Consider the following 56,430-nt stretch of genomic DNA (forward strand, 5'->3'; position numbering starts at 1 on the left):
GGGTGAATTTAGTTTCGCAGGCAAAGCAATGACTTAGGAGGTCGCCTCTACTTTGCATGGGGTTGTTTTCGACATTTTTGAAGGGCCGCCTCCAGGCGGCCGGAGAGGTAGCCCCGCCCGTTGTGATAACGAACTCCCTTGCGCAGGCCTCAAGGTCGGTTACCGTTGATGCACCAGCCGTCGGGCCAGGTGACCTTTTGATCCAGCTTTCTTAGCATCCGATTTTTCGGCGCCGCCGTGACGCGACGCCCAGCGGAAGAGGCGGGGCCATGAGCATACGAGACCAGCAAGCTCTGTTGTCTCCGGTCGAGCGCGATCTGCGGCTCGATCTCTTCCGCGGCATCGGCCTGTGGATGATCTTCCTCGATCACATCCCGCACGATGTCGTGGCCTGGCTGACGCTGCGCAATTACGGCTTCAGCGACGCGGCCGAGTTCTTCGTCTTCATCTCTGGTTATCTGGTCGGCTGGATCTACGGGCCGATCGTCGCCGGCGGCTGGTTTCTCGCCGCGGTCAAGCGGCTGTGGCGGCGCGCGATTGAGATGTATGTCGCCCACATCATGCTGTTCCTCCTGTTCACGGCGCAGATCGCCCGCACCGTGCGCCGCTTCGACAATCCGATGTACGAGCATGAGTTCAACGTGTTCAATTTCCTGGCGCATCCGGATGAGCTGATCGGGCAGGCGATCCTGCTGAAATACAAGCCGGTCAATCTCGACGTGCTGCCGCTCTACATCATGCTGGTGTTCTTCTCGCCCTTCATGGTGTGGTGCCTGGTGCGCCGGCCGAACCTGATGCTCGCCGCGTCCGCGGTGCTGTATGTGCTGTCGCGCTGGTTCGACTGGAACATCGCCTCCTATCCGCCCGGCACGACCTGGTACTTCAATCCGTTCTGCTGGCAGCTGATGTTCGTGTTCGCGGCCTGGTGTGGCATCGGCGAGATCGACAAGGTCGCGAAATGGGTGTGGTCGAAAGCGGCGATGGGGCTGGCCGCGGCCTGGCTCGTCTTCGCCTTCCTGATCGTCATGACCTGGCACATCCACGCGCTCGAAGTCTTGATCCCGAAATGGATGATCAAGCTGATCTACCCGATCGACAAGACCGACCTCGACATGCTGCGCTTCACGCATTTCCTGGCGCTTGCGGTCTGGGTGACCCATTTCGTCCCGCGCAGATGGAGGGCGCTGCACACAGCCTGGCTGCGGCCTGTGATCCTCTGCGGCCAGCATTCGCTGCCGATCTTCTGCCTCGGAGTGTTCCTGTCGTTCTCGGCCCACTGGATCCTGACCCAGTACACCAAGGGCGTCTGGGAGCAGCTCGCCGTTTCCTTCACCGGCATCGTCATCATGATCGGCGCAGCATGGCTGCTCGATCGTGCCGACCGGGTTCCGAACCTGTTCGTGAAGGTCACGGAGGTCGAGGAGCCCGGCACCGCACTGGAAATCTCGCCGGCCGCGACGTCGGCCGCGGCACCCGCGGGTCATTGAGCATCGCCAGCCTGCATCTCGTGGAGAGGTCCATGTCCAGACGTTTGTTGACGATCGCCGGCGCCCTGCTCCTCCTGGTCTGCGGTGCCTCCGCGCAGGCGCCGTCGCCGGAGGCGATGAGCGCGGCGCGCCAGCTCGTCACGACCTTGAAGATCGCGGACCAGTATCGCGCGCAATTGCCGCAGCTCATGCTCAAGCTCCGCCCCGTCGTTGCCCAGGATAGACCCGAGATCGAGCGCGATTACGATGCGTTGACGGTGCCCGGCTCCGAGATCTACGCCCCGTTCCTGGCGTCGATGATCGACCAGATCGCCGCCCTCTATGCCACGAGCTTCACGCTCGACGAGCTGCGCCAGATCGAGACGTTCTATGCCCAGCCGGCTGGGCAGAAGTTTCTGGAGAAGTCGGATGCGCTGGCGCAAGCGAGCGCGCAGATCGGCCAGGACGTCAGCCAGAAGGCCGCCGACGAATTGAAGCTGCGCCTCATAGAGGCGCTGCGCCAGAAGGGGCACAAGCTCTGAACGGCCCGCGCGGGCTCTAGTGGAGGGCCGGACCTGCAACGCAAGGCGATGCAGGTCCGTCGTCGCGATGCGTTACTTCACCAGCGGGCAGCCGCCGTCCTTCATCGGACGGAAGGCCTGGTCGCCGGGGACCTCGGCGAGCAGCTTGTAATAGTCCCACGGGGCCTTGGATTCCTCGGGCTTCTTCACCTGGAAAAGGAACATGCTGTGCACCATGCGGCCGTCCTCGCGCAACACGCCGTTGTCGGTGAAGGCATCCTTCACCGGCAGTTCGCGCATCTTCGCCATCACCGTCTTGGTGTCCTTGGTGCCGGCGGCCTGCACGGCCTTCAGGTAATGCAGGGTGGCGCTGTAGGTCGCGGCCTGGTTCATCGTCGGCATGCGCTTGACGCGTTCCATGAAGCGCTTGCCGAAGGCGCGGGTCTTGTCGTTGAGGTCCCAGTAAAAGGCCTCGGTGACGATCAGGCCCTGCGCCAGCTTGAGCCCCAGGCTGTGCACGTCGGAGATGAACATCACGATCGCCGCGAGATTCTGCCCGCCGGCGACGATACCGAACTCGCCGGCCTGCTTGATCGCATTGATGGTGTCGCCGCCGCCATTGGCAAGCCCGATGATCTTGGCCTTGGAGGCCTGGGCCTGGAGCAGGAAGGACGAGAAGTCCGCCGTGTTGAGCGGGTGCTTGACGCTGCCGAGCACCTTGCCGCCCGCGGCCTTCACGACGTCGCCGGTGTCACGCTCGATCGAATGGCCGAACACGTAGTCGGCGGTGAGGAAGAACCAGGTGTCGCCGCCGTTCTTGACGATGGCGCTGCCGACAGTGTGGGCGTTGGAATAGGTGTCGTAGGTCCAGTGCGCCGTGTAGGGCGAGCAGGACTTTCCGGTGATGTCGGAGCTCGCCGCATCCGTCACGATCATGATCTTCTCGTACTGCTTCGACAGCTCCATCACCGCGAGCGCGGTAGCCGAGGTCGGCAGGTCAATGATCATGTCGACGCCTTCGGTCTCCCACCATTTGCGGGCGATGGTCGAGGCGACGTCAGGCTTGTTGAGCACGTCGGCCGCGACCATGTCGATCGGCTTGCCGAACATCTGCCCGCCAAAATCCTCGATGGCCATCTTGGTGGCCTCGACATTCCCCTGGCCGCCGATGTCGGAATAGACGGAGGAGAAGTCGGAGAGCACGCCGATCTTGAGCGGCGCCTGCTGGGCGGACGCGGGGGGTGATTAGGGCAGCCGACAGCAAGCTGGCCGCAGACACGAGTGCTGCGATTGGTCTCATGGGTAACGTTTCCTCTTGTGTTGGACTATGCTGTCCCTTTGTCCGACAAAGTTAAAGCCAGGTTCCTCTGGAGTCAATTTGCTGCGACTGCGCCATACATGATGCAGTTTGACGCGCCCTCGGGCCGGTCCTATAGTTTGTCGGACAATCGCCATTAGGTGCTATCTTGCCGGTCTCACCGCTCTTCCGTCCGATAGATGTCGCGCCGGCCTATCAGAAGGTTGCCGACGCCATCGAACGCGAGATCGTCAATGGCCGCATCAAGCCGGGCGACCCCATCGGCACCGAGCACGACCTCGTGCGCCAGTTCGGCGTCAACCGCTCGACCATTCGCGAGGGCATTCGCGTGCTGGAGGAGGGCGGGCTGATCAGCCGCGATTCCTCGCGCCGCCTGCACGCCTGTCTGCCGCGCTACAGCAAGCTGACGAGCCGCCTCAGCCGCGCGCTGGTGCTGCACGAGGTCACCTTTCGCGAGCTCTACGAGGCCTCGATGACGCTGGAGGTCGCGAGCATCGAAGGCGCGGTAGAGCAGGCGTCGGAGGAGAATCTCGCCGAGCTTACCGACAATCTCGCGCGCAGCGAGGCCGTGGTCGGCGATCCCGCGATGCTTGCCGAATGCGATGCTGAATTCCACGTGCTGGTCGCCAAGGCCTCGCAGAACCGCGTGCTGCAGCTGGCGCGCGAGCCGGCGGCGCAGCTGTTCTATCCGACGACCGAGATGATCGTGACCGGCGTGGCCGAAGGCGGCCCGCGCCTCGTTGCCGCGCATCGCCATCTCATCGACGCGATCCGCCGCCGCGACCGCGAGGCGGGCGTACTGTGGACGCGCCGGCATTTGCAGGACTGGCGGCGCGGCTTCGAGAAGATCGCGTCCCTCGACCGCTCGGTCGAGCACATGTACATGGAACACGCCCAGGCGGCCCGGCGCCGATAGCGCCACTAGACTTTCTAGACTTCACGCAATTCCAACGAACAAAGTCATCACACGGAGGGACACATGACCGGCGACATCGCAGCCACCATCTCGAAAGCGCGCGAGCATTCCATCGGCGATCTTCTGCGCCGCTCGGCAGGCCGCGAGCCGAACAAGCTTGCGGTGAGCTGCGGCAATGTGAGCTGGACCTTTGCCGAGATGGACGCGATCTGCAACCGGCTCGGCCGCGGCCTGCTTGGCCTCGGCGTGAAGAAGGGAGATCGTCTCGCCGTGCTCTCGCGCAATTCGCACGCCTTCGCAGCACTGCGCTTCGCTCTGGCACGGATCGGCGCGGTGCTGGTACCGATCAACTTCATGCTCAATCCGGACGAGATCAATTTCATCCTGAAGAGCTCCGGCGCAAAGCTGCTCGCGACCGGACCGGATTTCGTCGAGCCCGCGCGCGCGGCTAGCGCCAAGGATTGCGCGGTCGAGAAGATGATCTGGCTGCCGGGCGAGGATCCGGCGTCGGCGCGTTCGGGCCTCACCACTTTCGACGACCTCCTGCATGCCGACGGCTCGTTCCTGGAGACCTCCGTCGACAGCCGCGATCTCGCGCAGATCGTCTACACCAGCGGCACGGAGTCCCTGCCCAAGGGCGCGATGCTGACCCACGAAGCGGTGATGTGGCAGTATGTCAGCTGCATCATCGACGGCGGCATGAGCGCCGACGACAAGTTTCTGCACGCGCTGCCGCTCTATCACTGCGCACAGCTCGATGTGTTCCTGGGGCCGCAAATCTATCTCGGCGCCTCCGGCGTCATCACGGGCAAGCCGACGGCCGATAACATCCTCGCCCTGATCCAGGCCCACAAGATCACGTCATTCTTTGCGCCGCCGACGATCTGGATCGCGATGCTGCGCTCGCCAAATTTCGACAAGACCGACCTGTCGACCTTGCAGAAGGGCTATTACGGCGCTTCGATCATGCCGGTGGAGGTATTGCTCGAATTGCAGCGCCGCCTGCCCAACGTCAGGTTCTGGAATTTCTACGGCCAGACCGAGATCGCGCCGCTCGCGACCGTGCTGCGGCCGGAGGACCAGCTCCGCAAGGCCGGCTCGGCCGGCAAGCCCGTGCTCAATGTCGAGACACGCGTGGTCAACACCTCGATGGAGGATGTCAAGATTGGTGAGGTCGGCGAGATCGTGCACCGCTCGCCGCATCTGCTCTCCGGCTACTACAATGATCCCGAGAAGACCGCCGCGGCGTTCTCCGGCGGCTGGTTTCACTCCGGCGATCTCGCCACGGTCGATGCCGAGGGCCACATCACCGTGGTCGATCGCGTCAAGGACATGATCAAGACCGGTGGCGAGAATGTCGCAAGCCGTGAGGTCGAGGAGATGGTCTATCGCATCCCCGCGGTCTCCGAGGTCGCCGTCGTCGGCCTGCCCGATCCGCGCTGGATCGAGGCGGTTACCGCGATCGTCGTGGTCAAGACCGGCGAGACGCTGGATGAGGAGGCCGTCGTCAAGCACTGCGCCGGCCAGATGGCGCATTTCAAGGTGCCCAAGCGCGTGATCTTCGTCGACAGCCTGCCGAAGAACCCGAGCGGCAAGCTGCTCAAGCGCGAGCTGCGCCAGCGCTTTGTCGGCGGCGAGACGCTCGACAAGGCGATCCAGAAGAACTTTGGCACCTGAGACGGAGCGAAAGGCCATGAAAGCCTGGCAGGTCGCGCGTGAGTGGTCGATCGAGGGGATGGAGCTGGCCGATCTACCGGAGCCCACGCCTGGTCCGGGTCAGGTCACGGTGCGAATGCGGGCGGCTTCGCTGAACTACCGTGACCTGCTCACTGTGCAGGGCAAGGGCGGCGTCTCCAGACTGCCGCTGATCCCGTTCTCGGATGGAGCAGGCGAGGTGATCGCCGTCGGAGAAGGCGTTGTCCGCGTCGCGGTCGGCGATCGCGTCTGTCCGATGTTCTTCCAATCCTGGATCGACGGGAAGGTGTCGGCGAACAGCCGACGCTATGCGCTCGGCGGCACGCGGCCGGGCGTGTTGCAGCAGGTGATGCTGCTCGATGCCGAGGGCGTCAGCCGCATTCCGTCGCATCTGTCCTTCCAGGAAGCGGCGACGCTGCCTTGCGCCGGCCTCACGGCATGGCGTGCGCTGTTCGAGGAGGCCAGGGTTCAGCCCGGCGACACCGTGCTGGTGCAGGGCACCGGCGGCGTGTCGATCTTTGCGCTGCAATTCGCAAAACTCGCTGGCGCGAGCGTGATCGTGACGTCGTCGAGCGACGAGAAGCTCGAACGCGCCAAGGCGCTCGGTGCCGATCACACCATCAACTACCGTGCGGTGCCGGAATGGGGCAAGGCCGCGGCGGAGTGGACCGGCGGCGGTGTCGATCACGTCGTCGAGGTCGGCGGCAAGGATACTTTTGCGCAATCACTCGAGGCGGCGCGCGTCGGCGGCACCGTTCTGGTGATCGGCGTGCTCACGGGCTTCTCGCAGCAGATTGCGATCCCGAGCCTGTTTTCCAAGAACTTGCACGTCATCGGCCTCTCCGTCGGCAGCCGGCGCATGTTCGAGGGTATGACCGCCGCGATCGGCCGTAACGGGATGAAGCCGGTGATCGATCGGGTGTTCGCGTTCGATGCCGTGCCCGACGCGCTGCGGCTGATGCAGCAGGGCGGACATTTCGGCAAGATCGTGGTGGAGTTTCCTTAAGAGAGCGCTTCCCGATTAGTTGGAATGCGCCGCTCCTCCCACATCGTCATTGCGAGCGCAGCGAAGCAATCCAGACCGTTTCCACGGAAAGATTCTGGATTGCTTCGTCGCTTCAGTGCAAATTGCTTTGCAATTTTGTCACGAGCTCCTCGCAATGACGATGTTGCATGCAGCGCGTATCACTTACTTGATCGGATCACATCCATGCCCCTCTGGACCTGCGAAACCTGCGGCACGCATTTCCCGGACAGCGGAAACCCGCCCGCATCATGTCCCATCTGCGAGGACGAACGGCAGTTCGTGAACTGGAAAGGCCAGACCTTCCTGACACCGGAAACGCTCGCCGAACGTCACCGCGTGGTCTGGCGCGACGATCTCGGCCTGACCGGCGTCGCGCTCGAGCCGGCCTTTGCCATCGGCCAGCGCGCGCTGCTGGTGCCCGATGGCAAGGGATGCGTGATGTGGGATTGCATTCCGCTGGCGACGCCGGAGGCGATCGCCCATGTGCGCTCGCTCGGCGGGTTGAAAGCTATCGCAATCTCGCATCCGCATTACTACGGCGCGCTCGCCGACTGGAGCGAGGCGTTCGGCGGCATTCCGGTCTATCTGCATGCGGACGACCGCCAATGGGTCACGCGGCCGCATCCATCGATCGTGCACTGGACCGGTGATCATCATCGCCTCTCGGACGATTTGCTGCTGCTGCATACTGGCGGCCATTTCGCGGGCGCAACCATGCTGCACGATGCGCGCGGTGCGGACGGCAAGGGCGTGCTGCTCACCGGCGATATCGCACAGGTGACGATGGACCGCCGCTTCGTCAGCTTCATGTACTCGTATCCGAACTACATGCCGCTCAACGCAGCCGCGGTGCGGCGGATCGCGGCGGCGGTCGAGCCGCTCGCCTTCGATCGCATCTATGGCGCCTGGTGGGGCCGCAACATTGCCGCAGGCGCCAAGGCCGCGTTCGCTGCGTCGGTGGAGCGATACATCGCGGCCATCGCTTGAGCCGCGCGAGGGCCGGAATCCTCATTGTGTTTGCCAAATAACTGTACTACAAGTACAGTTATTGAGCGTGGCGCAACGATGGTTTGTTTCGTCCGGCACGATCGATGCATCGTCGATTCAGCGGCGCGTTCTGCGGCCGCGTGAGCGGGAGTTGGTCCATGACGACGCAGCGCGACCACGAGATTTTCGAGGCGGGCGATGTCACGCTTCAATCCGGCACCGTCTTCCCGTCGCTGAAGCTCGCCTACAAGACCTACGGAACGCTGAGTCCGGCCAGGGACAACGTCATACTCTATCCGACCTCGTTCAGCGCGCAGCACTTCGACACCGAATGGCTGATCGGGCCCGATGGCGTGCTCGATCCCGCGCGCTACTTCATCATTATTCCAAATCTGTTCGGCAACGGCCTGTCGTCCTCGCCGTCGAATTCCGGCCACGCGCCGTTCCCGCAACTCACCTATCACGACGCCATCGCGGTCCAGCACCGGCTGCTCGCCGAACGCTTCGGCATCTCGAAGCTTGCGCTTGTCTACGGCTGGTCGATGGGCGGCATGCAGGCCTATCACTGGGCAGCGCTGAATCCCGAGATGGTCGAGCGTGCCGCGATCGTCTGCGGCAGCGCGCGCTGCGCGCCCTACAACCACGTCTTTCTCGAAAGCGTGAAGGCCGCCCTGACCACCGATCCCGCCTTCCGCGACGGCCGCTTCGTCGAGAAGCCCGCCGCCGGCTATCGCGCCATGGGGCGCGTCTACGCCGGCTGGGCGATGTCGCACGGCTTCTATCGCGACGAGCTCTGGCGCGAGGCGGGCTTCACCTCGCTTGAGGACTATCTCGTCCGTGCATGGGACGCGACGTTTGCTCGGCGCGACGCCAACGATCTCCTGGCACAGATTGGCATCTGGCAGCGCGGCGACATCAGCCGGTGCGTCGCGTTCGGCGGCGATCTCGATCGCGCGCTGGCCGCGATCAAGGCGCATATGCTGCTGATGCCGGGTGCGACCGATCGCTATTTCGACGTTCGCGACAACGAGGACGAACTCGGCCGGCTCGTCAACGCAAGGTCCGCCGTGCTGCATCCGATCCCGTCGCTGCATGGCCATCGCGCCGGCAACCCCGTCAACAATCCGCATGACCGGGCTTTCCTCAAGGCCGAGATCGCAGAACTTCTCGGCAAGTAAGACAGGTCCCAGATCATGAGCAACGCAACCGTTTCAGAGCCTGGCCATCGTCTGAAGCCGCTGACGCCAGCCATGCTGCGCGAACTGTCGGTTCGTTCCGATCTCAAGGGCGCCGCGCGCAGCCTCGGCCACTACGCCGTGATCGTGCTGGTCGGCGCGCTGATCTGGATGGTGGCTTCGCGCTTCGGCGTCCTCTGGGCGCTGCCGCTGATGGCGGTGCAGGGCTATTTCGTCGCTTTCCTGTTCATGGCGGTGCACGAAACCGCACACAAGACCGCGTTCAGAAGCCGTGGTCTCAATCTCGCCGTCGGCTATCTCTCGGCCTTCATGATCGGATTGCCTTACGAATATTACTGCCTGTTTCACTGGGACCATCACCGCTACACCCAGGATCCGGACAAGGACCCCGAGTTGATCGTCGGCGCGAAGCCGAGATCCGGCACGCAGCTCGCGATCGCCTATAGCGGACTGCTCCAGGTCGCCGGCAGGCTCTGGCTGATGCTTGGCCATGCCGTCATCGGCAGGGTCATCGTGCCATGGATCCCAGAGAACAAGCGCGCCACCATCGTGGCCGAAGCGCGCGCCTATGTCGTGCTCTATGCGCTGCTGCTCGCGCTCTCGCTTTGGTACTCCTCAGCGCTGCTGCTCGAGGTCTGGATCGTACCGCTTGTTATCGGGCAGTTCTTCCTGAGGCCCTATCTCTATGCCGAGCACACCGGCTGCGACAGGACCCGCAGCGCGTTTCAGAACACCCGCACCACCTACACCGGCGCGATCGTCAGATGGTTCGCGTGGAACATGCCCTATCACGTCGAGCACCACGCCTATCCCTCGATCCCGTTTCACGCATTGCCGAAGCTGAACGAGATCGTCGACGGCGAGATCGTCTATCGCGGCCGCGGCTACATCGCAACGACCCGCGAGACCTTTGCCTGGTTTCGCCGGCATCGGCAAAGTGGCCAGGCGAATTAGGGTTCAGCACGCAAAGCCCCGATCGCGGCGCGACCGGAGCTTTGTCATGGACGGCTTATCCTGGACGCGAGATATCAGTAGATCCCGTAGGCGCAGACATTCACGACGCGGACACGCAGGCCGTGGCGGGTCTGCACGACGCGTTCCCGGTAGCAGTTGTTGATGCCGGTGTTGACGTAGATGCCGCCAAAGCCCCAGCCGGGACCCCAGTGATGGTGGAAGCCGTGAGCCGAAGCGGCGGTGGGCGCGAGAGCGGCAGCACCGAGCGAGCCGGCAGCGATCAGACCAAGTGCAAGCTTACGAAACATCTTCATTCTCCAGTGTGGCGCAAAGGCCGTTGTTGTGTCCCTGCATCTCGGTCGGGTCGAAACGCGGATGCGTTCACACGGCGGGCGGAGAATCGTGTTTCAGGATTGTTTCGCCGGCTGCGGCCGGGCGCGCCGTCGTCAGGTTTTCCGCGCCGCGCGATAGCGCGCTGCCATCGCTTGCGTCATCTCCGCCATCTTCTCGCGGAGATCGGCGGGCTCCAGTACCTCGGCCTCGGGGCCGAGCCGCAACAATTCGGCGGCGGCGTGCCACGAGGTCTTGCCGGTCGGCACCTTGGCGATGCGCCAGCCGTCCGCATCGGCGCTCACTTCGATCTGTGTGCGTGCTCTGACGTAGGGCTGGCTCAGCGCGTCGAGCAGCTTGACGCCGAATGGCGATAGCCGGACGATCGCGACATTGGGATGCATCTCGGCCTCGAGGCGCAGCGTCGCGGCCTGCCAGTAGGCGGCGAGATCGAAATCGGCGGGTCGATCGAAAGGATCGTCGAGCGCCGTGCAGTCGAGCACGCGCGCGATGCGATAGGTGCGCACGCTGCCGTCGACCTGGCCCGCGAGATACCAGCTGCCGCCCTTCAGCACGAGGCCGAGCGGCGCGACGCGGCGTTGTTTCTCCGCGCGCCAGCTCTGGTAGCGGATCTTGATCAGCGTCCCGCGCAAAGCCGCACTGGCGATACTGCGCAGATGTTTCGGCTCTTCCGCCTCGCCGAACCAGCCCGGCGCGTCCAGGTGAAAGCGCTCCTGCATCCGGCCGGCGTCTTCGCGCAAGTTCGCTGGCAGCGCCGCCATCAGCTTGTTCTGCGCGGCGATCATCGCGGCATCCAGTCCGAGCGCCGCGGCCGGGCCCGGCAACCCGGACAGGAACAGCGCTTCCGCCTCGCCCTGCGACAAGCCGTTCAAGCGGACGCGATAACCGTCGAGCAGGCGATAGCCGCCCTCCGCGCCGCGATCGGCGTAAACAGGGACGCCGGACGCCGCGAGCGCGTCGATGTCGCGATAGATCGTGCGCACCGAGACCTCGCAGGCCTCCGCGAGCTCCGGCGCGGTGACCCGTCCCCTGGCCTGGAGGGTGGTGAGGATCGACAGCATCCGGCTCGCGCGCATGATGCCTTAAACCATACCTGACACGGGATGTCAGGTATGGTCCGCTAAGATGCGCGCCGCCAGCCGGCTTAAGGGGTGCCAGAGGGGAGACCTGCCATGACCGATCCGAACCGCATCACGCTGTATTATTCGCCGCAAAGCCGCGCCACCGGCACGCGGGTGCTGCTCGAGGAGCTTGGCGCCCCCTACGATCTCCACGTCCTCAACATGAAGGCCGGCGAGCAGCGCCAGCCGGCCTATCTCGCCATCAATCCGCTCGGCAAGGTGCCGGCGATCCGCCACGGCGAGGCGCCGGTGACCGAGCAGGTCGCGATCACCATCTATCTCGCCGACCTGTATCCCCAGGCAGGGCTGACGCCCGCGCTGAACGATCCGCTGCGCGGTCCCTATCTGCGCTGGATCGCCTATTACGGTTCATCCTTCGAGCCGGCGCTGATCGACAAGTTCATGCAGCGCGAACCGGCGCCGATCACGCAATCGCCCTATGCCGATTATGATACCATGCTCGGCGCGCTCGAGGCGCAATTGTCGAAGGGGCCGTACCTGCTCGGCGAGCGCATGACCGCCGCGGATGTCTTGGGGGGTATCGCGCTCAGCTGGACGATGATGTTCGGCATCGTGCCGAAGAAGGACGTGTTCGTCCGCTATTCCGAGCGCATGACCGCACGGTCCGCGTTCCAGCGGATCAACGCAGCGGATGACGAGATGGCCGCACAGCATGCTGCGGCTGCGGGAAAATGAAGAGGCCGGATCTCATATGAACAAGCCGATCCATACGACCAACTGTTTCGACACGTTCATCCGGGTTGCCGAAGACTGTCCGGCACGCTCCGGCGAGGAGCCGCCGCCGCGCGCAGGACAGCCGACGGTGGCCGGCTTGCAATATGCGATGATTATGAAGGCGCCCTACAAGTACACGTCCGACGACGTGATCTTCGCGACCTCCGCGCCGGGCCGCGAACTCGATGCCAAGGCGACCAAGGCGGAGAAGAGCGCCGCTCGCGCCGCGTTCTTCTCGCGTGGGCAGGCCTGCATGCGTGCCTCAAGCCTCGGTAAGCGCTTCGGCTGGGGCGTGCATGCGGACAGCGAAGGCCGCATCGCGATCTACGCCGTCGACAGCAAGCGCTATCAAGCGCTGTCGAGCGATCCAAAGCTCACGCAGGTACGCGCGATGCGGTCGAAACGGGGGTAATCCTCAAAATCGCGGCGGGCGCTTCTCCGCAAACGCCTTGATGCCTTCCTTGATCTCGTCGCCGCGCATGCTGTCGCGATGGCGCTGGTCGGCGGCTTCCTGGTCGAGTTCGCCGCGAGCGAATTCGTTGATCGCGCGCTTCATGCCGCGCATCGCCTGCGGCGCGTTGCCGGCGAGGATCGCCGCCAGCTTGTCGACTTCCTCGTCCAAAAATTCCACCGCCACCATCGCGGTGAGATAGCCGATGCGCAGCATCTCCGGCGCGCTGATCTTCTGCGCCGTGAGGAACAGGTTCTTCGCATTGTCGACGCCGAGCCGCGTCACGTAGCGCTTGATGCCGCTCCTGTAGTAGTGCAGCCCGAGCCGCGCCGCCGGCATGAACATCTCGGCGGTGTCGACGCCAATGCGGAAATCGCAGGCGAGCGCAAGATCGGTGGCGCCGCCATAGACGCCGCCGTTGAGCCGGCAGATCGTCGGCACGCCCAAATCCTCCAGCCGGTTGACGACCACCTCGAACGCCGAACCCGCACTCTGCTGCTCCTTGGAGCTCACCGCACGCTCGGCGACCGAGTTGAGATCGTAGCCCGCGGAGAAGGCGCGCCCGGTGCCGGTCAGCACCAGCACGCGGATATCCGGATCGGCCTCAACCCGGTTGAACAGTTTTATCAGCTTGCCGAGGTCCTCGGCCTGGAGCCGGTTGAGATGTTGGGGCCGGTTGAGGCGGATGGTGGCGCGAGCGCCGGCGAGTTCGAGCACGGGGCCAGAGGCCGCGTCGGCTGTATCCGACATTTTTGTCTCCATTTACTTGTTTTCGAGCGCGCGGCGCTTTGCTTCCGCGTCGATGGTCTCGGCGAGATCGGGATGCCGCGCCATCAGCACGCGGAAGTCGACGAGGTCGAGCACCAGGAGCCGCGACACTTTCGTGGTCGAGACATTGGCGCCGCGGATGTTGTTGCCGAGCAGCGCCATCTCACCGAAGAAGGCACCTTCGCCGAGCTGCACCTTCTTGCCGGGCAGGTCAACCTCGACCGCGCCGGCGGCGATGAAATACATGCAGTCGCCTAGCGCACCCTTCCGGATGATCATGGTGCGCGCCGGCAGCTCCATGGTGCGCAGCATGTGGGTGACGTCGGCGATTGCTGCAGGTCCGAGCGCCGCGAAGAACGGCACCTTGCTGACGGATTCCCAGGTCTTGAGGAAATTGTCGCGCCGGGTCTCCGCGGCAAAGCCGGTGGCCAGGATACCGGTCCAGAGCCCGAACACCCCGAGGCCGGAGATCATCACCATGGCTGCGACGATGCGTCCGAGCGGCGTCACCGGCACGACGTCGCCATAGCCTGTCGTCGTCAAGGTCACCACAGCCCACCACAGCGCGGCCGGCACGCTGCCGAAGGTCTGCGGCTGCACCTCCCGCTCCAGGAAATACTCGGCGACGGAGGCGAGGAAGACCACCATCAGGAAGATCACGAGCACGCTGGCCAGCGGCCCTGATTCCAGCACCAGCACACGGCGGAGCTGCCGCAGGCCGGGAATGCCCGGCACCACCTTCAGGACCCAGAGCACGCTGAGCAGCCACGCCGTCTTCGGCTCGACGCCGAGAACAAGCGCAACCGGCACGGCCAGTGCGCCTGTTGCGTCGACCAGCCCCGCGGATGAGGACAGGTAGAGCGAGAGACGCTCCTGCCGCGCCATGTGGCGCAGACGGACCACCCATTCGAACACGAAATAGGCGAGGCACGCCCATAGCAGGGCATCGACCCAGCGATGCGCCGTCTCATAGGCCGGATTGACCGTCAGCAGCATCACGCTGAGCACGCCGACGCCCACGGCCACATAGGCCGCCTTGGTCATGTTGCGGCCGGCCGTGGCAGCCACGAACTGGGCCAGAGCGGGGATCAGCGGCTTGGACATGCGCGCCAAAGTGCCTGCCCCGGCAGGGGCCGTCAACGACGGGCGCTGGCAGTCTGCAACATCGTCGAACGGGGGGAGGCTTGGCGCGGCGGCGGACTGCGCCGTTACTTGAAATGTGGCGGCTCGTCGTAGCCGCGGCGGCTGCTGAAAAACAGCAGCGTCATGAGACCGATGCCGACGAGGGCGGAGAAACCCGCTCCCAGAGCCAGGGCTACATAGCCTTCCGTCGGGAGCGGCTCGCCTTCGACCGTCATTGCGGCATAGGCGAAGTAGCCAGCCGCCGCCAGCATTCCCATGAGGACGATGATGAGGAGCGTACGCATGGCGCGTTCTCCGATCTTATCCGGGAACCAACGGTTGTGGATCGGGCCGGTTCCAGAGTGCCGGCCGATGATTCACCGGGAAGGGCCCGGAAGGATCGTGCCGCGGGCGTCGAACCAGCCGGTCAGGCGCTCTGGGCCGTCTTCACCACGACGACATTGCTGTCGTCATGCTGGGGAGGGGCAGTTTCCTGGGCTGCCTTTTCGGCCTCGGCGGCATGGCGCTTGAGGTAGTCGCGGCGCATGCTGATTTCGTCGCGCACGAACTCGTAGCCGAGCTTGAAGGTGTCGAGACCGTCGGTGCTGATCGTGCCGTCCCTGAGCCCGATGACCGCGCCACGCAGGATACCCTCCAGTTCATCCTGGAGACATTCGAGCTGATCCAGCGAATGGGCGTGCTCGATGCGCTCGCCGATATCGAGGATGGCGGTGGAGAGCTCGCTGGCCTTCTCCGGCGCGATTCGGGTGATCTTGGCGTAGATCGCGGCGAAGATCGAGCCGATGATGCTGAGCGCGGCGGCGCCCAGATACATCATGTCGCTGTACTTATCCAGGAACGACTTGGTGTCGTCGTTGATGTAATCGGCCGCCCCCTGATGCGCCATCACGAAGGCGTCCTTCTCGACGGAGGCCGGCTCGATCCTGGTGGCAAAGCCGTTGTCGAGCCCGAGCGCGGATTTGTTCTCGTAGACGGTACGCGCCAGCTCGCCTGCCGTGGTCGCCGACATCCTAGATTGCGCCACCAGCAACCATTGGAGCCCGATCGTGTCGAGGTCGTCGTCCGGAATTTCAGGCGAGGCCGACAGTGTGCCCGCGGTCAGCGTCTCCTCGGAAATGCCGGGGAATTTGCGCGCCAGCGCACCGGCCTCGTCGATCGCGTTCAGCGTGAAGCCGCCGCGCTTGGCGACCTGCTGATAGGCCTTGTCCCGCACCGCCTTCGAGGCGTGGACGATGGCGACCACCGCGCCAAAGCCGCTCGCCGGCGCAAGCAGCTTGTCGAGCGTTGCGCCCTGCGGCGCCATTTGGATCTTGGCAGCGTCCGGTCCGTCGGGGATGTCGAGGATGCTACGGACAAAGGCGAGCGAAGATTCGTTCTCGGCGAGGACGGCGACCTTCTTCTTCTTCAGCTCGGCGAGCGACTTGATCTTCTTGTTGCCGGGGCCGAGGAGGAGCACGAGATCGTGCTCAAGGATTGCAAGCGTGCGCGCCCGCAACGGGACCTTGGCGTCCGTGCGCAGCACGGCGAGGTCGGCCTGCCTGCGGTCGAACTGGCCGAGCGCCTTGGCGTTGTCGGGGTTGTTGACGATCTTGATCCGGAAGCGCGAGGCGTTGTTCTTCAGGACCGTAGCGAGCTTGGCTGCGAACAGCGCCTCGTCGCTGTTGGGTGCGCCGACGGCGAAGGTCAGCGTCTCCGAATTGTGCCATATGGCGCGGCCGCCCCAGACGGTGGCCAGCGACAACAATAGGGTCAGCACGACATAGAGAAAGACCTGCTGCTGATTGGTCTTGATAACCTTCGGGCGCCGCGGCGGCGGCTCGATCTGCGATGAGGTCGGGCCTTCAGTACTCATGGCACTCTGGCCTTATTCTCGGGCGACTCGCGGATGTGATCGCGGCGGGTGCCCTGCAATTGCTAAATGTCTGAAAAAAGAACGATATTCTCTACCGTCAATGTTAGCGTGCGGAGGCCGGAATGCAAATTTCGAGCCGAAGGTAACCTTACTTAGCCCGGCGCGGCGATTGGTCATCCTATCACCAGTTAGCCACAGTTGGCGATTTTCCGGTTCCCCCCGGCTGGATTCCGTTGCGGGAGATGTCATAAATCACACGTCCCGGCGATCTGACCGGTCCAAGAAGAAGTTGCGCTGGACGCTCCAATTCTTCTTGTCACCTCAATGAGGCGTCAGCTTTGTCGTTTCCACCCATGTCATCGGCGGTTCCGGTTGAAGCGCTCATTGGCTGGATGTTGCTGCTCACCTTCAAGCACATCATCGCCGATTTCGTCCTGCAAACCGCCTGGATGGCGCATGGCAAGGACCAGAAGCACGGCTGGGCATTGCCGCTCCTGGTGCATTGCCTGATTCACCTTGCGGTTGCGCTGCCGCTGATCCTGATTGTCGCGCCCCGATTCTGGTTCGTGGCGCTGATCGATTTCGCGATCCACATCACGATCGACCGGGCCAAGGGGTTCGTCTCGGCCAATCTGGGCGTCAACCAGGAGCACCCCTGGTTCTGGACCCTGATCGGCGTCGACCAGGCGCTCCACCACCTGACCGGCTTTGGTCTTTCCATCTTCATGGCGGCCAACTGAGGCTGGCTGCGTCTGGCCAAGGGCTATCGATCGGCATTCTCAAGAGGTCGTCATGCCCGGGCATAGCCGTCTGAAGGACGGCGTCGCTTCGCTCGCCTATGTCCCGGGCATCCACGTTCTTCGTGCGGCGTGGCCAGACGTGGATGGCCAGGACAAGGCATGACACCAGAGGTACTAGTGCCCCGAACTATCGAGTCAGATGCGCTTGCCGATGCTCCTTCGGCCGACTGATTCGCGGCCAGAGCGCAAGAACCCCGGGTGACTACCGGGCAGCGTGGTTAACCTATCATTAGAGAATTGCGCTGCATCTTCCCCACCACGAGGGAGAACTGCAATGTTTTCAAGCCGCGACGCTTTTGAAAGCGATTTCTGCCCGGTCCGCGACGAACTCCTTGGCGAGATGTATCGCGCCAATGAAAGCGGTCTGCCGAGGCTGGTTGAGAGTGTTTCCCCTGACGTCCGCGCCAGGCTGGCGCTGTTCTGCTATCGCCGCAGCCATCTGCACTCGCTGGCGGTCGCGATCGCAGGCAGCTGCAGCGAGCGCGACCTGATCGAGAATGGCGGCCGTGTCGGCTCGACGCTCTACGCGCTGTCGCGCGAAAGCTCGACCAAATCGTCGCCATCGCTGTCGGGGGGCCGCAAGCCGATCACGCTGTCGACCAAGCCGCTCTCGGTGCTTGCACCACTCGACGACGAGATCGACGACGAGATCAGCGAAGCCGTTCCGGCTTAAGTCAGCTCGATCATCGGCAGACCGAACTTCCGCCGCGCCATCGCGCATTCGGCGTCGCCCGGCATGCAGGTGCGGCACACGTCCGGTCGCACCGCATAGATGCCGCAGGCCGTCGCCTTGCCGATCTCGCCCTGCAATGCCGAGCAGCGATTGCCCTCGCAACGCATGCCGGATTGCCGCGCGTTGACGAGCTTTTCCGGAATAGCTGCAAGCTCCTCGTCGCTCTCGATCGAGAAGCGCGGCCAGTTCTCCGAATAGCCGCAGCACGCGCCGCAACTCTGGCAACAGCTCGACAGATCGATGGGGGAAGTCTCTTCCATCGTGCTCACGTGTCCTTTGGCGGGCCCCAGACCAGGCTCTGCCGCCATTTCGCGCGCAGCACGTCGCGCCGCTCCGGATATCGCTCGTCGAGATAAGTTGCGTCTACCACGCGGTCGGTGCGGAAGCTGCGGAAGTCGCTGCGCAGCTCGCACCAGGCCGCGAGCAGGCGGACCGCTTCGAGATAACCGACCGAAATCGGCCAGATCATACGCTCGCTGGGGCGGCCCTGCTCGTCACGATAGCGCAGCAGGATCTTCTTGCCTTCGTGGATCTGCGTGCGCGTTCGCACCATGTCCAGGCGGTCAGGCTCCCTGTTCCAGCTCGGCCGTGCCCGGCTCGCAGGCTCAAGCACGAAGGGGCGCAGGCGTTCGGGCACGGTGTCGGCGATCTTGGCCATCAAATCCTCGGCCGCGCGCGCCAGCGCGGAATCGGCATGGCCCGCGACCCATTGCGCGCCCAGCACTGCCGCCTCGATCTCGTCGGGTGTCAGCATGAGCGGCGGGAGGTCAAAACCCTTCTCCAGGATGTAGCCCATGCCCGCTTCGCCGCGGATCGGCACGCGCTGGCCCATCAGCGTTGCGATGTCGCGATAGATCGTGCGCTTCGAGGTCTCGAGTTCGGCCGCGATCGCATCCGCCGTCAGCGGCTTCCGCGTGCGCCTCAACACCTGGATGATCTGAAACAGCCGGTCGGCGCGTCTCATGACAATTCTCTCATCGGGGGCGGATCAGCAAACGGCGCGTGGATGCTGACACGATGTTGGCAGCAGGGGAGTTCTATACCGGGACAACACATCGACTGAAGAGGATTTGTCCATGATCATCCCAACCCATTTCGGTCCGGTTGGTCCGTTGTGGCGCGCACAGGCCACGTTGCACGCTTCGCTGTATTCCAGGGCCTTCAGTCGCCTCATGTTTTTCGATCTCACCGTCGTCGACCTCCGCGTTGCGCTCGCGACCATGGTGACACGTTCGCTAATCCAGGCTGCGGACGCGCTGGTCCGCCATTTCATGGGCCGCGCCTGGCGGGGGGCCCGTTTCGCAGAAGATATCACGGCTGCTGCCACCATGGTGGCAGCAGCCGGTCACTAGGTTCCGTCAACTCTTTCGGAGGTCCAGGAGAGCTCGCATGATCACGCTTTACGGCTTTGGCACCGGCTTCGGCCTGCCGGAAATCAGCCCCTTCGTCACCAAGACAGAGGTGCAGCTCAAGATGGCGGGATTGCCCCACCGCAAGGAGCGCGCGATGCCGCCGGCTTCGCCCAAGGGGCAGTTGCCTTTCATCGACGATAGCGGCGAGGCGGTCGCCGATTCGACCTTCATCCGCGCCCATATCGAGCACCGTTACGGATTCGATTTCGACGCCGGCCTGTCGCTGACCGAGCGCGCGCAGGCCTGGGCGTTTGAGCGCATGATCGAACATCACGTCTACTGGGCGCTGGTCGGCGCGCGCTGGGTCGATCCGGTCAATTTCGCCAAGGGGCCTGCGCATTTCTTCGATGGCGCGCCGGAGCACAACCGCGAGAAGCTGCGCGAGGATGCGCAGTTCCGTGTCGCCGAGAACTATCTGCTCTCCGGCCTCGGCCGCCACGCGCCCGACGACGATGTCGACCTCGCGGTGCGTTCGCTGTTCGCGCTCTCGGTGCAGCTCGGTGACAAGGCTTATCTGATGGGCAGCAAGCCTTGCGGTGTCGATGCCACCGCCTTCGGCGCGCTCGCCGGAATCCTTACGCCGTTCTTCGAATCCGCCCTGCGCCAGCGCGCGGAGGGATTTCCGAACCTCACCGCCTATGTGGACCGCATGATGGACACATACTATCCGGAATTCGCCTGGACCCCGCTGCGGCAGGCGGCGTGAGGCCTGATAATGAGACTCTACTAGCGCTACGACGGCGGTGCGTTCCCTCCCCCCTTGTGGGGGAGGGCTAGGGAGAGGGGTAGCCCAGGAAAAGGTGCCGGTTGTTGATGATGCACCGAGGTCGGGTGCGTGACGGAAAGAATCCCCGTGTGGGCCCCCCCTCCCTGCCCCTCCCCCACAAGGGGGGAGGGAACGAGAGAGCGCTGCTGTTGTCCGAACTCGACGCGTCTTCAACCCATCATACTTTAGGCACGCGGCGTGTCGGCACGGTCGCGGCTCGCTACCGACTGCAAAAACAAAGAGCCGGCCCCTTGGACCGGCTCTCGTCGTCTCACGACTGTCGCGGCTCTTACTTCGCGAGCGTGTACTTGCCGTCCTTCACCGTGAGCAGGATACGCGAGCGGTCGTCGAGGCCGAAGCGGTCCTTTTCGGTGAAATTGTAGACGCCCTGGCTCGCCGCAATTTCCCTTTCCGACAGCAGCGCCTGGCGGATCGCTTCGCGGAACTCCGGCGTACCGGGCTTGGCCGTCTTCAGCGCGGTCGGGATGACGCGCTTGAGGACCTCGAAGGCATCGTAGGAGTGGCCGGCGAACTGGCTGCGGCTGTTCGGGCCGTACTTGGCTTCATAGGCCGTGTTGAGCGCGAGGCCCGGCTTCTTGGTCGCGGCTTCGTCCGGCTGATCCTCCGGGTCCATCACCGGACCCGAGGCCATCAGCACGCCTTCGGCGGCCTTACCCGCGATGCGGATGAAGTCCATGCTGGCCGCGCCGTGGGTCTGGTAGATCAGGCCCTTGTAGCCGCGCTCGCGCAGCTCAGTCTGCGGCAGTGCCGCGGCCGTGCCGGAGGCGCCGATCAGGATCGCGTCGGGATTGGCGGCAATGAGCTTCAGCACCTGGCCGGTCACCGACGTATCAGGGCGGGCAAACCGCTCCTCATCGACCATGGTCATGCCCATCGGCAGGCCCTGGGCCTTGAAGTCGTTGAACCAAAGATCGCCGTAGGAGTCGGAATAGCCGATATAGCCAACCGTCTTCACGCCCTTCGACTTCATGTGCTCGTAGAGCACCTTGCCCATGATCGGTATAGGCTGCGGCATCGACACCGACCACCTGGCGCGCTCCGGCGTGATCGGGAACGGCGCAAGGCCGAAATGCGGAATGCCGGCTTCGTTCGCCACGTTGGAGATCGCGATCGACGGCGGGGTCGTCGAGGACCCCATGATGATGTCGGCCTTGGATTCGGTGACGAAGCGACGCGCGTTGGTGGTCGCGGTGGTCGGATCACCGCCATCGTCGAGCACGATTACCTTCAGCGGCACGCCGCCGATCTCCTTCGGCACGAATTCCAGCGCGTTGCGCTCGGGAATGCCGAGGGCCGCGGCGGGACCCGTGGTGGTTACGCTGATGCCAATGGTAACGTCTGCGGTCTGTGCCAGCGCGGGCAGGGCCGGCAGCGCCAGCGCGGCCGCGGTGATGGCGGCGGTCAGGTAAAAGCGTTTCATCTATTCCTCCCTTTACGCGTTCTTTGAAAGCAGAAATCGAGGGGTAATTCAGCCCCCTCTTTTGGTGATGCGGCGATTTAGCTCCCGATGAACTTCGCTACCATTTCCGAAGGAAACGGTGCCGATTTCAGCTTGTCGGGGTTAACGGGATCGCGGCCGACCAGGACCCGGGTCTCAAAACCCTCGATCGCCAGCGCCTCGCCCTTGTAGACGTTGTGCTTCACCTCGAAACTCGAGCGCTTGATGCTCTCGATTTTCGTTTCGATGGTGATCCAGTCGCCATAGGTCGAGGGGATGTAGAACTTGGCCCGCGTGTCGACCATGGGGATCCCAACCAGGCCGTATTTGCGGACCAGGTCCTGCTTGGAGAACCCGGCGACCTCGAACAGGGTCGACGTCGAATCGTCGAACATCGCGAAATAACGCGGGTAGTAGACGATGTTGGCGGGGTCGCAATCACCCCACTGGATCTGGACGTCGCGCCGGTTCACGAACATGTGCTGGCCTTGCTTGCGTTGCGCCTTACTTCGGCGCCATGCGCAGCGAGCCGTCGAGCCGCACCACCTCGCCGTTCAGGTAGGAATTCTCGACCATGTGCAGCGCGAGCGCGGCGAACTCGTCGGCGTTGCCGAGCCGGCGCGGGAAGGGGATCGCGGCGGCGAGCGAGTCCTGGGCTTCCTGCGGCAGGTTCGCCAGCAGCGGCGTGAGGAACAGGCCGGGCGCGATCGTCAGCACGCGGACGCCGAACTGCGCCAGTTCGCGCGCGATCGGCAGCGTCATGCCGACGATGCCGCCCTTGGAGGCCGAATAGGCCGACTGGCCGATCTGGCCGTCATAGGCGGCAACGGAGGCCGTGTTGATGATGACGCCGCGCTCGCCGGTCGCCTGCGGCTCGAGCTTGGACATCTCGGTGGCGGCGAGGCGCAGCATGTTGAAGGTGCCGATCAGATTGACCTTGATCACCTTGTCGAAATCGGCGAGCGCCATCGGGCCATCGCGGCCGACCACGCGCTTTGCAACGCCGATGCCGGCGCAGTTGACCAGCACGCGCGCCGGGCCATGGGCCTTGGTCGCCTGCGCGATCGCGGCTTCAGCCGAGGCGGCGTCGGAGACATCGCAAACCACGGCGACGCCCTTGATCTCGGCGGCGACGGTCTCGGCAAGTTTTGCGTTGAGGTCGCAGACCGCGACCTTTGCGCCCTGCGCCGCCAGCTTCCGCGCGGTCGCCGCGCCCAGTCCCGATGCGCCACCGGTCACGATGGCTGCCTGATCCTTCAACAACATGACCTTCTCCTTTGGCGGAATTCTAGACGAGATGAACTCCCTCGCCCCGCTTGCGGGGAGAGGGTTGGGGTGAGGGGGGCTCTCCACGAGGGAGGTGAGAGCTGGACTCGTAGAGACTCCCCCTCACTCGAATTTGCGCGTTCCGCAAATTCGACCTCTCCCCGCAAGCGGGGCGAGGTGAAGGAAGCGCCGACCGGTTCATTCCAACTCTCATGTTAGCCAACCGATATCACACGGTCCGATGGATTGGCAGCATACAGCTCCTCGATCAATGCCGTGCGATGCTCGAGCACCGCGCGCTGGTTGATCGAGCCCTTGTCGGTGACTTCGCCCTTGTCGATTGAGAGCGGCGCGTCCATCAGGATCGCGCGCGTGATCCGCGTCGAGGAGCCGGTGGCCGAGCCGAGGAAGCGGGTCAGGCGCTCGCGAAAAGCCTCGCGCACCAGCCGGTCGCGCGCGGTGACGGTGAGATCGTCGGCCGGCAGTGTCGGGTTGATCAGCCGGCAGCCGTCGAGATCGAGCAGCACGAGCGCGGAGATTTCGTCGCGGTTGATGCCGGCGATGACGACGTCGCGCACCAGCGGCGCGCAGGCCGCGACAAAACGCGCACGCAAGGGGCCGACGCTGACCCAGGTGCCGCTTGCGAGCTTGAAGTCCTCGCTGACACGACCGTCGAAATCGAAGCCGGCGTTGAAATCATCGGGGTCGGACGGCTTGAGCGCATCGCCCATCTTGTAGAATCCTTCCTCGTCGAAGGATTTCGCGGTGATGTCGGGCTGGCGCCAGTAGCCGGGCATCACGTTCGGGCCCTTGGCGCGCACTTCCAGCTTGCCGTTGTTCGGCACCAGTTTTGCGTCATTGCCCGAGACCGGCAAGCCGACATGGCCGGAGCGGCTGGTGCGCGGATTGACCGACATGAAGAACGGCGCGGTCTCGGTGGCCCCTAAGCCCGTCAGCATCGGCACGCGATAGCCTTTTTCCTTCACCGCGAGCTCGTCGAGGCTGTTCCAGACGAAGGGCGAGAGCGCCGCGCCGGAAAAGAACATCGCGTGCAGCCGGTCGAAGAACTTTGCGCGCAGGCCCTGGTCGTCGCGCAAGTATGGCAGCAGCGACTCGTAGCCCTTGGGCACGTTGAAATAGACCGTCGGCGAAATCTCCTGGAGATTGCGCACGGTCTCCTCGATGCCGCCGGGCATCGGCTTGCCGGCGTCGAGATACATCGAGCCGCCATTGTAGAGCGTCAGCCCGATATTGTGGTTGCCACCAAACGTGTGATTCCAGGGCAGCCAGTCGATGATGACGGGCGGCTCGTCCTTGAGGAAGGCGAGCGTCTCGCGCAGCATCACCTGGTTGGCGCAAATCATGCGCTGGGTGTTGATGACGGCCTTGGGATTGCCGGTCGAGCCCGAGGTCAGCAGGAACTTCGCGATCGTGTCGGAGCCAATTTTTTCGTGCACCGCGTCGAGATCGTCGCGGACCGGCGTTGCCATGAGGTCGGCGAGCAGCGTGACGTTGCGGCCCGGCACGCTGCCATAGGAGGCGGCGATCTCGGTGCCGGGCGAGACATTGGCGGCGAGTGCGTCGGCGAACTTGTCGGCATCCTCGGCGAAGACGAGACCGGGCGTCAGCAGCTTCATCAGATAGGAGAGCTTGCCGTAGTCCTTCGACACCAGCGAATAGGCGGGCGACACCGGGCAGAACGGAATGCCGGCATAGAACGCGCCGAAGGCCAGCAGCGCATGGTCGATCGAATTGCCGGAGAGAATGACAACGGGCCGTTCCGTCGAGAGGCCGCGCTGGATCAGGCTTGAGGCGATGTGCCGGCTCGCGGTGAGCAGCTCGGCGTAAGTGATCTTGCGCCAGCCGCGGCCGCCTTCGCGCTCCGCCATGAAGACGCGGTCCGGCGTCGTCTTGGCCCAGTGATGCAGGCGATCGGTGATACGGACGGGATAATCGCCAAGCGGCTGCTTCGGCCGCAGGTAGATCGTGCCGTCGTCACGCCGCTCGATAGCGATGGCGGGATCGCCGAATGAGATCGGCCGCAGCGGACAAGTGCTCGCGCCGCGCTCTGTGCTGGAAGAGGACGGCTGCGCGCTCATGACTTCGGCTTTACCTTGGCGGTCTTGTGCTCGAGGAATTCGCGAATCCTGCGCTTCGCCTCCTTGTCGCTCTGCGCGACGGTCGCCATCAGCGATTCCATCAACAGACCGGTCTGCGGATTGGCCTCCGCGATCATCGGCAGCGCCTGGAGCACGGCGAAATTCGTCAGCGGCGCATTGGCAGCGATCTTGGTCGCAAGCTCGAGCGCCTTAGGTAAGCCGTTGCCAGCCTCCGTCACATATTGCGCAAAGCCGTAGGAGGCGCCTTCAGTCGCGGGATAGACGCGGCCGGTCAGCATCATGTCCATCATGCGCGCTACGCCGATCAGCCGCGGCAGCCGCACCGAGCCGCCGCCGCCGACGAAGATGCCGCGTTGCCCTTCGGGGAGCGCGAAATAGGTCGAGGGCTCTGCGACGCGGATATGGGCAGCACAGGCAAGCTCGAGCCCACCACCGATCACGGCGCCCTTGAGCGCCGCGATCACGGGCACGCGACTGTACTGGATGCGGTCGAACACGCGGTGCCACATCTGCGAATGCAAAAGGCCGCCGGTCGCGTCATGGTCCTGGAGCTCGGAGAGATCGAGACCGGAGGAGAAATGGTCACCGATGCCGTGGATGACGACCGCGCCGACATCCTCGGGCAGTGACGCAAAACATTCGCCGATTTCCAGGATGATGCCGTCGTTGAGCGCATTGCGCTTGGCCGGCCGGTTAAGACCCACGGTCAGAACCCGGTCCGCCCTCTCGATCCTCAATAGCCCGGAGGCGCCCGCGGCACCGGTCTCGGCGTTTCCCTGTGTCATTTCCGTCCTTATCAGAATAGTTATGTTGTATAACGAATTCTGAGGGAGTCAATAAGGGGACGAGTTCTCCGCGCGTCGAGGGGGTTGGGCGAAACTCGTCCAGGATCCCGCCCAAGAGGGCAAGAGCCGCGCCTGCGCTGCTGCGGCAGTTCCCTGTCGCTAGCCCATCGCCACTCCGGCGCCCCTTGCCCCGCGCTCGCGCTGGTCGAGCCACAGCGTGCCGAGCGCGAACGCCACCCAGCCGAAATCGTAGGCAAACCCCATGATTAGAACGAACCAGCCGGGAAGCGGTCCGACGGCCGCGCGATCGACAAATTCGGCCAAGCTGGCTGCGGGCGTCGGATGGATTGCAATCTTGCCGTAATAGGCGACCGCCTGGATGATGAGAATCCCGGCGTAGTTACGACGCAGCCGCCGTCCTGCGGCGCGGACGAATGAAATGTGATGGCGGGGCGCGGTGTAGTCGCGCGCGAGAATTGCCTGCCAGCTGTCGTCGTGCGCCTCGCCCGTGAACATCGGCGCATAGAAATTCTTCTCCAGCCAACGGGCTCGGGCGCGCCAGACGTTGAAATAGCGATAGCGCCGCGCCTCCATCGCAAGGAACACGGCGATCAGCAGTCCGACGAGGACGAGCGGCAAGGGCGACGCCTCTGGGCTCGAAAAGGTCGTCGACAGCGCGATGCCCATCGTGACGATCGACCAATTGGTCGTGTTGTCGAGCCGCGTTCGCCAGATCGTCGAGCGATAGACCTCACCCCGGTAGAGGTGGGCGATGGCGCCCATTTCGGAAGGATCAAAGTTGCGATGCGGGCTTGAGCCGCTGGAAGCCATAAGGGACATGGTGGCACTCCCGTGATCTGCACAGTCTTGCGCGCGCATATCCTGAACCAGCTCAGCCCCGGGGCAAAGGCCCCGCGCGGCTTTTGCAGGAGGGGATTGATACGGTCCAGCCAGGAGGCAGGAGCCTTACATCACCTGATGTACATCCACCACCACGCGGTCCGCGTGCCGCGCGGCCGAGGCGACAAAGATATGCTGCATCAACCAACGGTACTCCTCGTGGCCCGTCTCGAATTTCGGCGCGGTGCGGAAGTAGATCAGTTTCGGGTCGACAGGCTCGCCGCGCTTGAGCTTTTGCAGCAGCTCGACCGGGCCGAAGCGCATGCCCTTGTTCTCGACATAGACGGTGGCGCCGTCCTCGGTCTCGAAGGCGTACTTCGCCTCGAGGTCGATCAGCTCGTTGGGGCGGATGGTCTGGAAGTCGGCGCCGAACGGCAGCACCTTGCCGCTGATCGCGCCCTTCACCTCGCCGCCGATGATCGGAATGATGCGGCGGACGCCCATGCCGGTCTCGCCGACGGTAACGACATCGCCGATCTTCGCGGTGATGGTGAAGACGTATTTGGTTTCGAGGGTGGGGGTCATGGGTCACCTCTAACGTGGGACGCGGTTTCTTCGCCTCTCCCCGCCTGCGGGGAGAGGCCGAAATTCAAGCGCAGCTTGAATTTCGGGTGAGGGGGAGTCTCCGCGAGTCCAACTGTCACCGTCCCCGCGGAGGCTCCCCCTCACCCCAACCCTCTCCCCGCAAGCGGGGCGAGGGGGCTCACCGCCATTGCGGCGAATAGCGCGCGCTCACAACATCAATTCGCCATCATGCGCGTCGGCAACCATGTCGCCAGCAGCGGGAAGGCGATCAGGATCACCAGACGCACCAGGTCTGTCGCAACGAACGGGATCACGCCCTTGAAGATGGTGGAGAAGGAGACGTCCTTCACCACACTCTTGATGACAAAGACGTTCATGCCGACCGGCGGATGGATCAGGCCGAGTTCGACCGTCATGACGATGATGACGCCGAACCAGATCGGGTCGAAGCCGAGATGGGTAATGACCGGGAAGATGATCGGTACGGTGAGGATGATCATCGCCATGGCGTCCATCAGGCAGCCGAGCACGAGATACATCACCATGATCAGCGCCAGCACGCCGTAGGGACCGAGGCCGAGCCCGGTCAGGAATTCGGTCACCTTCTGCGGCGTCTGCGTCACCGTGAGGAAATAGCCGAAGATCAAGGCGCCGATCAGCACGGTGAACACGGCGGCTGCCGTACGCGTTGCCTGGAGCAGCGAGGCCAGCACCTTCTCGCGGTCGAGCCGCCCCGTGACGATGCCAATGATGAAGGCGCCCGCAGCGCCGACGCCGCCGGCTTCCGTCGGCGTGAAGCGCGGCAGGAACGGCAGGCCGTAGAGGCCGCCGATGACGAACACGAACAGCAGCACCGGCGCCCAGATATCCTTCAGGCCGGCAAAGCGCTCGCGCCATGGCAGCACCTTGCCCTTGGGCAGGAAGTCGGGGCGGAAATAGCCGATCAGGCCGATCGTGATCATGTACATCGTCATCGCCAGGAGGCCCGGGATGATGCCGGCGATGAAGAGTTTTCCGATGTCCTGCTCGGTGATGATGCCGTAGACCGCGAGCACGGTGGAGGGCGGCAGCATCGCGCCCAACGTGCCGCCGGCGGCGATCACGCCGGTGGCGAAGGACTGCGGATAGCCGAAGCGGCGCATCTCTGGGTAAGCGACGGCGGAGAAGGTCGCGGCGGTCGCCACCGACGAGCCGCAGATTGCGGCAAAGCCGCCGCAGGCGCCGACGGTCGCGATGCCGAGCCCGCCGCGCAAATGCCCGACAAAACCGTTGGCGGCCCGGAACAGCTCGCGGCTCATGCCGGAATTGCTGACGAAGGAGCCCATCAGCAGGAACATTGGGATGACGCCGAAGGTGTAGTCAGTGACCGTGCGCATCGAGGTCTGGCCGACCAGCTTCAGCGCCGGCGTCGCGCCGACGATATAGGAGAAGCCGGATACGCCGACGAGGCCCATGGCCATGCCGACGGGCACGCGCAGCAGCATGAGGGCAAACAGGGAAACGAAGCCGATAACGGCGACGGCATCGGTGCTCATGATTACTCCGTCGCCTTCAGCTTGGGGTCGTGCATGTCTTCAGGGTGGAAGATCAGCCGGTAAGTGCGGATCGCGATCAGCAGCACGGCGGAGACGTCGCCGATCCAGGCGATCGCGAAGAACGGCCAGGTCGGCATGTGCATGTCGAAGGTCTGGACGTTGTCATTGTAGGTCCCGCGTACCTTGTCGAACAGCGTCCAGGTCTGCACCGTGACGACGAACAGCAGCACCAGCGTTGCGAATATGTCGATCCAGCGCTGGTAGCGCGGCCCGACATTGCCCCAGACCAGGTCGACCGTGATGTGGGTGCCGCGATAGGAGGTTGCCGCGATGCCCCAGAAAATGAGGATGCCGAGCAGCATGCGGCCGATGTCGAAACTGTCGGGGATCGAATAGTTCAGCGTATTGCGCAGCAGCACCGACAGAAAAATGTCGAGTGCTACGATGCCGACGAAGCCGGCTGCGATCCATTCGATCGTGTCGATGATGCGATCCATCCAGGAGCGCTTCATGGGAATTTCCTGCCTGATGTCATTCGCGCTCTCGACTCCAGAAGCGGTTCTTTGCCTCTCCCCGCGTGCGGGGAGAGGCCGGAATTCGCGCGCAGCGCGGATTCCGGGTGAGGGGGACTCTCCGCGCGTCGAACTGCCACCGCCCTTGCGGAGACTCCCCCTCACCCCAACCCTCTCCCCGCAGGCGGGGAGAGGGAGAGGAAGCGTCGTGCGCACTTCACATCTCGGCCCGCTTGCAGAACAACGGCGGCGAGATGCTTCCCGCCGCCGTGTTTCCTTCAACGCGAGGCTACTCGGCCAGCGCGTTGTACTTCTTCAGCGAGGCCTTCAGATCGGCGAGCGCGGCGTCCGGATCGGCACCGGCTTTCTTGGCGCCGTCGGCCCAGGTCTTGACCAGCGGCTCGGCGGCCTTCTTCCAGGCGGCGGTCTGCTCCGGGGTGAGCTTGTAGACCTCGTGGCCTGCCTCCGCTTTTACCTTGTCGATACCGGCGTCCTCGAACTTGCCCCAGTGCTCCCCGACCACGCCGGCCATCTCGGTCGAGCAATTCTTGTCGATCGCGGCCTTCTGCTTGTCGGACATCGCGTTGTACTTGTCCTTGTTCATGACGAACACGAAGGTCGTCGTATAGAGCGGCGCCTCCATGTCGTACTTCGTCACCTTGTCGATGCCGAACAGCACCAGCGAGCCCCAGGGGAAAGTGACGCCGTCGGCGACGCCGCGCTCGATGATGTCGCGCACTTCGGGCGCGGAGGACTGCACGTTGGTGCCGCCGAGCGAGGTGACGAAATTCGCCATGGTGGCGTGCGCCGGGCGGATCTTCAGGCCCTTCACGTCCTCCGGCATCACGATCTTCTTGGTGCGGGAGTGGAAGGAGGAGGGAGAGTGGACGAAGGCGAGGCAGTACTTGACGTCCTTCATCTCCTTCTCGGCATATTTGCGATACCAGGCGTCAAGGCCCTCCGAACCGCCCTTGGCGTCCGAGATCAGGAACGGCAGCTCGCCGGCGCCGACGATCGGGAAGCGGCCGGGCTGGTAGCCGGGATTGACGTAGGTGACGTCGGCGATGCCGTCGCGCGCCATGTCGTAATGGTCGAAGGCCTTGCCGAGCTGCTGGGCCGGAAACACCTTGCCCTTGATGGTGCCGCCGGAATCCTTCTCCACCGCGGCCGCCCAGTCTTCCAGCGATTTTTGCAGCGGATGCGAGGCCGGCACCCAGTGCGAGATCTTCAGGTCGAAGGTCTTGTCCTGCGCGAACGCGGGCATCACGCTTGCTGCCAGCAGCAAAGCCAGACAGGCTTTCCTCATCGGTCGTCTCTCCCTTTTTCTGACGGCGGGCTTCGAAGGCCCGGTCTCGTTAGTTAACATGTTATATAATCGGTTGCCGGGTTCAAGTCGGAACTGGCGCGGCGCGCCGTCGCCGTTATCTACGTCAGCGATGTTGCATGGATTTGTCGTGCTGCGGCAGCGAGCACTCCCCTTTTGCCCAACCGTTATATGATATAATTATCCTGCGCGGGCCGATACGACAAGCGAGCCGCTACGAACCCTACAGGATCGGGAGGAGCAAGTATTGCGGACAAAAGTCGCAATCATCGGGGCCGGGCCGGCCGGATTGTTGCTTGGGCAACTGCTGCATCACTACGGCATCGACAACATCATTCTTGAGCGGCAAAGCCCGGACTACGTGCTCGGGCGCATTCGCGCCGGCCTCCTGGAAGAGGGAACCGTCGCGCTGCTCGATCAGGTCGGCGCCGGCGCGCGTGCGCATGCAGAAGGCCTGGTGCATGAGGGCATCGAGCTCGCGTTCTCTGGTCGCCGTCATCGCATCGACATGAAAGGCGCGACCGGCAAGACGGTCATGATCTACGGCCAAACCGAGGTCACGCTCGACCTGATGAATGCGCGCATGGCCGCCGGTCTCGTTTCGGTCTACGAGGCGAAGGACGTGCAGCCGCACGATTTCAACGGCGGTCACCCGCGCGTAACCTGGGTCAAGGATGGTGTCACCCACGAGATCGACTGCGATTTCATTGCCGGCTGCGACGGTTTTCACGGCGTCAGCCGCGCCAGCGTCCCGGCGTCGGCGATCGAGGAGTTCGAGCGGGTCTATCCGTTCGGCTGGCTCGGTATTCTATCCGAGACGCCGCCTGTCAGCCACGAGCTGATCTATTCCAACCACGCCCGCGGCTTTGCGCTCTGCACCATGCGCTCGATGAAGCGCAGCCGGCATTACGTGCAGTGCTCGCTCAATGATCACGTCGATGAGTGGCCGGACGACCGTTTCTGGGACGAGCTGAAGCGCAGGCTCGACCAGGAGGCGGCCGACAGCCTTGTCACGGGTCCCTCGATCGAGAAGAGCATCGCGCCGCTGCGCAGCTTCGTCGCCGAGCCGATGCGCTTCGGCAAGATGTTCCTGTGCGGCGACGCCGCGCACATCGTGCCGCCGACCGGCGCCAAGGGACTGAACTTAGCTGCGAGCGACGCGCATTACCTCGCGAGCGCCTTCCGCGAATTCTACGACGAGAAATCGAATGCCAGGATCGACGCCTATTCCGCCAAGGCGCTGGCGCGGGTCTGGAAGGCGGTGCGCTTCTCCTGGTGGATGACCTCGATGCTGCACAAATTCCCCGACACCGGCACCATCGGCGCGCGCATCCAGCTCGCCGAGCTCGACTATGTCACGCACTCACAGGCCGCGATGACATCGCTGTCGGAGAACTACGTGGGGCTGCCGTTCTGACCACAGGTGTCATGCCCCGCCACCGGGTCTCGCCTTCGGCGAGCCCGATGACAGGCTCCGGCGGGGCATCCAGTACGCTGCGGCCTCTCGATTCAATCACTGCCGTCTCTGGAATACTGGATCGCCCGCCCCAGTACGCAAGTGCGCACAAGGCGGGCGATGACAGTTGTCGTAGGGTGACTGCGAAGGCCATTTCAAACATCCGCGCAAATTCCGTTTAAAACTTTGTAGGCGGTGAAACTGTCATCCGCATCGCGTTCAATGCTGGCGACCAGCAACGCGAGACGCGCATGACCGACACAGACGTCCCCGGCGGCTTCGAGCCGCTTTCCCGCAAGAGCCCCCTCACCGAACCCTGGGAGCCGCTTTACGCGAAGAAAACCGACAAGGCCGTCATCATCGGCCTGCGGCTGGCAAAGCCGCACACAAACGGCCGTGGCCTGATCCATGGCGGCCTGATTGCAGCGCTCTCCGATAACGCCATGGGCTATAGCTGCGCGCAGGCGACGAACTGGACCACATCATTCGTGACCGTCTCTCTCTCGGTCGATTTCGTCGGCTCCGCCGAGATCGGCCAGTGGCTCGCGATCGAGAGCGACGTCATCAAGACTGGCAAGACGATCTGTTTTGCGCAGAGCCTGATCAAGGCCGACGATGTCGTGATCGCGCGGGCCAGCGGGACGTTTCGGGTGGTGCAGAAGAAGGGGTAGCCTCTCTCGTGTCCCGGACGCGGTGCGGCGCCATAAGCGCGTTCACGCGCGTCTTCGACGCGCTATGGTGCCGCTCCGCAGAGCCGGGACCCATGCGGCATGGGCCCCGGCTCTGCAGCGCATCACTATGTGCTGCGCTGCGTCCGGGGCACGAGCGCCTCACCCAAACCTCCACTGCGTCGTCTCCACCACGAGATCGATGAACGCGCGCACCTTGGCCGAGAGCAGGCGTGAGGTCGGGTAGACGATGTGGATCGGCAGCGCCGGCTGCTGGTATTTCGCCAGCAGGATTTTCAGCCGCCCGCGCTTCAAGCCCTCGGCGGCCTGATAGGCCAGCACGCGCGTCACGCCGCCGCCGGCCTCGGCATATTGCAGGGCGGCGTCGGCGCTGTTGCTGGTGAAGCGGGGAGAGGGCGTCACCTCGATATCGCGGCCATCCTGCACGAAGCGCCAGCTGGCGGATGGACCGAACTGAATCGTCTGATGCGCGAGCAGCGCTTCCGGCGTCTTCGGCTCGCCATGGCGCTTCAGATAGCCGGGCGCGGCCACCACGATCCGCCGCATCTCGCCGACCTGGCGCGCGACCAGCGAGGAATCAGGGAGATGGCCGATCCGCACCGCGGCGTCGACGGCGTCTTCCACCAGATTCACCAGGTGATCCGACAGACGCAATTCGCAGGCGACCTCAGGGTAACGCTTGAGATAGGCGGTCATGGCCGGGCCGACATGGAGCCGGCCGAAGCCGACCGGCGCCGACACCACCAGCCGTCCGCTCGGCCGGTTGCGCTCCTCCCGCGCGGAGCCGTCGGCCTCCTCGACATCGGCGAGGATGCGCCGCGCGCGCTCCAAATAGCGCGTACCGACGTCGGTGAGCGTCACCTGCCGGGTGGTTCGCTGCAGCAGCCGGGCCCCGAGATGCTCCTCCAGCGCCGCGATCAGGCGCGTCACCGCCGAAGGCGACAGCCGCAGCTTGCGGGCCGCCGGCGCAAAGCCGCGCAGGTCAGCGACGGTGACGAAGACTTGCATGGCCTCAAGGCGATCCATGAACATTATTGCATATATCGCAATGATGAAGTGTCAAGCGGGTTGATTGTTTTGGGCGGCGAAAGGCCCATTTTGGCGGGTGAAGACGCACCGAATGCGCCGGAATTCCCGGAGATGTTCCGATGACGACAGCAGTCCGCACCTATGCCAGCGACGTTGCCTTCACGCCCGCGGTGAAGGCGATCCAGGCGCGCAGGGGCTCGCGTGAGGCCTATGGCCGCGTCGAGCAGCGCGGCTGGCGCACCGAGGTCGACGATGACCTCGCCGCGCGCCTGGCCGATGCCAGCAGCTTCTATTTCGCCACGGCCTCCGCCGACGGCCAGCCCTATATCCAGCACCGCGGCGGGCCGAAGGGCTTTCTGAAGGTGCTGGACAAGCAGACGCTCGCCTTCGCCGATTACGCCGGCAACCAGCAATATCTGACGCAAGGCAATCTCTCGGAGAATCCCAAGGCGTACATCTTCGTGATGGACTACGCCCATCGCCGCCGGGTGAAGATCTGGGGCGAGGCGCGCGTGGTCGAGGACGATGAGGCGCTGACGCAGTCCCTGATGCCCCGGGGATACCGTGCGCGGCCCGAGCAGGTAATCGTGTTCAAGATCGCGGCCTGGGATGCGAACTGCCCGCAGCACATCCCGCAGAAGTTCGACGCCGCGGATGTCGCGGCCGCGCTGGCGGCAAGGGACCAGCGCATCGCGGAGCTTGAGGCGGAGGTGGCGGCGTTGAAGGGCGAGAAGGCGGCGACGAGCTGACTTTCAAGCGACGGAAAGTGCGACGCGCTCGGTGTGCGCCGCTCGATGCTTGGCCGACGGGTGGATGGTCGCAAAAAAGGGACAGCCGTCAAGATTTCGGACCGCAATGGCGTCGCATTCGAGGCGAAGGATACATCCTCCTCAAAACGCGACCGTGGGCGCAAGATCAGAGACGCGCGCGGATGCCGAAGGACTGAAAATCGTGAAAGGGGGCCAGAGCCATGAAACCGTCATCTCTGCTGGTTTCCGCTTTGGCCGCGGCTGTCCTCACCTCAGCCCATGCAACCGAGCGGCCCCAAGTCGGCGATATCATCTCGTTGCAGGTCCAAACGCTCGTCTGCTTCGATCTGGAGAACACCAAGGAGCTGGAACGCACGCACGCCATGGAGGGCCTCTCCGCGGCGCTGCGTTTTGTCGACCGCCATCCCCTGCCGGATAAGCCCGCGGCGGGGACCGGCATGTTCACCAACGTCTGCAGCCGCTTTGGACCAAGCGGAACGATGTACCGGGTTGAAAAGATCTACGACTGGACGAGCGGCGGGATGACGCTGTTCTGTATTGACCTGGCGGCAAAATGGAATCTCGGTCCGCCAGCAGAGGAGAAAGGACCGCGAGCTGAGTCGGCCGACAGTTGCTGGTGGGGGCGGCTCGATTATTGACTGGCACGCTTGGGGCTAGTCTCCACTCCAGCGTCCGATTTCACCAACAGTGGAGCAACGCCTGTGCGCAGTAACATGATCAAACTGACCTGGATGAGTCCTTCCTGAACTTCAAGAAGTCAAATGGAGGAATTGAAATGTCGGTCCCTTGCAAGTCCGAACGCAGCCTCCTCAGCCACGAAGAATATGAGGCGATCCGACACACGCACCACCCCGCCATCTATGGCCTCGAGGTGGCTGAGCTGGAGGCCATGCGACCCCGCTTGCGCAAGATGCACGATAAGGAGCGAACGTTCCACCGACAAAGGCGGCGAGAGAGGCGCGGAAAGGCTGAGACACGCGGAGCAAGCTTTCCAGGAACCGCCGAACATGCATCAGAGCGCAAGCAGGTTTTCGCCGCGGCGCTGAAGCGGCTGAACAAGGAGCTCAAGCGTCTTCGCGACCTGACAGCTCGGACCGCACATATCGAAGCGGCTCGGAAGGCTCTCGCGCTGCATCGCGCGGCGAACTTCACAACTTATCCCCCTGCCGGCGCGACCGCGAGCGAAGGCATGATGCCGAAGGCGAGCACACGTCGAAGAAGGATCATTGCAGGCGCAAAAATCGGTCGAGTGTCCCAATCGACGAAGGTCGCCCAGGCGGTACGCGACGCGCGAGGCGCATGAGTGCGGCCTTGAGGCGGCTCCTAGCTTCGACGAATTGCCTGCACTGTCGTTGATCCTCCCCCGGCTTCCCCGACGACGAGCGGCGGTAGCGGGCAGTCGAGCGTATCGCAAATGGCGCGGAGCAGTTCCGCTTCGCGGAGGGTGACCTCCTGGTTTGCCAGGATGCAGGCCGCGCAGGCGACGACGATCCGGCGCTTGATGGCCGGGACGGATTGATTGAGCGTTTGCAGCGCCGCGTCGAACTCGGCGAGAGAGCATTGCTCTCGTGGTGGCAGGCGGTGGGTGTGGTCGCCGCCGATGTAGCTGCGCATGCCCGTATCGAAGGCCGGGGCGGCCTGGTCGAGTTCCGACTGACCTTCCCAGGCCAATAGCGCCAACACTGTCGCCACCGGGTGCGCCAGTCTTTCCGGCGAGTTGTGCACTGGACGCGTCTTACGCTGCGGCAAGAACTGGGAGTCGAGATGGCGATGCAGCACGCAGCTGAGCGTGTACTCGAACAGGCTTAGCCTCTGGTCGGCGATCATGAGCCTCTCGACCTCGGCGCGGAAAGCCCGGTGCTGGCCGGGCGACATCTGCCGCAGGGCTGGCATGGCCAGGTCCAGAAGGGGCAGCCGGTGCGTGTCCGGCAGGGCCTGGACAGGAGCGGCCAGCCGCAAGGTTTCGGCGAAGTCGTGCGGCCCAGTGCCGGCCTTCAGCCGGGTCAGCTGGAGGTCCCGCAGGTCTGCCCGCGGATCCAGGAGAAGTGCGTAGACCAGGGCGCGAGCACTGAATGGCTCTTGAGCGGCGACGCGGAGCACGTCGGGCATGCCGTCGCGCAGCGCGTTCGCGCGGCTGATTTCTTCCGGGTCGACCTGGCCGACCCGGGACGCTGCTTCGTCGGCAAACCTCAAAATCGGCAAGGGCACTTGTGGCACGCTCGGTAACCTCGGCATCCCGGCGAACGGCGGGACACGGCTGCGGCGGGCACCTTCGAGTTCTTCCCGATCAACACTGACCGGCCGCACCTCCAGGAATTGGCCGTCGAACTGGGGATCGAGCCGGCGGATGCGCTCGACGAGGGGCGGATGGGTGGCCAGCAGTCCGGCGAGCCCCCCGCCGGCGAAGGCGTTGGCGAAAAACATGTGACCGACCTCGGCCGCCTGCGGGTTGCCGATGCGCGACCCCTCGGCCAGCCCGCCGATCTTCTTGAGCGCTCCGCCAATGCCTTCGGGGTTGCGCGTGAACTGGACGGCGCTGGCGTCGGCCAGGTACTCGCGCTGCCGAGACACCGCCGCCATGATCAGCCGACCGAAGAACGCTCCCACCAGGCCCAGCACAAACACGCCCAGGCCCAGCAGCATCAGGCCGCCACGGGAATCATTCCTTCCCGAAGAGCGTCCGGACGTGAACATGAGCATACGGCCCATGATGGACAACGCCATGATCCCGAAGATCAGGCCGATCAGCCGGATGTTGAGCCGCATGTCGCCGTTGAGGATGTGGCTGAACTCGTGGGCCACCACCCCCTGCAGCTCGTCGCGGGTCAAATAGTTGAGGCAGCCCTGGGAGACGGCGACCACGGCATCGCCCGGGGCGTAGCCGGCCGCGAAGGCATTGATGCCGGGCTCGGCCAGAACATAGATCGGGGGCACCGGCACTCCCGCGGCAAGCGCCATTTCCTCGACGACGTTGAGCAGCCGCTTCTCCCGCGCGTCGGTGGTTGTGCCGGGCACCTCCTGACCACCCAGCATCAGGGCGACGGCCTGGCCGCCGGACGAGAGCTGGGCCACCTTGAACACGCTCGCAGCCCCGACCACGAGGCCCACCCCCGGCGCCGCGAGCAGGAGCAGCTCCGGCTGCCACCAGGACACCGGCTCGGGGCCGCTATCCATGCTGACCGCGACCAACAGCGCATACACGAGGGCGATCAGAATCAGGATCGCCAGGACGAAATAGACGACCAGCTGGAGGGTCTTGCGTCGGGCCGAATCCTGCTGCTGAAAGAAATTTGTGGCCATGGTCAGAGACGACTTTGCGAGCGTGGAACCGGAAGCATGGGACGCATCGGAACGGTGGACGTTCCGGGTTAGAACGACACCTTGGGCGCGGTGCGCTCAGTCTCTGGGGCTTCGAGCAGCGCCGCCTCCTTGAAGCCGAACACGCCGGCCACCGTGTTGGCCGGGAAGACCTCGCGCCGGATGTTGTAGGTGGCGGCGGCGTCGTTGAACGCTTGCCGGGCGAAGGCGATCTTGTTCTCGGTCGAGCTCAGCTCCTCCTGCAGGGCGAGCATATTCTGGTTGGCCTTGAGGTCCGGGTACGCCTCGGACAGGGCAAAGAGCCGGCCCAGGATGCCGCCCAGCTGAGCCTCGGCCTGGTTATGCTCCCTCACGGCCACCGGGTCGCTGGGGTTGACGGCAACTTTCTGCTCGGCCGCCATCGCGCTGTTGCGGGCCTTGATGACGGCGTCGAGCGTCTCCCTCTCGTGGGCCATGTAGCCCTTGACGGTTTCGACCAGGTTCGGAATCAGGTCGTAGCGGCGCTTGAGCTGCACGTCGATCTGGGCGAAGGCGTTCTTGAAGCGGTTCGCGGCGACAACCAGTCCGTTGTAGATGCCCATGAGCCAGAGTGCGAGCAGCAGCACGACGCCCAGAAGCACGATCAGCGCAATTGTGACGGGACTCATGAGCCATGACCTCCGACGAGAGGACTGTTGGTCTGGTCAATCGCACGATCACCGGCGCCAGGCCGGCGCAACACTTGTCTGACTGAACCCGGCCGAAAACTTGGCAAAATCCCAAGGGCGACCGGTCGAGGACAATACTATCTTTGTCGTGTGTCGCCCACGAAGGCGTGGTCCTTCCCGCTCTGCACGCAGTTATTTATGGACTTTGCAGGACGGGAGGCCAGCCTACGCGGCAACCTACAATACACTATCGCCTTCGTGCTGGAAACCAAGATAGCTTGCCGCGACCCGTTCGTTGGCCGCGATGTCGCTGGCCTTTCCGCTCAGCACGAACTCGCCGAGTTCCATCACGTATGCGTGGTCCGCGATCTTGAGCGCGGCTTGCGCATTTTGCTCGACCAGCAGCACGGAGACGCCGCTGGCGCGCAGTTCGGTGACGATCCGGAAAATGTCGGCGACGATGATGGGGGCGAGGCCGAGGCTGGGCTCGTCCAGCATCAGCAGCTTTGGCTCGCCCATCAGCGCACGGCCCATGGCGAGCATCTGCTGCTCGCCGCCGGAGAGCGTACCGGCGAGCTGCTTGCGCCGCTCCTTCAGCCGCGGAAACAGCGTGTAGACCCTCTCCATCGAGGCCTTCGCCTTGCTCCTCTCGATGCGGAAGGCACCAAGCTCGAGATTGTCCTCGACATTCATGGTCACGAACAACTCGCGGTGCTCCGGCACGAGCCCAAGCCCCATCGCGACGCGGTCCTCGATGTCGAGCCGCGCAAGATCCTGGCCGGCAAAGGCGACGCGGCCCTTCAACGGCAGGATGCCCATGATGGCCGAGAGCAGCGTGGTCTTGCCGGCGCCATTGGCGCCGACGATGGTGACGATCTCGTTGGCGCCAACCTCGAGCGAAACCGAGCGCACCGCCTCGACCTTGCCATAGGCGACGTGGGCGTCGGCGACGGACAACAATGCGCTCATGCCGCCACTCCGAGATAGGCCTTGATCACTTCGGGATTGGTCTTGATCGTGGCCGGCGTTCCTTCCGCGATCTTGGTGCCGAAATCGAGCACCACGATGCGGTCAGCGAGGTTCATGACAAAGCCCATGTCGTGCTCGACCAGCAGCACGCTCATGCCGCCGTCGCGCAGCTCGCGCAAAAGCGTCGCGAGCCGCTGCTTCTCCATGTGGCGCAGGCCGGCGGCCGGCTCGTCGAGCAGCAGCAGCATCGGATCGACGCACAGCGCGCGCGCGATCTCGACGATGCGCTGCTGGCCGAGCGAGAGCGAGCCTGCGAGCTGATGCATCTGGTCGGCGAGGCCGACGCGCTCGATCTGGCGGGCGGCCTCGGCGAGCAGTTTGGCCTCATCAGCGCGGTCGAGCCGCAGCATCGAGGAGAGCGGCCCCGAATGGCCGCGCAGATGCGCGCCGATCGCGACATTCTCCAGCACGGTCATGTCAGGCACCAGCTTGACGTGCTGGAAGGTGCGCGAGATGCCGAGCTTGACGATCTCCTGTGGCGGCGCCTTGTCGACCTTCTTGCCGAGGACCGAGATCGAGCCTGAGGTCGCCGACAGCACTCCGGTGATGAGGTTGAACGTCGTGCTCTTGCCGGCGCCGTTCGGCCCGATCAGCGCGACGATCTCGCGGGCCCGGACGTCGAAGGAGACGTTGTTGACCGCAACCACGCCGCCGAACTGCTTCCGCGCCTTCTCGACCTGAAGCAGCACGCCAGACTGGCCTGCCGAGTGGCCGCGCGACTCCAGCTTCAGCGAGGTGTCCGGCTTCCTGCCACTGGTGCGTTCGGGCAGGAACGACATCAGCCACGGCCAGACGCCGCCAGGCGCGAGCTGCAACAGCGCCACCAGCATGATGCCGAACACGATCGTCTCGACCTGGCCGGAGCCGGGCAGGATCAGCGGCAGGTAGCTTTGCAGCACCTCCTTGAGGATCACGACAATCGCCGCGCCCAGCACGCCGCCCCAGACATAGCCGGCGCCGCCGACCACCGCGATGAAGAGATATTCGATGCCGGCGTGCGCACCGAACGGCGTCGGAGTCACGGCGCGCTGAAGATGCGCGTAGAGCCAGCCGGAGAGGCCGGCGAGCACCGCGGCATGGATGAACACCAGGAGTTTCGCGCGCGGCGTGTGCACGCCGAATGCCTCGGCCGCGACATGGCCGCGCCGGAGCGCGCGGATGGCGCGGCCGGTGCGGGAATCCAGCAGGTTCATCGTGAGCAGGGCCGAGACGATCACGGCGATCCAGATCGCGTAATAGATCGAGCCGGGCGAGAGCATCTTGAACGCGCCGATCGACAGCGGCGGGATCGCCGAGATGCCGTCGTTTCTCCCAAGGAATTCCAGCTTGCTGAAGAGGTAGAACAGGCCGAGCCCCCAGGCGAGCGTGCCGAGCGGCAGATAGTGGCCGGAGAGACGGACAGTGATCAGGCCGAGCAGCACCGCGAACAGGCCGCTGACCACGAGCGACAGCGGCAGCGTCAGCCAGGGCGACAAGCCGTAGGCCGTCGACAGCACCGCGGTGGTATAGGCGCCGAAGCCGACGAAAGCTGCTTGTCCAAAAGAGGTCAGGCCGCCGACGCCGGTGAGCAGCACAAGGCCCATCGCAACGAGAGCCGCTAGGCCGATATTGTCGAGCAGCACGATCCAGAACGGCGGCACGCCCGGGACGAACGGGATCGCCGCCATGAAAGCTGCGAAGACGAGGATGGGAAGCCGGCTCTGCATCGCGCGTCAGTCCTTCTCTTCCTCGACCGCGGGCGCGGCGAGCGAGCGCAGCAGCAGCACGGGGATCAAGAGCATGAAAACGATGACCTCCTTGTAATTGGAGGCATAGAAGGACGAGAACGCCTCGACGATGCCGACGACGAGCGCCGCGACGGCGGTTAAGGGGTAGCTGACGAGGCCGCCGATGATCGCAGCGACAAAACCCTTCAGGCCGATCAGGAAGCCGGAGTCGTAATAGAGCGTCGTGATCGGCACGATCATGATGCCCGACAGCGCGCCAATGACGGACGCCAGCAGGAACGCGATCTGCCCCGACAGCGTGGTGCGGATGCCGGCCAGCCGCGCGCCGAGCCGGTTCACGGCCGTCGCGCGCAGCGCCTTGCCGTAGAGCGTCAGCCCGAAGAACAGCCAGAGCCCGACGATGAAGGCGATGGTGATGGCGTAGACCGTGATGCTCTGGCCGGTGAAGCGCAGCGAGCCCGCGGTGAAGGCGGTGGACAGTACGGCCGGTCCGCGCTGGCCTTCGGCGCCGAAGAACAAGAGGCCCAGTCCCTGGAGCGCGAGGTGGACGCCGACCGAAGCGATCAGCAGCACCAGCACGGAGGTGTGCGCCAGCGGTTGGAACGCGATGCGGTAGAGATACAGGCCGATCATCGCGACGATCACCAGCGACAGCGCGATGCAGATCGCCACCGGCGGCTTCTGGGCGGCGAAGTAAATGGCCAGCGCCAGCACGATGGCCGGCAGCACGATGTTGGTGAGGAAGCTGCGTACGATCAGTCGTGCGTGCAGCGCCTTGCGCGCCACGAACAGGTCGAACGCGAAGGCGCCGATGCCGAGGGCGAGCGCAAGCTTTGCCGTGCCCGGCATCTGGCCCGCGGCCAGCGATGCATAGGTCAGCGCGCCATAGGTGACGAATTCGCCCTGGGGGATGAGGATCACGCGGGTGACGGCGAACACCAGCACCAGCGCCAGGCCGAGCAGCGCGTAGATCGCGCCATTGGTGATGCCGTCCTGCAGCAGGAACAGCATAATGGTGGTGTTCAAGACCGGACGCTCCCCCTCAAAGATCCGGGCCGGTCTCCGCGGTTGCGGGGGACGGTCCGCTCACAGCCATTGAAAAACGCTGACGATATTTGATATGGTCAATAACAATTATCAAATATAATCTCAAGGGTGACAGGCGACCCGTCCCGAGCTTAGCGGGATTATGAGCACGAGGCGATGACCGTTTCCAAGACCGCTGAAAAGATCGCTGAGAAGTCTGGCGACGCGACCAAGGGCCGCAAGGACGCGACGGAGGCGCAGCCCGAGGCGCTTCAGCTCGGCGAGCTCTCGGAGCAGCTCGGTTACGTGCTGAAGCGGGCGCAGCTCAAGGTGTTTGAGAACTTTCTGCGCTGCATGGCCTCGCTCCAGCTCACGCCCGCACAGTTCTCCGTGCTGCTGCTGGTCGAGAAGAATCCGGGTCGCAACCAGACCGAGGTCGCCTCGACGCTCGGCATCCTACGCCCGAACTTCGTGGCCATGCTCGATAATCTGGAGAGCCGTGACCTTTGCGCGCGGATCCGCTCCACCAACGATCGCCGCTCGCACATCCTGGTGCTGACCGACAAGGGCAAGGCCGTGCTGACCCGCGCCAAGAAGCTCGTCGCCACCAAGCACGAGGCGCGGCTGAACGATCTGCTCGGGCAGGCCAATCGCGAAGCCCTGATCGGGATGCTCTCGAAGATCGCCAACGAGTTTTGAGGGCAGTCATTCTTAGGTGCGCGTGAGCGCGACCCCGGAAGCTCGCGCCGCATTTGCGCGGTCGTCATCGCCGCACGCGCCCGGAATAACGGTGGGGCGGGACGAGCCTGATGGCGGAGCGCGAGGCCTGGGCTCCGAGGACGTCAAACGGAATGACGCGTCGCATATATAAAATGATGCTTGAAACATCATTTTGCGCGCCCTAAGCTTGGTAAATCAATCACTGTAACTGCCACGGACATTCGCCCCGTGATCACCGCCGCGCAGCTTCGAGCCGCCCGTGCCTTGCTCAGGATTGACCAGCGCGAACTCGCGCAGCGCTGTTCGCTGTCGCTGCCAACGATCCAGCGCATGGAGGCCTCCGAAGGGGTGATCCGCGGTAATGTCGATTCCCTGGTGAAGCTGGTCGAGGCGCTGTCGGTTGCCGGCATCGAGCTGATCGCCGAGGGGGCGGCGTCGAGTTCCGGGGGCCGCGGTGTGCGGCTGAAGTCTCCACCCCCGAGCGCAGGCGGCCAATAGGGATGGCGACGCGCGCGCAAATCATGATCGAGGAGCGGCCATGATCGCCGTGGCGCTATGGTCAGTGGCGGCTCTGCTGGCGCTGGCGCCTGCAGGAGTCGTACTGTCGACGCGCCCGCGCGGCTCGATCATCCTTTACGGCGGATGCCTGGTCGCCACATCGACGCTATGTGTCACGGCGCTGTCCGATCTGCTCTATTTCCCTCATCTGACGCCGAGCGCGACACTGCCGATCGGCCTGCCCTGGCTCGGTGCCCATTTCCGGCTCGATGCCTTGTCCGCCTTTTTCCTCGTCGTCGTCAATCTCGGCGGCGCCGCTGCGAGCCTGTTCGCGCTGGGCTACGGCCAGCACGAGGAGTCGCCCGGCCGCGTGCTGCCGTTCTATCCTGCCTATCTCGCCGGCATGAACACCGTCGTGCTGGCCAATGACGCCTTCAGCTTTCTGGTCGCCTGGGAGTTCATGTCGCTGACCTCCTGGGCGCTCGTGGTGTCGCATCACCGCGAGGCCGAGAACGTCCGCGCCGGCTATGTCTATCTTCTGATGGCGAGCTTCGGCACGCTGACGCTGTTGCTCGCCTTCGGCCTGCTCGCGAGCGGCGCCGGTTACGATTTCGACGCGATCCGCGCCTCGCATCCGTCCGCCGCGCTGGCCGGCATGGTGATGATCCTCGCGCTGCTGGGCGCCGGTTCCAAGGCGGGCCTGGTGCCGCTGCACGCTTGGCTGCCGCTCGCCCATCCCGCCGCGCCCAGCCACGTCTCCGGCCTCATGAGCGGCGTCATGACCAAAGTCGCCGTCTACGGCTTCGTCCGCATCGTGTTCGACCTGCTGCCGGAGCCGGTCTGGTGGTGGAGCGTGGTCGTGCTCCTGGTCGGCGGGCCAACCGCGACGCTGGGCGTGCTCTATGCGCTGATGCAGCGCGACATCAAGCGCTTGCTCGCTTATTCGACCATCGAAAATATCGGCATCATCTTCACCGGCCTCGGGCTGGCGCTCGCCTTCAAGGCGCAGGGGCTCGATTGGGTCGCCGCGCTCGCCTTCACTGCGGCGCTGCTGCACGTCTTCAATCACGCGCTGTTCAAGAGCCTGTTGTTCTTCGGCGCCGGCGCGGTGCTGGAAGTCACCGGCGAGCGCGACATGGAGAAGCTCGGCGGGCTGATCCATCGCATGCCGAAGACGGCGTTCGCGATGCTGGTCGGCTGCGTCGCGATCTCGGCATTGCCGCCGTTCAACGGCTTCGTTTCGGAATGGTTGACCTTCCAGGCCATCCTGCTCTCACCGCAACTGCCGAACTGGGGATTGAAGCTGATCATCCCGGCGTTCGGCGGACTGCTGGCGCTCGCCGCTGCCTTCGCCGCGGCGTGTTTCGTCGAACTCTACGGCATCAGCTTCCTCGGCCGTCCCCGTTCGGATCTCGCCGCATCCGCGCACGAGACGGATCGCTTCTCGCTCGCAGCGATGTTCGCGCTGGCCGCTCTCTGCCTCGTCGCCGGCATCCTGCCCGGCCTCTTCATCGACGCGCTCGCGCCGGTGAGCAAGGCCATGGTCGGCAACGTCATGCCGCACCAGACCGGGCTGGAGTGGATGACTATCGTGCCGATCGCGGAGAGCCGCAGCTCCTATAACGGCCTCTTGGTGTTTCTGTTCTCGGCGCTCAGCGGCATGGCCGCAGCCTCCGCCATTCATCGCCTGGCGTCCGATCGCTTGCGTCGCGCACCGGCCTGGGATTGTGGCTATCCGGATCCAAACCCCGCGATCCAGTACTCCGCCTCCAGCTTCTCGCAGCCGATCCGCCGCGTGTTCGGCAGCGTCATCTTTGCTGCGCACGAGAGCGGCGAGATGCCGCCGCCCTTGTCGCCCGCGCCGGCCCGGCTCACCGTCGACATGCGCGACCTGATCTGGGATGCGCTCTACGCGCCGATCGCCAAGGTGATCGGCGTTGTGACCGAGCGCGTCAATATGCTGCAATTCCTCACCATCCGCCGCTATCTGACGCTCGTCTTCGCCGCGTTGATCGTGCTGCTCCTGGTGGTGGCGCTATGACCGCGCTTCGCGACATCCTCTCGCAAGGCGTCCAGATGTGCCTCGTGCTGCTGCTTGCACCATTGCTCACCGGCTTCGTCCGCAAGGTGAAGGCGCGGCTGTTGCGTCGGCGCGGTCCGCCGCTCTTGCAGCCCTATCGCGATCTCATCCGCCTGATGCGCAAGGACGTCGTGCTGGCGGACAACGCCTCCTGGCTGTTTCGCGTCATTCCCTATCTGATGTTCGCAGGCACCTGGGTCGCGGCCTCGCTGGTGCCGACCTTCGGCAACGGGCTCCTGTTCTCCTGGACCGCCGACCTCATCGCCATCATCGCACTGCTCGGCAGCGCGCGTTTCTTCCAGGCGCTCGCCGGCATGGACGTCGGCACCGCCTTCGGCGGCATCGGCTCCAGTCGCGAGGTGATGATCGCCTCGCTCGCCGAGCCTGCGATGCTGATCACCGTCTTCTCCGTCGCGATGATCGCGGGCTCGACCCAGCTCTCCTACGTCGCCGAATTCATGGGCTCGGACGCGGTCGGCCTGCGCGTGTCGCTTGGCATGGCCTTCGTCGCGCTGACCATCGTGGCACTGGCGGAGAATGCCCGCATCCCCGTCGACAATCCGGCCACCCATCTCGAACTCACCATGGTGCACGAGGCCATGGTACTGGAATATTCGGGGCGGCATCTCGCGCTGATCGACCTGTCGTCGCAGCTCAAGCTCCTGCTCTATGTTTCACTGATCGCCTGCGTGTTCCTGCCCTGGGGCACGGCGACAGCGGATGCAAGCGTGGCGAGGTTGGGCCTTGGTGCGCTGCTCTATCTCGGCAAGCTCGTGGTCCTCGGCTTCCTGCTCGCCGTCTTCGAGACGTCGATCGCCAAGATGCGGGTATTCAGGATCCCCGAGTTCCTGGGCGCGGCGCTGATGTTGGCGCTGCTTGCCACCCTGTTGCGCTTCGTGTCCGGGAGCCTCTAGCGATGAGCAGCCTGCAATTCGACATCGCCCATCTGCTCGCCGGTTCCCTCGTGCTGGCGAGTTTCTTGATGCTCTACCAGGACCGGCTCTATGCGCTGCTCAACGTCTATGCGCTGCACGCCGGCGTGCTGGCGCTGTCGGTCGCCTGGCAGGCTTATGTGCAGGACGCGCCACATCTCTACGTCACGGCGCTGATCGCACTGGTCTTCAAGGCCATCATCATTCCGGTGGCGCTGCACCGGATCATCCGGCAACTCGGCATTCACCGCGAGATCGAGAACGTGATCGGCGTGGGCCTGACAATGATGGCCGGCATCGGCCTCGTCGCGCTTTCGATGGTGGTGATGCTGCGCGTGACCCCGGGCGCCGACGCGCTGGCGCGCGAAGACCTTGCCTTTGCGCTCTCGGTGGTGCTGCTCGGGCTCCTGATCATGGTGACGCGACGCAACGCCGTGAGCCAGGTCGTCGGCTTCATGTCGCTGGAGAACGGGCTGGTGCTGGCGGCGACCGGCGCCAAGGGCATGCCGCTGGTGGTCGAGATCAGCGTCGCCTTCTCGGTGCTGATCGCCTTCATCGTCATCGGCATCTTCCTGTTCCGCATCCGCGAGCGTTTTGACAGCGTGGACGTGCAGGCGCTCGATCGCTTCAGGGGAGAGCGGCGATGACGATCGATGCCCTCGGTGCGATCCTGCTGATCCCGGCCATCTCGGCCACGCTGCTCGCGATCCTGCCCGGCTACCTGCTGACGGCGAAGCTCAACGTCGTTGCGGCGCTCGCGACCTTCCTCACCTCGCTGTTACTGTTCGTGATCGAGCCGACGTCGGGGCAATATCTGCTGCTTGACGACCTCAACAAGGTCTTCATCGTGCTGACGACCTTCGTCGGCTTCACGACGTCGGTGTTCAGCGCGAGCTACATCCATCACGAGATCGAGATCGGGCGGCTGACGCCGGCCTTCCTGCGCTTCTATCACGCGATGTACCAGGTGCTGATGTTCGCGATGAACCTCGCACTCATCGCCAACAATATCGGCCTGATGTGGGTCGCGGTCGAGATGGCGACGCTCACGACCGTGCTGATGGTCGGCATCTACCGCACCCATGAGGCGCTGGAAGCCGCCTGGAAATACTTCATCCTCGGTAGCGTCGGCATCGCGCTCGCGCTGTTCGGCACGATCCTGGTCTATATGGCGGCGCGCCCCGTGGTGGGCGAGGGGATGGACGGCATGGTGTGGACGGTGCTGGTGAAGCACGCCGCACAGTTCGACCCGGCGTTGCTCAACGTCGCCTTCGTCTTCCTCCTGCTCGGCTACGGCACCAAGGTCGGCCTCGCACCGCTGCACGCCTGGCTGCCGGATGCGCATGCCGAGGGCCCGACTCCGATCTCGGCGGTGCTGTCCGGCCTGTTGCTCAATGTCGCGCTCTATGCGCTCCTGCGCTTCAAGATGATGCTCGCGGTCAACTCCGCGGCGATCACGCCTGGACCGCTGATGGTAACCATGGGCCTGATCTCGGTGATCTTCGCCTCGCTGATGCTCTACCGTCGCCGCGACATCAAGCGCATGTTCGCCTATTCCTCGATCGAGCATATGGGCATCATCGTCTTCGCCTTCGGCATGGGTGGGCCGCTCGCGAATTTCGCAGGTCTCCTGCACATGACCATGCATTCGCTGACCAAGTCGGCCATCTTCTTCGCGGTCGGCCATATCGCGCAGGTCAAGGGCACGCAGAAGATCGCCGATATCGGCGGGCTCACCGTCACCAATCCCGTGCTCGGCTGGGGTTTGATGCTCGGCGTCATCGCCATCGTCGGGTTGCCGCCGCTCGGCATCTTCACGAGCGAGTTTTTGGTGGTGAGCTCGACCTTCGCCCGCGCGCCCTGGCTGACGGTGATCCTGGTGCTCGGCATCATCATCGCGCTCGGCGGGCTGTTCTTGCGGATCGGCCCGGTGATGTTCGGCGAGCCCAAGGGCAAGACCGCGCCCGCGGAAGCCTCCTACGTGCCGATGTTCACGCACCTCGGATTGGTGCTGATGGCCGGCATCTATCTGCCGCCGCTGCTGGTCACCAGCTTCCAGAACGTCGCGAAGCTCCTGGGGTAAGCGATGGGCATCCTCGACAGCATCCCCCATGTCACTGCGGAGTTGCCGCACCGGCCCTGGCCGCGCGCGATCGTGACGGAGGCGGGCTGGCAGGCGGCGATCGATCGATTGGTCGAGGGAGGGCTCACACTGCTTGGCTTCTGGGGCGAGCCGACCGCGGTGCATATGGCGATGCTCGATGGAGTCTCGGCCGAGATCGCGGTCGTCACCTACGAGTGTACGGCCGGCACATTTCCAAGCGTCGCCAGCCCTCATCCGCCGGCGCTTCGGCTGGAGCGGACCATCCATGATCTGTTCGGGCTTGTTCCTGCTGTCGCTGACGATCTGCGGCCATGGCTCGATCACTATGCCTGGGGCAAATCCTATCCGCTCTCCGGCCGCAACGCATCGCGCGACGTGCGACCATACCAGTTTTTGCCGGCCGAGGGCGAGGCGTTGCACCAGGTGGCGGTCGGCCCCGTCCATGCCGGGATCATCGAGCCCGGCCATTTCCGCTTCACCGCCAACGGCGAGCATGTGGTGCGGCTGGAGCAGTGGCTCGGCTACACCCACAAGGGCATCGAGTCGCTGATGCAGGGCGCGAGCCTCGAGGCTGCGGCAAAGCTCGCCAACCGCACCTCCGGCGACAGCGCCGTCGCCTATGCCTTCGCCTTTGCCTGTGCCGTGGAATCGGCGCTGCAGATCGAGGTGCCGAGGCAAGCGACCCTTTTGCGGGCGCTGATGGCGGAGCTGGAGCGGCTCGCCAATCATCTGGGCGACATCGGCGCCATCTGCAACGACGCTTCGTTCGCGCTGATGCATGCCCAGACCGGCATTTTGCGCGAGCGCTGTTTGCGCGCTGCGAATGTCGCGTTCGGCCATCGACTGATGATGGACGTCATCGTGCCCGGTGGTGTGACGCGTGACATCGCGCCGGACGGCGTCTCCGCGCTACACGCGCTGCTTGCGGAGCTACGAAAGGTCTTTCCGCGCTTGATCGAGCTCTATGACAACACGGCGTCCCTGCAGGACCGCACCGTCACCACGGGCATCGTGAAGGCGGAGTATGCGCGCCAGTTTGGCGCCGGCGGTTATGTCGGCCGCGCCTCGGGCCGCGATTTCGATGCGCGGCGGGTGATTGCCTACGCGCCTTACGATTCGTTATCGTTCGAGGTGCCGGTGCTACAGGCCGGTGACGTGAACGCGCGGGTCTGGATCCGAATCCGCGAGGTCGAGCAGAGCGTCGAGTTGATCGAGCAGATCCTCCGTCAACTTGGGCCGGGAGAGCTCGAAACTGCGCTGCCTCCCAGGATCGGCCGCGATTCCTGTGAAGGCATGGCGCTCACCGAGGCCTTCCGCGGCGACGTTCTGGTGTGGCTGCGGCTCGATGGCGAGTTGCGCGTCGAACGCTGCCACCTGCGCGACGCGTCGTGGTTCCAGTGGCCGCTGCTGGAAACCGCGATCGAGGGCAACATCATTGCCGACTTCCCGCTCTGCAATAAGTCGTTCAACTGTTCCTATTCTGGCGCGGACCTCTAAGCCATGCGCAAGACCCTGCTCGAAAGCCTCACCCATGGTTCGCTGACGGAGCCCGCGCCGGCGCCGGACGATTCTGCGCTGGCGGAGCTTGCAACGAAAGTCGACCGCGCCGCCCAGGCCAGACTTGGGCGTTCTCTTGCCATTCGCGAGGTCGATGCCGGGTCCTGCAACGGCTGCGAGCTGGAGATCCACGCGCTGTCCAACGCCTTCTACGACATCGAACGTTTCGGCCTGCGCTTCGTCGCCTCGCCGCGCCATGCCGACGTGCTGCTGGTCACGGGTCCCGTGACGAAGAACATGCGACAGGCGCTGGAGCGGACCTACAACGCGACGCCCGATCCGAAATGGGTCGTCGCGGTCGGCGGATGCGCGATCGATGGCGGCATCTTCAGAGGCAGCTACGCCTGCGTCGGCGGCGTATCCGACACCGTTCCGGTGGATTTGCACATCAAGGGCTGTCCGCCGTCGCCGACCGACTTGTTGAAGGGCCTGCTCGCGCTGCTGGAGCACGTCAGCGGGAAGGGGTGAGCTGCGCCCACACTCAGCGGACGCAGTCTGGATGGCTTCGCTTCGCTCGCAATGACAGGGGAGAGCCCGTGGCTCAATCCACCAAAATTACCCTGATGTCGTTCACGTTCGTCAGCGTCGGGCCCGGCAGCAGCAAGTCTCCCGTTGCCTCAAAGAAGGCGGACGCATCGTTGTTGTCGAGATAGGCCTGTGGCTCCAAGCGCTGCGCCTTCATCTTCGCGAACGTTGCCGCGTCGATCAGCGCGCCGGCGGGGTCGGTGGGGTTGCCGGCGCCGCCGTCGGCGCCGTCGGTGTCGCCGGCAAGCGCGGCGATGGCCGCCGTGTCCTTCAACAGGCCGGCGAGCGCCAGCGCGTATTCCTGGTTCGGGCCGCCGCGGCCATTGCCGCGTACGGTGACCGTGAGCTCGCCGCCGGAGAGGATTGCGACGCGCCGGCCTTGCGCGCGCGCCTGGAGCGCCAACCTGGCGTGATCGGCAGCGACCTCGCGGGCCTCGCCCTCGAGATCGGCGCCGAGATCAATCGTCTCGTAGCCGGCGTCCTTGGCGAGCTTCACCGCGGCGTCGAGCGATTGCTTAGGACGCGCGATCAGTTCGAAATGCGCGCGCGCAAAGGCGGCATCGCCCGGCTTGCAGCTCTCGTTGGCGGGATCGTCGAGCGCGCGCCTCACGGCATCATCGATGTCGAGCCTGTACTTGGCGACGATGGCGCGCGCGTCCGCAAGCGTGGTCGGATCGGGCACGGTGGGACCGGAGGCGATCGCGGAAGGATCGTCATGCGGCACGTCGGAGATCGCGAGCGTCACGATCTCGGCGGCGTTCCTGCCGGCGCGCGCCAGACGCCCGCCCTTGATCCGCGACAGATGTTTTCTGACGATGTTCATCTCGCCGATCGGCGCGCCTGAGCGCAGCAGCGCCTTGTTGACCGCCTGCTTCTGCGCGAAGCTGATGCCCTCTACAGGCGCGATCCAGTTCGCCGAGCCGCCGCCGGTGAGCAGCACCAGGAGAAGATCGTCGGGTCCGGCCTCGCCCGCGAGCGCGAGTGTGTCGGCCGCGCCCTTCAAGCCGGCTTCATCCGGCACGGGATGGCCGGCCTCGACCACGCGGATGCGGCGCGTCGGCACGCCGTAGCCGTGGCGGGTGGTGGCGATGCCCACCAGCCGCTCCGGCGCGAGCTTGAGCGTGTCGAGATAATGCCGCTCCGCAGCCGCCGCCATTGCGCCCGCGCCCTTGCCGGCGGCGAGGCAGATCACGCGTCCCCTCGGTGCGGGCCGCAGATGCGGCGCCAGCACCACATTGGGATGGGCGGCGGCAACGGCGGCGTCGTAGAGCGCGCGGAGCAGGGGACGTCGGTCGGTCATTGACGGAGGCCTTCGGCAAACTTTTGGGCAGAATCTCGGACAGGGCGAAGCGGCGGCGATGAAGCCGCCATTCACCTGCCTACCGCATCATGCGCCAAAGCGTAAGCGGGCTTTACCATCATTCGATTATGCAATCGCGTGATCATGATCGGCGCGCAAGCAAAAGCCCCCTGCGCAAGCTCCGCCGGGGGCTTTCGTCGTCGCGTGTTCGGGCGGCTAGCCGCCGGCGTCGGCGCTGATCACGTCGCCGAACAGTTCCCAGCGCTCGCCCTTGAACTTCTCGAGCCGGAGCTGGCTGATCGGCGCAAAGTCGTTCGGCCCGGTGTTGATCTGGATGCCCGGCAGCAGCGCTTCGGTGCGGAAGTCCTTCAGGCTTGCGGCCTGCTTCATGACGTTCTCGCGCGTGAGATTATCGCCGCATTGCTTCAGGACCTGGACCAGCGTCTGCGCCACGGCGAAGCCAACGATGGTGCCCTTGTCGAGCTTGTCACCTTCCGGGAAGTACTTGTCCATGAAGGCGAGAAACTGCTTCATGCCGGGATCGTTGCTCCATTCCGGATCCGACACGTCCTTGAGATAATCGGCCGAGACGATATCCTGCCCGTTCTCGAAGCCCGCGGGCTTCATGACGCTGCCGACGGAGGCCGAGACGTTGTTGAGGAAGTGCAACGGCTTCCAGCCGATCTCCGCGACCTTCTTGATCGCCTGCGCCGCGAATTTCGGCGTCGTGATGTTCATGAAGACATCAGCGCCCGTCGACCTCAGCTTGACGATGTGGCTGTCGATGGTCGGCTCGGAGGTCTCGTAGCTCTCCTCCATGACGATCATCGAGGCGGCCTTGGAGCCAAGGCCGTCCTTCAGGCCCTTGAGATAGTCCTTGCCGTAATCGTCGTTCTGATAGAGCACGGCGATCTTGGCGTCCGGCTTGTTCTTGAGCAGCCATTTCGCGTAGATCTGCGTTTCGCTCTGGTAGTTGGGCTGCCAGCCCATCGTCCACGGGAAGTTCTGCGGATCGTTCCACTTGGTGGCGCCGGTCGCGACGAAGAGCTGCGGCACCTTCTTGGTGTTCATGTATTTGTGGATCGCCGAGTTCGACGGTGTGCCGAGCGAGTTGAAGATAAAGAGCACTTCGTCGCTCTCGACGAGCTTGCGCGCCTGCTCCACGGCCTTCGGCGGCGAGTAGGCGTCGTCATAGGAAACGAAGTTGATCTTGCGGCCGTTGATGCCGCCTTCGTCGTTGATCTTCTTGAAATAGGCGGCTTCGGTCCGCCCGATGATGCCGTAGGCGGAAGCCGGTCCGCTGTAGGGCATGATGTTGCCGATCTTGATCTCGGCGTCGTTCGCGCCTGTATCGTATTTCTTCTGGGCCGATGCAGTGGAGGTCGAGGCCGCAATGAGCGCGAGCGCCAGTGACGCGGCGGCAAGCTTGCCGGTGACAGCGGGCATTCCTATCTCCCTGTTTTCTTGGTGTGTGTGCGTTTCCTTTTCTTGTCTTGCCTGGTTTTTGGTGACGCGGCGGCAATTCAATACGATTTGTCTGACGGCTTCAAGGAAAAGCCCCGGCGACCAGGTCGCGGGGGCTGCTCCTTTAGTAGGTTTATGTCTGCACGGCGGTGGTCGCGAAGGCCTTGGCCACCTTGCCGAGGACGCCGTTAACCACCGACGTCGCCGCTGATCACGTCGCCGAACAGCTCCCAGGTGTCGCCCTTGAGCCGCTGGAGTTGCAACTGCGAAATCGGGGCAAAGTCCGTCGGGCTGGTATTGATCTTCACCCCGGGCAACAGGCCCGCAACCACATAGTCTTGCATGTTTGCCGCCTGCTTCATGACGTTCGCACGCGTCAGGTCGTCGCCACACTGCTTGAGCACGTGAACCATGGTTTGCGCGACGGCGTAGCCATAGATCACGAAGGCGTCGGCGCGGTTGGCCTCGGGATAATATTTGTCGAGGAACGTATTCCAGGCCTTGATATCCGGATCATCCTTCCATTGCGGATCCGTCGGGTCCTTCAGGTAGGCCGACGTGATGATGCCTTGCGAGCTGCCGAAGCCAGCCGGCTTGATCGTGGCGCTGATCGACGAACTGACGCTATTGAGGAAATGAACCGGCTTCCACTCGATCTCGGCGCTCTTCTTGATCGCTTGCGCCGCGAACTTCGGAATCGAGATGTCGACGAACACGTCGGCGCCGGCCGCTTTGAGGTTGACGATGTGCGAGTCGATCGTCGGCTCTGTTGTCTCGTAGCTCTCTTCCCGCACGATCATGGAGACTTTGGAGCCCAGCCCGTCCTTCAGACCCTTCAGATAGTCCTTGCCGTAATCATCGTTCTGGTAGAGCACGCCGATCTTGGCATTCGGATAATTCTTCAGGATGTATTTCGCGTAGATCTGCGTCTCGCTCTGGTAGTTCGGTTGCCAGCCCATTGTCCATGGGTAGCCCTTGGCATCGTTCCACTTGGTTGCGCCGGTGGCGACGAAGAGTTGAGGCACCTGCTTCGAGTTCATGTATTTGTGGATCGCCGAGTTCGGGGGCGTGCCGAGCGAATTGAAGATCAGCAGCACCTCGTCGCTCTCGACCAGCTTGCGCGCCTGCTCGACGGTCTTCGGCGGTGAGTAGCCGTCGTCATAAGAGATGAAATTGATCTTGCGGCCGTTGATGCCGCCTTCCGCGTTGATCTTGTTGAAGTAGGCCGCTTCCGTCTTGCCGATCACGCTGTAAGAGGACGCGGGACCGCTATAGGGCATGATGTTGCCGATCTTGATCTCGGTATCGGTCACGCCGCTGTCGTACTTCTTCTGCGCAAGCGCTGCCGTGGACATGGTGGCGGTCAGCAGGAGAGCCGCCGATAATGCTGCCGCCCGCACGTGGATGGAATGCATGTTGGTCTCCCTTGATTCGGTTGAATGTGTCGCTTTTGCTGATTGGGAGCTCTTTGCGGCTCCTCGCACATTCAATGCTCTTCCCGGATCGCCAGCAAGCAACGCGCCCCCGAGAAGGCGATACCGAGAACTCGTCTTTAGTCGAATGGGGCTGAGCGAGGCCGAAGGCGCCGGGACGCCATTGTCAGGCTTGATGAAGCCACGGGTGACGGCAATGCCGCCGCAGCGAGCTCAGTTCTTGCCTTGCAGCAACCCTTTCAGGCGGCGATGAATTCTTTGCCGGGTCACGAGATTGGCGCGGCTGCAAGATGGGATCAGCACAGGTTGACGCAAACGCTCGCATCGATTTCTGATTGCCAGACGCGTAGGATCCTACTGGCTGAGATCGCTCGAGATGATGTCGCCGAACAGCTCCCATTTCCTGCCCTTGAACCGCATCATCTGGAACTGCTCGATCGGGGCGAAATTATCCGGCGCGGTGTTGATGGTGATGCCGGGCAGCAGCATGTCGGGCGCGAAATCCTTCATGCTGGCGGCTTGCTTCATCACGTTCTCGCGGGTCAAATCGTCGCCGCACATCTGCAGCACCTTCACCATGGTCTGTGCCGCCGCATAGCCGAACGCCACACCGGCATCGAGCTTGTTGGCCTTGGGATTGTATTGCGCGATGAAGTTGTAGAACTTCTTCATGCCGTCGTCGGCGTTCCATTGCGGGTCCGAGGCGTCCTTGATGTAGGTGGCCGACAGGATTCCTTGGGAGATCTCGAAGCCCGCCGGTTCGATCACGCCGCCGACCGAGGCCGAGACGTTTGAGATGATTTGGACCGGATGCCAGTTGATCTCGGCGGCCTTCTTGATTGCCTGCGCGGCGAATTTCGGTGTGGTGATGCTGATGAAGACGTCGGCGCCCGCGGCCTTCAGCTTCACGACGTGATCGTCGACGGCCGGCTCCGAGGTGTCGTAGCTTTCCTCCAGCACGATCATCGAGGCCTTGGTGCCGAGGCCGTCCTTCAGGCCCTTCAGATAGTCCTTGCCGAAATCATCGTTCTGGTAGAGCACGCCGATCTTCGCGTCCGGCTTCTCCTTCATGATGTACTTGGCGTAGATGCGTGCCTCGCTCGCGTAGTTCGGCTGCCAGCCCATCGTCCAGGGGAAGTTCTTCGGATCGTTCCATTTCGAGGCGCCGCTCGCCACGAACAATTGCGGCACCTTCTTCTCGTTCATGTATTTGCGGATCGCGCTGTTGGTGGAGGTGCCGAGCGAGCCGAAGATCAGCAGCACTCCGTCGCTCTCGACCAGCTTCCGCGCCTGCTCAACCGTCTTCGGCGGCGAATAGGCATCGTCATAGGAGAGGAACTTGATCTTGCGGCCGTTGATGCCGCCTTCCGCGTTGATCTTGTTGAAATAGGCTTCCTCGGCCTCGCCGATCACGGCATAGGCGGAGGCCGGACCGCTATAGGGCATGATGTTGCCGAGCTTGATCTCGGTATCGGAGGCGCCGCTGTC

The 56,430-nt window shown here is 64.1% G+C and carries 53 protein-coding genes and 2 pseudogenes; 26 read left to right on the forward strand and 29 right to left on the reverse strand.

Annotation, left to right across the window (positions count from 1 at the left end):
- Positions 1-269 precede the first annotated feature (269 nt).
- Both AC629_RS18955 and AC629_RS50605 read left to right on the forward strand, forming a co-directional pair.
- Positions 270-1,487, forward strand: a complete 1,218-nt coding sequence (locus AC629_RS18955) for an OpgC domain-containing protein (protein WP_084806549.1) — start codon at positions 270-272, stop codon at positions 1,485-1,487.
- A 296-nt stretch (positions 1,488-1,783) separates the two neighbouring features.
- Positions 1,784-1,894: pseudogene (locus tag AC629_RS50605) on the forward strand (DUF2059 domain-containing protein); the annotation flags it as partial.
- A gap of 186 nt (positions 1,895-2,080) precedes the next feature.
- Here AC629_RS50605 and AC629_RS18965 read toward each other — a convergent pair.
- Positions 2,081-3,287, reverse strand: a pseudogene (locus AC629_RS18965) (ABC transporter substrate-binding protein).
- A 166-nt stretch (positions 3,288-3,453) separates the two neighbouring features.
- Here AC629_RS18965 and AC629_RS18970 point away from each other — a divergent pair.
- The 6 genes from AC629_RS18970 to AC629_RS18995 all read left to right on the forward strand — a co-directional run bounded on the left by AC629_RS18970 (position 3,454) and on the right by AC629_RS18995 (position 10,080).
- Complete coding sequence (locus AC629_RS18970) at positions 3,454-4,221, forward strand: FadR/GntR family transcriptional regulator (protein ID WP_084806551.1); 768 nt, start codon at positions 3,454-3,456, stop codon at positions 4,219-4,221.
- 63 nt (positions 4,222-4,284) lie between these two features.
- Complete coding sequence (locus AC629_RS18975) at positions 4,285-5,898, forward strand: acyl-CoA synthetase (protein WP_084806552.1); 1,614 nt, start codon at positions 4,285-4,287, stop codon at positions 5,896-5,898.
- A 16-nt stretch (positions 5,899-5,914) separates the two neighbouring features.
- Positions 5,915-6,922 carry a zinc-dependent alcohol dehydrogenase family protein gene (locus AC629_RS18980; RefSeq protein WP_084806553.1) on the forward strand — a complete coding sequence of 336 codons (1,008 nt, stop codon included), beginning with the start codon at positions 5,915-5,917 and terminating at the stop codon, positions 6,920-6,922.
- Positions 6,923-7,126: 204 nt separating this feature from the next.
- Complete coding sequence (locus tag AC629_RS18985) at positions 7,127-7,930, forward strand: MBL fold metallo-hydrolase (RefSeq protein ID WP_084806554.1); 804 nt, start codon at positions 7,127-7,129, stop codon at positions 7,928-7,930.
- A gap of 158 nt (positions 7,931-8,088) precedes the next feature.
- Positions 8,089-9,108, forward strand: a complete 1,020-nt coding sequence (locus AC629_RS18990) for an alpha/beta fold hydrolase (protein ID WP_084806555.1) — start codon at positions 8,089-8,091, stop codon at positions 9,106-9,108.
- A gap of 15 nt (positions 9,109-9,123) precedes the next feature.
- On the forward strand, positions 9,124-10,080 hold the full coding sequence (locus tag AC629_RS18995; RefSeq protein ID WP_084806556.1) for a fatty acid desaturase: 957 nt from the start codon (positions 9,124-9,126) through the stop codon (positions 10,078-10,080).
- A 74-nt stretch (positions 10,081-10,154) separates the two neighbouring features.
- On the opposite strand, the gene AC629_RS19000 is transcribed toward AC629_RS18995, so the two are convergent.
- Both AC629_RS19000 and AC629_RS19005 read right to left on the reverse strand, forming a co-directional pair.
- A complete protein-coding gene (locus AC629_RS19000) occupies positions 10,155-10,388 on the reverse strand; it encodes a hypothetical protein (RefSeq protein WP_084806598.1) in 234 nt (77 codons plus the stop codon).
- Between the two features lie 138 nt (positions 10,389-10,526).
- Complete coding sequence (locus tag AC629_RS19005; RefSeq protein WP_084806557.1) at positions 10,527-11,507, reverse strand: helix-turn-helix transcriptional regulator; 981 nt, start codon at positions 11,505-11,507, stop codon at positions 10,527-10,529.
- A gap of 96 nt (positions 11,508-11,603) precedes the next feature.
- On the opposite strand from AC629_RS19005, the gene AC629_RS19010 reads away from it, so the two are divergent.
- Both AC629_RS19010 and AC629_RS19015 read left to right on the forward strand, forming a co-directional pair.
- On the forward strand, positions 11,604-12,248 hold the full coding sequence (locus AC629_RS19010) for a glutathione S-transferase family protein (RefSeq protein ID WP_084806558.1): 645 nt from the start codon (positions 11,604-11,606) through the stop codon (positions 12,246-12,248).
- A gap of 16 nt (positions 12,249-12,264) precedes the next feature.
- Positions 12,265-12,699 (forward strand): DUF6157 family protein, encoded by a 435-nt coding sequence (locus AC629_RS19015; RefSeq protein ID WP_084806559.1) that lies wholly within the window; start codon positions 12,265-12,267, stop codon positions 12,697-12,699.
- A gap of 3 nt (positions 12,700-12,702) precedes the next feature.
- Here the strand turns inward: AC629_RS19015 and AC629_RS19020 are convergent, their stop codons facing one another.
- The 4 genes from AC629_RS19020 to AC629_RS19035 form a co-directional block, all read right to left on the reverse strand.
- A complete protein-coding gene (locus AC629_RS19020) occupies positions 12,703-13,488 on the reverse strand; it encodes an enoyl-CoA hydratase/isomerase family protein (RefSeq protein WP_084806599.1) in 786 nt (261 codons plus the stop codon).
- A gap of 12 nt (positions 13,489-13,500) precedes the next feature.
- Positions 13,501-14,610 carry a cyclic nucleotide-gated ion channel gene (locus tag AC629_RS19025; protein WP_084806560.1) on the reverse strand — a complete coding sequence of 370 codons (1,110 nt, stop codon included), beginning with the start codon at positions 14,608-14,610 and terminating at the stop codon, positions 13,501-13,503.
- A 104-nt stretch (positions 14,611-14,714) separates the two neighbouring features.
- The gene (locus AC629_RS19030) at positions 14,715-14,933 is read right to left on the reverse strand and encodes a hypothetical protein (protein ID WP_084806561.1); all 219 of its coding nucleotides are present in this window, start codon (positions 14,931-14,933) and stop codon (positions 14,715-14,717) included.
- 122 nt (positions 14,934-15,055) lie between these two features.
- The gene (locus AC629_RS19035; protein WP_084806562.1) at positions 15,056-16,501 is read right to left on the reverse strand and encodes a TAXI family TRAP transporter solute-binding subunit; all 1,446 of its coding nucleotides are present in this window, start codon (positions 16,499-16,501) and stop codon (positions 15,056-15,058) included.
- 392 nt (positions 16,502-16,893) lie between these two features.
- On the opposite strand from AC629_RS19035, the gene AC629_RS19040 reads away from it, so the two are divergent.
- Positions 16,894-17,241, forward strand: coding sequence for a DUF3307 domain-containing protein (locus AC629_RS19040; RefSeq protein WP_084806600.1), 348 nt, complete (start codon positions 16,894-16,896; stop codon positions 17,239-17,241).
- 334 nt (positions 17,242-17,575) lie between these two features.
- A complete protein-coding gene (locus AC629_RS46910) occupies positions 17,576-17,974 on the forward strand; it encodes a hypothetical protein (protein ID WP_084806563.1) in 399 nt (132 codons plus the stop codon).
- Here AC629_RS46910 and AC629_RS19050 read toward each other — a convergent pair.
- On the reverse strand, positions 17,971-18,294 hold the full coding sequence (locus AC629_RS19050; protein ID WP_084806564.1) for a YkgJ family cysteine cluster protein: 324 nt from the start codon (positions 18,292-18,294) through the stop codon (positions 17,971-17,973). The two genes, AC629_RS46910 and AC629_RS19050, sit on opposite strands and share 4 nt — an antisense overlap.
- Before the next feature lie 5 nt (positions 18,295-18,299).
- Positions 18,300-18,998, reverse strand: coding sequence for a helix-turn-helix transcriptional regulator (locus AC629_RS19055; protein ID WP_084806565.1), 699 nt, complete (start codon positions 18,996-18,998; stop codon positions 18,300-18,302).
- 112 nt (positions 18,999-19,110) lie between these two features.
- On the opposite strand from AC629_RS19055, the gene AC629_RS19060 reads away from it, so the two are divergent.
- Entirely contained in the window at positions 19,111-19,386 is a 276-nt protein-coding gene (locus tag AC629_RS19060; protein WP_084806566.1) for a hypothetical protein, read from the forward strand.
- A 37-nt stretch (positions 19,387-19,423) separates the two neighbouring features.
- Positions 19,424-20,152, forward strand: coding sequence for a glutathione S-transferase family protein (locus AC629_RS19065; RefSeq protein ID WP_084806567.1), 729 nt, complete (start codon positions 19,424-19,426; stop codon positions 20,150-20,152).
- Between the two features lie 349 nt (positions 20,153-20,501).
- Here AC629_RS19065 and AC629_RS19070 read toward each other — a convergent pair whose 3' ends face one another.
- From AC629_RS19070 to AC629_RS19115, 10 genes are all read right to left on the reverse strand, one after another.
- Positions 20,502-21,653, reverse strand: coding sequence for an ABC transporter substrate-binding protein (locus AC629_RS19070; RefSeq protein WP_084806568.1), 1,152 nt, complete (start codon positions 21,651-21,653; stop codon positions 20,502-20,504).
- A gap of 77 nt (positions 21,654-21,730) precedes the next feature.
- Entirely contained in the window at positions 21,731-22,150 is a 420-nt protein-coding gene (locus AC629_RS19075) for an acyl-CoA thioesterase (RefSeq protein WP_084806569.1), read from the reverse strand.
- 25 nt (positions 22,151-22,175) lie between these two features.
- Positions 22,176-22,937 (reverse strand): SDR family NAD(P)-dependent oxidoreductase, encoded by a 762-nt coding sequence (locus AC629_RS19080; protein ID WP_084806570.1) that lies wholly within the window; start codon positions 22,935-22,937, stop codon positions 22,176-22,178.
- A gap of 215 nt (positions 22,938-23,152) precedes the next feature.
- Positions 23,153-25,036: a feruloyl-CoA synthase gene (locus AC629_RS19085; protein ID WP_084806571.1), complete on the reverse strand. Its 1,884-nt coding sequence runs from the start codon at positions 25,034-25,036 to the stop codon at positions 23,153-23,155.
- Entirely contained in the window at positions 25,033-25,842 is an 810-nt protein-coding gene (locus AC629_RS19090) for a crotonase/enoyl-CoA hydratase family protein (RefSeq protein ID WP_084806572.1), read from the reverse strand. The genes AC629_RS19085 and AC629_RS19090 overlap by 4 nt, the downstream gene beginning before the upstream one ends.
- A gap of 159 nt (positions 25,843-26,001) precedes the next feature.
- Positions 26,002-26,682 carry a DUF2270 domain-containing protein gene (locus tag AC629_RS19095; RefSeq protein ID WP_143199254.1) on the reverse strand — a complete coding sequence of 227 codons (681 nt, stop codon included), beginning with the start codon at positions 26,680-26,682 and terminating at the stop codon, positions 26,002-26,004.
- 126 nt (positions 26,683-26,808) lie between these two features.
- Positions 26,809-27,267 carry a DUF3237 domain-containing protein gene (locus AC629_RS19100; protein ID WP_084806573.1) on the reverse strand — a complete coding sequence of 153 codons (459 nt, stop codon included), beginning with the start codon at positions 27,265-27,267 and terminating at the stop codon, positions 26,809-26,811.
- A 215-nt stretch (positions 27,268-27,482) separates the two neighbouring features.
- Positions 27,483-28,802 (reverse strand): TRAP transporter large permease, encoded by a 1,320-nt coding sequence (locus tag AC629_RS19105; RefSeq protein WP_084806574.1) that lies wholly within the window; start codon positions 28,800-28,802, stop codon positions 27,483-27,485.
- A 2-nt stretch (positions 28,803-28,804) separates the two neighbouring features.
- Positions 28,805-29,314, reverse strand: a complete 510-nt coding sequence (locus AC629_RS19110; protein WP_084806575.1) for a TRAP transporter small permease — start codon at positions 29,312-29,314, stop codon at positions 28,805-28,807.
- Positions 29,315-29,603: 289 nt separating this feature from the next.
- A complete protein-coding gene (locus tag AC629_RS19115) occupies positions 29,604-30,620 on the reverse strand; it encodes a TRAP transporter substrate-binding protein (RefSeq protein ID WP_084806576.1) in 1,017 nt (338 codons plus the stop codon).
- Between the two features lie 265 nt (positions 30,621-30,885).
- Here AC629_RS19115 and pobA point away from each other — a divergent pair, with 265 nt between their 5' ends.
- The gene (pobA, locus tag AC629_RS19120; RefSeq protein WP_084806577.1) at positions 30,886-32,055 is read left to right on the forward strand and encodes a 4-hydroxybenzoate 3-monooxygenase; all 1,170 of its coding nucleotides are present in this window, start codon (positions 30,886-30,888) and stop codon (positions 32,053-32,055) included.
- Between the two features lie 290 nt (positions 32,056-32,345).
- Positions 32,346-32,765 (forward strand): PaaI family thioesterase, encoded by a 420-nt coding sequence (locus AC629_RS19125; protein WP_084806578.1) that lies wholly within the window; start codon positions 32,346-32,348, stop codon positions 32,763-32,765.
- Between the two features lie 159 nt (positions 32,766-32,924).
- Here the strand turns inward: AC629_RS19125 and AC629_RS19130 are convergent, their stop codons facing one another.
- Complete coding sequence (locus tag AC629_RS19130) at positions 32,925-33,809, reverse strand: LysR family transcriptional regulator (protein ID WP_084806602.1); 885 nt, start codon at positions 33,807-33,809, stop codon at positions 32,925-32,927.
- Positions 33,810-33,931: 122 nt separating this feature from the next.
- On the opposite strand from AC629_RS19130, the gene AC629_RS19135 reads away from it, so the two are divergent.
- Together AC629_RS19135 and AC629_RS19140 are read left to right on the forward strand one after the other, a co-directional pair.
- The gene (locus tag AC629_RS19135) at positions 33,932-34,561 is read left to right on the forward strand and encodes a pyridoxamine 5'-phosphate oxidase family protein (protein WP_084806579.1); all 630 of its coding nucleotides are present in this window, start codon (positions 33,932-33,934) and stop codon (positions 34,559-34,561) included.
- Between the two features lie 251 nt (positions 34,562-34,812).
- Complete coding sequence (locus AC629_RS19140) at positions 34,813-35,220, forward strand: hypothetical protein (RefSeq protein WP_143199255.1); 408 nt, start codon at positions 34,813-34,815, stop codon at positions 35,218-35,220.
- Positions 35,221-35,905: 685 nt separating this feature from the next.
- Here the strand turns inward: AC629_RS19140 and AC629_RS19150 are convergent.
- The 5 genes from AC629_RS19150 to AC629_RS19170 form a co-directional block, all read right to left on the reverse strand.
- Positions 35,906-37,882: a M48 family metallopeptidase gene (locus tag AC629_RS19150; RefSeq protein WP_084806582.1), complete on the reverse strand. Its 1,977-nt coding sequence runs from the start codon at positions 37,880-37,882 to the stop codon at positions 35,906-35,908.
- Positions 37,883-37,950: 68 nt separating this feature from the next.
- Positions 37,951-38,547: a LemA family protein gene (locus tag AC629_RS19155; protein WP_084806583.1), complete on the reverse strand. Its 597-nt coding sequence runs from the start codon at positions 38,545-38,547 to the stop codon at positions 37,951-37,953.
- A gap of 237 nt (positions 38,548-38,784) precedes the next feature.
- Entirely contained in the window at positions 38,785-39,516 is a 732-nt protein-coding gene (locus AC629_RS19160) for an ABC transporter ATP-binding protein (RefSeq protein ID WP_084806584.1), read from the reverse strand.
- Entirely contained in the window at positions 39,513-41,282 is a 1,770-nt protein-coding gene (locus tag AC629_RS19165; protein WP_084806585.1) for a branched-chain amino acid ABC transporter ATP-binding protein/permease, read from the reverse strand. The genes AC629_RS19160 and AC629_RS19165 overlap by 4 nt, the downstream gene beginning before the upstream one ends.
- A 6-nt stretch (positions 41,283-41,288) precedes the next feature.
- The gene (locus tag AC629_RS19170; RefSeq protein ID WP_084806586.1) at positions 41,289-42,329 is read right to left on the reverse strand and encodes a branched-chain amino acid ABC transporter permease; all 1,041 of its coding nucleotides are present in this window, start codon (positions 42,327-42,329) and stop codon (positions 41,289-41,291) included.
- Between the two features lie 177 nt (positions 42,330-42,506).
- Between AC629_RS19170 and AC629_RS19175 the strand changes: the two genes are divergently transcribed.
- The 8 genes from AC629_RS19175 (at position 42,507) to AC629_RS19210 (ending at position 50,688) form a co-directional block, all read left to right on the forward strand.
- On the forward strand, positions 42,507-43,028 hold the full coding sequence (locus AC629_RS19175; protein ID WP_084806587.1) for a MarR family winged helix-turn-helix transcriptional regulator: 522 nt from the start codon (positions 42,507-42,509) through the stop codon (positions 43,026-43,028).
- Positions 43,029-43,277: 249 nt separating this feature from the next.
- Positions 43,278-43,547, forward strand: coding sequence for a helix-turn-helix domain-containing protein (locus AC629_RS19180; protein ID WP_074116623.1), 270 nt, complete (start codon positions 43,278-43,280; stop codon positions 43,545-43,547).
- Positions 43,548-43,587: 40 nt separating this feature from the next.
- The gene (gene hyfB / locus AC629_RS19185) at positions 43,588-45,588 is read left to right on the forward strand and encodes a hydrogenase 4 subunit B (protein WP_084806588.1); all 2,001 of its coding nucleotides are present in this window, start codon (positions 43,588-43,590) and stop codon (positions 45,586-45,588) included.
- Positions 45,585-46,541, forward strand: coding sequence for a respiratory chain complex I subunit 1 family protein (locus AC629_RS19190; RefSeq protein ID WP_084806589.1), 957 nt, complete (start codon positions 45,585-45,587; stop codon positions 46,539-46,541). Before hyfB ends, AC629_RS19190 begins: the two co-directional genes overlap by 4 nt.
- A gap of 2 nt (positions 46,542-46,543) precedes the next feature.
- Entirely contained in the window at positions 46,544-47,206 is a 663-nt protein-coding gene (locus AC629_RS19195; protein ID WP_084806590.1) for a hydrogenase-4 component E, read from the forward strand.
- A complete protein-coding gene (locus AC629_RS19200; RefSeq protein ID WP_084806591.1) occupies positions 47,203-48,642 on the forward strand; it encodes a hydrogenase 4 subunit F in 1,440 nt (479 codons plus the stop codon). Before AC629_RS19195 ends, AC629_RS19200 begins: the two co-directional genes overlap by 4 nt.
- A gap of 3 nt (positions 48,643-48,645) precedes the next feature.
- Positions 48,646-50,160, forward strand: a complete 1,515-nt coding sequence (locus AC629_RS19205) for a hydrogenase large subunit (protein WP_084806592.1) — start codon at positions 48,646-48,648, stop codon at positions 50,158-50,160.
- A 3-nt stretch (positions 50,161-50,163) separates the two neighbouring features.
- Positions 50,164-50,688: an NADH-quinone oxidoreductase subunit B family protein gene (locus AC629_RS19210; protein WP_084806593.1), complete on the forward strand. Its 525-nt coding sequence runs from the start codon at positions 50,164-50,166 to the stop codon at positions 50,686-50,688.
- A gap of 73 nt (positions 50,689-50,761) precedes the next feature.
- Here AC629_RS19210 and AC629_RS19215 read toward each other — a convergent pair whose 3' ends face one another.
- The 4 genes from AC629_RS19215 to AC629_RS19230 form a co-directional block, all read right to left on the reverse strand.
- Positions 50,762-52,045: a glycerate kinase type-2 family protein gene (locus AC629_RS19215; protein WP_084806594.1), complete on the reverse strand. Its 1,284-nt coding sequence runs from the start codon at positions 52,043-52,045 to the stop codon at positions 50,762-50,764.
- Between the two features lie 216 nt (positions 52,046-52,261).
- Positions 52,262-53,491, reverse strand: coding sequence for an ABC transporter substrate-binding protein (locus AC629_RS19220; RefSeq protein ID WP_084806595.1), 1,230 nt, complete (start codon positions 53,489-53,491; stop codon positions 52,262-52,264).
- A 206-nt stretch (positions 53,492-53,697) separates the two neighbouring features.
- Positions 53,698-54,924, reverse strand: coding sequence for an ABC transporter substrate-binding protein (locus tag AC629_RS19225; protein WP_084806596.1), 1,227 nt, complete (start codon positions 54,922-54,924; stop codon positions 53,698-53,700).
- Positions 54,925-55,296: 372 nt separating this feature from the next.
- On the reverse strand, positions 55,297-56,430 hold a 1,134-nt coding region (locus AC629_RS19230), incomplete at its 5' end, for an ABC transporter substrate-binding protein (protein WP_084806597.1).

The organism is Bradyrhizobium sp. NAS80.1 (assembly GCF_001908205.1).
In the GTDB taxonomy this organism is placed as follows: domain Bacteria; phylum Pseudomonadota; class Alphaproteobacteria; order Rhizobiales; family Xanthobacteraceae; genus Bradyrhizobium.

Coding starts and splice junctions, on each gene's coding strand:
- AC629_RS19195 (WP_084806590.1), top strand. CDS start 46,544: ATGAGCAGCCTGCAATTCGACATCGCCCATCTGCTCGCCGGTTCCCTC.
- AC629_RS19190 (WP_084806589.1), top strand. CDS start 45,585: ATGACCGCGCTTCGCGACATCCTCTCGCAAGGCGTCCAGATGTGCCTC.
- AC629_RS19200 (WP_084806591.1), top strand. CDS start 47,203: ATGACGATCGATGCCCTCGGTGCGATCCTGCTGATCCCGGCCATCTCG.
- AC629_RS18955 (WP_084806549.1), top strand. CDS start 270: ATGAGCATACGAGACCAGCAAGCTCTGTTGTCTCCGGTCGAGCGCGAT.
- AC629_RS19065 (WP_084806567.1), top strand. CDS start 19,424: ATGATCACGCTTTACGGCTTTGGCACCGGCTTCGGCCTGCCGGAAATC.
- AC629_RS19015 (WP_084806559.1), top strand. CDS start 12,265: ATGAACAAGCCGATCCATACGACCAACTGTTTCGACACGTTCATCCGG.
- AC629_RS19160 (WP_084806584.1), bottom strand. CDS start 39,516: ATGAGCGCATTGTTGTCCGTCGCCGACGCCCACGTCGCCTATGGCAAG.
- AC629_RS19035 (WP_084806562.1), bottom strand. CDS start 16,501: ATGAGTACTGAAGGCCCGACCTCATCGCAGATCGAGCCGCCGCCGCGG.
- AC629_RS19130 (WP_084806602.1), bottom strand. CDS start 33,809: ATGGATCGCCTTGAGGCCATGCAAGTCTTCGTCACCGTCGCTGACCTG.
- AC629_RS19055 (WP_084806565.1), bottom strand. CDS start 18,998: ATGAGACGCGCCGACCGGCTGTTTCAGATCATCCAGGTGTTGAGGCGC.
- hyfB (WP_084806588.1), top strand. CDS start 43,588: ATGATCGCCGTGGCGCTATGGTCAGTGGCGGCTCTGCTGGCGCTGGCG.
- AC629_RS19165 (WP_084806585.1), bottom strand. CDS start 41,282: ATGCAGAGCCGGCTTCCCATCCTCGTCTTCGCAGCTTTCATGGCGGCG.
- AC629_RS19225 (WP_084806596.1), bottom strand. CDS start 54,924: ATGCATTCCATCCACGTGCGGGCGGCAGCATTATCGGCGGCTCTCCTG.
- AC629_RS19020 (WP_084806599.1), bottom strand. CDS start 13,488: ATGTCGGATACAGCCGACGCGGCCTCTGGCCCCGTGCTCGAACTCGCC.
- AC629_RS19150 (WP_084806582.1), bottom strand. CDS start 37,882: ATGGCCACAAATTTCTTTCAGCAGCAGGATTCGGCCCGACGCAAGACC.
- AC629_RS19010 (WP_084806558.1), top strand. CDS start 11,604: ATGACCGATCCGAACCGCATCACGCTGTATTATTCGCCGCAAAGCCGC.
- AC629_RS19025 (WP_084806560.1), bottom strand. CDS start 14,610: ATGTCCAAGCCGCTGATCCCCGCTCTGGCCCAGTTCGTGGCTGCCACG.
- AC629_RS19115 (WP_084806576.1), bottom strand. CDS start 30,620: ATGAGGAAAGCCTGTCTGGCTTTGCTGCTGGCAGCAAGCGTGATGCCC.
- AC629_RS19070 (WP_084806568.1), bottom strand. CDS start 21,653: ATGAAACGCTTTTACCTGACCGCCGCCATCACCGCGGCCGCGCTGGCG.
- AC629_RS19040 (WP_084806600.1), top strand. CDS start 16,894: ATGTTGCTGCTCACCTTCAAGCACATCATCGCCGATTTCGTCCTGCAA.
- AC629_RS19105 (WP_084806574.1), bottom strand. CDS start 28,802: ATGAGCACCGATGCCGTCGCCGTTATCGGCTTCGTTTCCCTGTTTGCC.
- AC629_RS19095 (WP_143199254.1), bottom strand. CDS start 26,682: ATGTCCCTTATGGCTTCCAGCGGCTCAAGCCCGCATCGCAACTTTGAT.
- AC629_RS19060 (WP_084806566.1), top strand. CDS start 19,111: ATGATCATCCCAACCCATTTCGGTCCGGTTGGTCCGTTGTGGCGCGCA.
- AC629_RS19215 (WP_084806594.1), bottom strand. CDS start 52,045: ATGACCGACCGACGTCCCCTGCTCCGCGCGCTCTACGACGCCGCCGTT.
- AC629_RS19080 (WP_084806570.1), bottom strand. CDS start 22,937: ATGTTGTTGAAGGATCAGGCAGCCATCGTGACCGGTGGCGCATCGGGA.
- AC629_RS19135 (WP_084806579.1), top strand. CDS start 33,932: ATGACGACAGCAGTCCGCACCTATGCCAGCGACGTTGCCTTCACGCCC.
- AC629_RS18990 (WP_084806555.1), top strand. CDS start 8,089: ATGACGACGCAGCGCGACCACGAGATTTTCGAGGCGGGCGATGTCACG.
- AC629_RS19100 (WP_084806573.1), bottom strand. CDS start 27,267: ATGACCCCCACCCTCGAAACCAAATACGTCTTCACCATCACCGCGAAG.
- AC629_RS18975 (WP_084806552.1), top strand. CDS start 4,285: ATGACCGGCGACATCGCAGCCACCATCTCGAAAGCGCGCGAGCATTCC.
- AC629_RS19110 (WP_084806575.1), bottom strand. CDS start 29,314: ATGAAGCGCTCCTGGATGGATCGCATCATCGACACGATCGAATGGATC.
- AC629_RS19220 (WP_084806595.1), bottom strand. CDS start 53,491: ATGCCCGCTGTCACCGGCAAGCTTGCCGCCGCGTCACTGGCGCTCGCG.
- AC629_RS19075 (WP_084806569.1), bottom strand. CDS start 22,150: ATGTTCGTGAACCGGCGCGACGTCCAGATCCAGTGGGGTGATTGCGAC.
- AC629_RS19085 (WP_084806571.1), bottom strand. CDS start 25,036: ATGAGCGCGCAGCCGTCCTCTTCCAGCACAGAGCGCGGCGCGAGCACT.
- AC629_RS19175 (WP_084806587.1), top strand. CDS start 42,507: ATGACCGTTTCCAAGACCGCTGAAAAGATCGCTGAGAAGTCTGGCGAC.
- AC629_RS19030 (WP_084806561.1), bottom strand. CDS start 14,933: ATGCGTACGCTCCTCATCATCGTCCTCATGGGAATGCTGGCGGCGGCT.
- AC629_RS19005 (WP_084806557.1), bottom strand. CDS start 11,507: ATGCGCGCGAGCCGGATGCTGTCGATCCTCACCACCCTCCAGGCCAGG.
- AC629_RS19000 (WP_084806598.1), bottom strand. CDS start 10,388: ATGTTTCGTAAGCTTGCACTTGGTCTGATCGCTGCCGGCTCGCTCGGT.
- AC629_RS19125 (WP_084806578.1), top strand. CDS start 32,346: ATGACCGACACAGACGTCCCCGGCGGCTTCGAGCCGCTTTCCCGCAAG.
- AC629_RS19090 (WP_084806572.1), bottom strand. CDS start 25,842: ATGACACAGGGAAACGCCGAGACCGGTGCCGCGGGCGCCTCCGGGCTA.
- AC629_RS18980 (WP_084806553.1), top strand. CDS start 5,915: ATGAAAGCCTGGCAGGTCGCGCGTGAGTGGTCGATCGAGGGGATGGAG.
- AC629_RS19210 (WP_084806593.1), top strand. CDS start 50,164: ATGCGCAAGACCCTGCTCGAAAGCCTCACCCATGGTTCGCTGACGGAG.
- AC629_RS19205 (WP_084806592.1), top strand. CDS start 48,646: ATGGGCATCCTCGACAGCATCCCCCATGTCACTGCGGAGTTGCCGCAC.
- AC629_RS46910 (WP_084806563.1), top strand. CDS start 17,576: ATGTTTTCAAGCCGCGACGCTTTTGAAAGCGATTTCTGCCCGGTCCGC.
- AC629_RS18985 (WP_084806554.1), top strand. CDS start 7,127: ATGCCCCTCTGGACCTGCGAAACCTGCGGCACGCATTTCCCGGACAGC.
- AC629_RS18995 (WP_084806556.1), top strand. CDS start 9,124: ATGAGCAACGCAACCGTTTCAGAGCCTGGCCATCGTCTGAAGCCGCTG.
- AC629_RS19155 (WP_084806583.1), bottom strand. CDS start 38,547: ATGAGTCCCGTCACAATTGCGCTGATCGTGCTTCTGGGCGTCGTGCTG.
- AC629_RS19050 (WP_084806564.1), bottom strand. CDS start 18,294: ATGGAAGAGACTTCCCCCATCGATCTGTCGAGCTGTTGCCAGAGTTGC.